Genomic DNA, 57,671 nt, shown 5'->3' with positions numbered 1-57,671 from the left:
GCGTCAGCATTAGCGCTCGCCAGCAGCAAAATCTCGGCATTAAAACGGCACCCGCCGAGCGTCATACGTTTAGCAGCAACCTGAAAGCCTATGGCTCCGTCGCCGTTAACGAACGCACGCTAAGCACGCTCTCTGCGCCCAGCGCGGGCGTTATCGAACAGCTGAAGGTGAGAGCGCTACAGCAAAGCGTTAAAGCCGGTGAAACGCTGGCCGTTATCTGGAACCCTAGCTGGAGCAGCGCTCAGCAGGAGTATCTGGCTATCCGCGCCGTGGGCGATTCGGCGCTAACGCAGGCGGCCCGTCAACGCTTAGCACTACAGTTTATGCCCGAGAGCGTTATCCAAGCCGTAGAACGTAGCGGCAAAGTACAGCCACGGATGACCATCACCGCACCGCGCAGTGGCTATGTTTCTAAACTGGAAGTGCGTGAGGGACAGCAGGTTGCCACCGCTCAGCCGCTATTTGAATTGGCAAGCCTCGATCCGGTTTGGGTGGTTATTGACTATCCGCAGTCGCAGGCCGAGAGGATCCGTTTGGGCGATCGCGTTACCACCACCAGCAGCGCATGGCCTAGCGTCAGTTTTGATGGGCGCGTGAGCGAACTATTACCCGAGCTCGATGCCACCACCCGCAACCTGAAAGCCCGCATTGAGCTCAGCAATCCCCAGCAGCAACTCAAACCGGGGATGTATTTAAACGTTGCTAGCGCCAGCAATCACCAACGCAGTGCCTTGGCAATTCCGCAATCCGCATTAATTACCACCGGTGAAAACAGCCATGTGCTGCTCAGCGATGGCAATGGGCATTTCACACCGGTGGCGGTGCGTACCGGCGAGGCCCAAGGCGATTGGATTGAGATCTTAGACGGTCTTAAAGAAGGCCAGCCGGTCGTAACATCCGGCCAATTTATGCTGGATTCTGAAGCCAGCCTGCGTAACGCGCTGCCGCAGTTTAGCGAGGCGAAAACGTCTACTGAAGCTCAAACCAAGCAAGAACCGGAGGAGACCCAATACTCCACCACGGGCGTGATTAAAGCGATGACTGGCGAGAGCTTAACGATCAGCCACGAAGCTATTCCGGCTTTGAAATGGGGGCCCATGACTATGGATTTCACCCTGCCAGGCGGCAAGCTCCCCGAAGGTATTCAAGCGGGATCGCATGTCAGTTTTAGCTTCAGCATGGATGACAGCGGGATTGTCATCCGCCACATCATGCCCGCAGACATGAACATGGACATGTCGGGAGGTCGACCATGATTGCCGCCGTTATTCGCTGGTCGCTCAAAAACCGTCTGTTGGTATTGCTGGCGGCTATCGGTTTAGCCGTCTGGGGGCTGTGGGCAGTACAAAAAGCGCCTTTGGACGCACTGCCCGATCTCTCTGATACACAGGTGATTATCCGTGTCAGCTATCCTGGTAAAGCTCCGCAGGTGGTCGAAAATTTAGTGACCTATCCACTCACTACCACCATGCTTTCGGTGCCTGGTGCAAAAACCGTGCGCGGTTTTTCGATGTTTGGTGACTCCTATGTATATGTGCTTTTTGACGACGGCACCGACCCATACTGGGCACGCTCGCGCGTTCTCGAATATCTCAGCCAAGTACAGTCAACGCTGCCGCCTGAGGCTAAAGCCTCTCTCGGCCCCGATGCCACCGGCGTTGGCTGGGTATATGAATATGCGCTCACGGATACCACCGGAAAGTACAGTTTGGCCGATCTTCGCGCATTACAAGATTGGACGCTGAAGTATGAATTAAAAACGGTGCCGAACGTATCAGAAGTTGCCAGCGTGGGCGGCATGGTGCGTCAATATCAGGTCGTTTTGCAGCCAGAAAAAATGCGTGCGCTTAACATCACGCATGAGCAAATAACGGCGGCCATTAAGGCGGCAAATCAGGAAGGCGGTGGCTCGGTTTTAGAACTTGGCGAAGCAGGGTATATGGTTCGCACCTCCGGTTATCTGCAATCCTTGGATGATTTCCGCAACGTAGTTATCGCCAGCCGTAATGGCGTTCCCGTGATGCTCTCGGATGTGGCAACGCTGCGTTTAGGGCCGGAGATGCGCCGCGGCGTTGCCGAGCTTAACGGTGAAGGCGAAGTCGCTGGCGGTATCATCGTGATGCGTTCGGGGAAAAATGCCTTAGAGACCATCAACGCGGTAAAAGACAAACTGAACCAGTTGCAAAAAAGTCTACCGCCGGGCGTGCAGATCGTCACCACTTACGATCGCTCTCAGCTCATTGAACGCGCCATCGAAACCCTTTCACATAAGCTGCTGGAAGAGTTCGTGGTAGTCGCCGTTATCTGCGCTCTTTTCCTGTTCCATTTTCGTTCGGCGCTGGTGGCAATGATCAGCCTGCCGCTGGGAATACTCGGCGCATTTGTGATCATGCATTATCAGGGGGTCAACGCCAATATTATGTCACTCGGCGGGATCGCGATCGCCATTGGGGCGATGGTGGATGCGGCGATCGTGATGATCGAAAACATGCATAAGGTGCTGGAACAGTGGCGACACGACCATGAAAACCGTACGCCAAACAATGCAGAATATTGGAAGATCGCCGAGAAAGCCGCAGTCGAAGTGGGTCCTGCGCTATTTTGTAGCTTATTAATTATTACGCTGTCCTTTATTCCCGTGTTTGCACTTGAGGCGCAGGAAGGGAAAATGTTCTCCCCGCTGGCGTTCACGAAAACCTATGCCATGGCGGTTTCTGCCGGTTTGGGGATTACGCTCGTCCCCGTGCTGATGGGCTATTTTATTCGTGGAAAAATACCGGATGAAAATGCCAACCCAATAAACCGCTGGCTGATTAAAGCCTATCACCCGTTATTAGATTGGGTGTTGGCACGCCCAAAAACTACGTTGGTGATTGCCGCTGCGCTGCTGCTGGCAACGGCGTATCCTTTAAGCCGCTTAGGCAGCGAGTTTATGCCGTCGCTGGACGAAGGCGATTTATTGTATATGCCTTCCGCATTGCCCGGTATTTCAGCACGCGAAGCCAGCCGACTGTTACAGCTCACCGACCGCCTGATCAAAACCGTGCCTGAAGTTGATACCGTATTTGGCAAAGCAGGCCGAGCGGATACAGCAACCGATCCCGCCCCGCTCACCATGTTGGAAACCACCATTCGCTTCAAACCTCGTGACCAATGGCGCGCGGGGATGACGATGGACAAACTGATTGCCGAACTGGATGCTCGCGTACAGGTTCCCGGCATCGCCAATATCTGGGTACCGCCGATCCGTAATCGTTTAGATATGCTGTCTACGGGGATCAAAAGCCCGGTGGGCATCAAGGTCAACGGCAACAACTTGCAGCAGATCGGCGAAGTGGCTGAGCAGATCGAACGTGTGGTGCAAAAAGTACCCGGCGTCACGTCGGCTTTGGCCGAGCGCATGACCGGTGGGCGCTACATCGATATTGATATTAACCGCACCGCAGCCGCTCGCTATGGCGTCACGGTAAAAGAGCTTCAGTCTCTGGTTTCAAGCGTTGTCGGCGGTGAAAATATTGGTGAAACCATTGAAGGTCGCGAACGTTTTCCTATCAATATTCGCTATCCACGAGAAGTGCGCGATTCGGTCGAAAAACTACGCGCGCTGCCGGTGGTCACGGCGAGCGGCGCTCAGATTACGCTGGGAGATTTAGCTGAAGTGAGGATCAGCGAAGGTCCACCGATGTTAAAAAGCGAGAATGCGCGCTTATCAGATTGGGTATACGTTGATCTGCGCGGGCGCGATTTGAAATCAGCGGTGGAAGATATGCAAAAAGCCGTGGCTGAACAGGTAAAATTGCCCGAAGGCGTTTCTCTAAGTTGGTCAGGACAGTTTGAGTATATGGAACGCGCTAGCGCCAAATTGCAGATGGTTTTACCGTTAACGCTGATGATCATCTTCGTGCTGCTCTATATCACCTTCGGCAAAATTCGTGATGCTTTACTGATTATGGGTACCCTGCCCTTTGCTTTAATCGGCGGCGTTTGGCTGCTCTATTTATTGGGCTATAACCTTTCGGTCGCCGGAGCCGTGGGCTTTATCGCACTGGCGGGGGTGTCGGCAGAGTTTGGCGTCATTATGCTGCTGTACCTCAACCACGCAGTAGCCAAACATCAGCAAGGCAATCAGCCGCTCACACGTCAGCAAATGCTGGCAGCGTTGCACGAAGGCGCGGTGCTGCGTGTGCGACCAAAAGTGATGACGGTAGCCACCATTATGGCGGGCTTATTACCGATTATGTGGGGAGGCGGAACGGGGTCAGAAGTTATGCAGCGCATTGCGGCGCCAATGATTGGCGGGATGGTCAGCGCCCCGCTGTTATCGATGTTAGTCATACCAGCGGTGTATTTGTTGCTTCATCCGGTTACAGAGGAGCCCAAGCAACCACATTAAAATTAACGCTTGAAGTCAAAACACAGCCTATCCCGGCTGTGTTTTTTTTGTTTATTCTTCTGAGATTTATCCGTTTCTCTCTGTTTTAAAGCGCTTTTTATAAAAGTCTCATTCCATTTCTGCTATTTGCCATCTACGCTTATTACGTAAATGAATGGATCAGTAAAAATTCATCTAAAGAGCGACATTTCGGCAAATAAGGAAACATTTATGTTCATGCGCAAGATTCTCCCTTTAATGGCGGGTTTACTGCTGGCTGGCAGTGCTTTAGCGGCAGATCCGGCATCTACAGATGCTAAAGCAGTAAAGGCCCCTTCGGCGAAGCAGCTTGCTCAACAAAAGAAAATGACCGACTGTAGCCAGCAGGCAAGCAGCCAGTCATTGAGCGGTGATGCTCGTAAAACCTTTATGAGCACCTGTTTAAAAGCGGAAACTAACCCAACCGCCACCACGCTAACGCCACAGCAGCAGAAAATGAAAACCTGTAACGCGGAAGCCAAAGGCAAAACCTTTAAAGAAGGCGAGCGTAAAACCTTCATGAGCGACTGCTTGAAGAAAAAATAATTCTGCACTCTGACTCGCGTCTTTCACGTTATGGGAAGACGCGAGCCTGTTTTCCCATAAACCTATATACATAACGTATAACATCTCGCACGAATCCCCCACTGAACACATACACATACGCGCAGAAATTAGCTATGTTTAGACTCAGCTATTGCTGTTTGCTGCACGATGGCAATATAATGATAATAGTTATCATTTAATAAATTACGCTTAGGAGTTTACCCATGGCTGTGACTAAATTAGTTTTGGTGCGACACGGTGAAAGCGAGTGGAACAAAGAAAACCGCTTCACTGGCTGGACGGATGTTGAGCTTTCTGACAAAGGACGTTCCGAGGCAAAATCGGCGGGTAAGCTTTTAAAAGAACAAGGTTTTGCTTTTGATTTCGCCTACACATCGGTACTGAAACGTGCGATCCATACATTGTGGAATGTGCTGGATGAGCTGGAACAACAATGGCTGCCGGTCGAAAAATCATGGAAGCTGAACGAACGTCATTACGGTGCGTTGCAAGGGCTGAACAAGGCTGAAACAGCACAAAAATATGGCGACGATCAGGTCAAACTATGGCGTCGTGGTTTTGCCGTTACACCTCCTGAGTTAACCAAAGAAGATGAGCGTTATCCTGGTCATGACCCTCGCTACGCCAAACTCAGCGAACAGGAACTGCCGGTGACCGAAAGCTTAGCCACCACTATTGACCGTGTTATCCCTTATTGGACCGATGTGATTAAGCCACGCATTGCAAGCGGTGAGCGCGTCATTATTGCAGCGCACGGTAATTCTCTGCGTGCATTGGTTAAATATTTAGATAATCTAAGCGAAGATGAAATTCTTGAGCTGAATATTCCAACCGGCGTACCGTTAGTTTATGAGTTTGATGAAAATCTTAAGCCTTTAAAACGTTACTATCTTGGCGATGCAGATGAAATTGCCGCCAAAGCCGCTGCGGTGGCTAACCAAGGCAAAGCGAAATAATTGCCTTCGTATTTTTTATTAATAAGCGCCTTCGGGCGCTTTTTTCTTACAACTAGCAAGCCGTGAATAATTGCGAAAATTCACACAATCAATAAACTCAAAAAATACATAATTAAATATTCTATGTTTACGAGTTCACACACTTCATTACAACACTAATTAATAAATGGTTTACAGTTATTCGGATTAAGTCCTTTTCTCACTTTATGGAATTACATTGATGAACAAATTTTCTAAATTAACTCTTGCGGCTTCAGCGCTTGTTTTTTCCGGTCTCGCATTAGCATCCAGCAATACTAACGCGAGCACTCAACCTGAGGCTCAGCAAGATCCAATGATCCAGCATCTGCATTTAAATTCATCTCAGGTGGATAAAATCAAAGCCCTGCGTGCTGAAACAGATAAAAAAATGGCCTCTATTGATACTAAAGACATTCAGAATGGCCTGCTTATCAATATAATCGATTCAGGCAAATGGGATGAAACTGCCGTTAAGAAGCAAATTGCAGCTTTCGGTAAAGCACAAGAGCAGGCTCGCTACTATCGTATGCAGTATTTCTTTAATTTGAGCAAAATCTTAACACCAGAACAAAAAGCACAGGTTAAAAGCGATTTAGCACAAGAAATGGAACAGCAGCAGTAAAAATTAGTATCGGATTTTCTCTAGTAAAAAGCCCACTCCATGAAGTGGGCTTTTTTATAAAAACGAAATTAACCGCGACGCGCTTTCACAGCTCGAGCTAATTGGCGCAGTACCGTTTCAGTATCATCCCAACCAATACAGGCATCGGTTACGCTTTTGCCGTAAACCAAAGGCTCTGCGCCTTCTAGATTTTGGTTACCTTCTTCGAGATGACTCTCGATCATCACGCCCATAATAGCTTTATCACCGGCTTCGAGCTGGTGACAAACGTCAGTGCAGACTTCCAGCTGTTTTTTGAATTGTTTACTGCTATTTGCATGGCTGAAATCAATCATCACCTGCTCGGACAAACCGGCTTTCTTCAGCCCCGCTTTCACTTCCTGCACGTGTGCAGCGCTGTAGTTCGGCTCTTTGCCACCGCGTAAAATAATATGGCAATCGCCGTTACCGCTGGTGTTCACAATCGCAGAATGGCCCCATTTGGTGACCGACAAGAAGCAATGCGCGGCGCTTGCCGCATTGATTGCATCAATAGCCACTTTGATAGTGCCGTCGGTGCCATTTTTAAATCCAACAGGGCAAGATAAGCCTGAAGCCAATTCGCGGTGCACCTGTGATTCCGTAGTACGCGCGCCGATAGCGCCCCAGCTCATCAGATCCGCCAAATACTGTGGCGTGATCATATCCAGGAACTCACCCGCCGTTGGCATACCGATATCATTAATATCCAGCAGTAATTTACGCGCAATACGCAAACCGTCGTTGATCTGATAGCTGCTGTCCATATGCGGATCGTTGATTAATCCCTTCCAGCCCACGGTGGTGCGTGGTTTTTCAAAATACACACGCATCACAATCTCAAGTTCACCGTCGAGTTCTTGGCGCAGCTTAAGCAGGCGCTGCGCGTATTCTTTGGCGGCTTCAATGTCGTGAATCGAGCATGGACCGATAATCACCAGCAGGCGATCGTCTTTGCCTTTGAGGATTTGATGAATTGCACCACGGGCCTGCGACACCGTCTCTGCTGCAAACGCCGTTGCCGGAAACTTCTCTAACAGGGCAACAGGTGGCAGGAGTTCCTTAATTTCTTTAATGCGTAAATCGTCGTTCTGGTAATTCATAACTATTCCGTTGGTGTCGAAGGGGATTAATAGGCGAATCTCCAATCTAGCCGTTTTACGCGGCAATTGTAAACGGGCATTGTTCAACAATTTCTTGATTTAACTCCACCGCAGCCTAGCAACCACGCTCATATCTTCATCATGGGCCATCGTTGACGATGATTTTAAACACATTAATCAGCGTAGGTGGATATTCAACAGCCGGACTAAAACGACTCCCAGCAACAAAATTTCTGCCTAACATAAAAACCTTTGCCGCATAAAATAGTTTCATTATGTTACAAGTAATCCGTCGTGCAAAAGATTTATAGCACACTCATTCATTATTATTATTTTTAATAAAATTCTTAATATATAATTCAGCTACGGCTTCAGGTTTGATGCTTGCTTAGTTTTCCACGCCGCATTTATAATCAGATACAAACATCATAGAGAAATACAGTGCAATGGACAGCAAGACATTAGATAAAATAACTCAATCGTTTATATGCTTTAGCATTTTTATACTTTGGTATTTTATTTCTTATATTTCACTATTTCTTAGTAACTATAAAGCTCTCTATCAAAGTGGATATCTTATTCCATTTATGAGCTTTGCACTTTGGCTGCCATTTTCTTACATTGTCGTAAAAAAATACTCTATTCACTACAAAGACATCAAAAAAGGCAGCGTCGACATTAAAAGCACCGCGCTTTTTATCTTATTTATCTTCATATTGAGATTCGTATCGGTATTTTATGACAAACCAGAGGTTTGGGTTGAATCAATTACCTCTTACTCAAACTTCTCTTTTTTTCTGCTCTCTATTTGCGTTTGTTTTTTCTCACCTATTTATGAAGAGATTATATTTCGTGGTTTTCTTCTAAATGCATTTCTTTCGTGGGGACCTAAAGCAAAAATCTGTGGGATCGTATTGACATCTATATTATTTAGCCTTGTGCATACTCAATACAACTCCCCCACAACCTTCATCGAACTATTCACTTTTTCCGTCATATTATGTTATGCCAGAATTTACAAAAATGGATTACTATTCCCTATATTACTGCATTGTATTTTCAATTCATTTGCAACCCTATTGATCATATTAAGCAGATAGATGGAAAATATTTTTGACGCTCCTTTAGGTAAAAAACATCGGAGCATGTTCCGTATCCGTCGTCCTGTGCTTAAACTATAGTTAAAATCTGAAGTGCATTAAGGACAAAAGATGCCAGCTCATCAACACTCTCACTCACCACAAAATAGCGACAGTCGGCGCTTGATACTGGCTCTGGCTGTCACCGCCATCTTCATGGTGGTTGAAGTTATCGGCGGGCTTATTTCAGGCTCATTAGCCTTACTCGCCGATGCTGGGCACATGCTAACAGACACTGCGGCCTTGTTTGTTGCAGTTATCGCCGTACGCTTTGCAGCTCGCTCACCCACCCTGAAACACTCATTTGGATTTCTGCGTTTTACCACGCTTGCGGCGTTCGTTAACGCCGCCGCGTTGGTGGTGATTGTTTTTATCATCGTATGGGAAGCGGTTAAACGCTTTATGTCACCCGAGCCCGTGATGGGCGGAACGATGCTAGCCATCGCCATCGCGGGTTTGCTGGCGAATATTCTCTCATTTTGGCTACTTCATCACGGTTCTGAAGAGAGAAACATCAACGTTCGTGCTGCCGCGCTGCACGTTATGGGCGATCTTTTAGGCTCTGTTGGCGCTATTGTGGCGGCGCTGGTCATCATGTGGACGGGATGGACGCCCATTGACCCTATTCTTTCCGTCGTGGTCTCGTGTTTGGTTCTACACAGCGCATGGAATTTGCTGAAAGAAAGCACTAACGAGCTTTTAGAAGGTACGCCAGAAGATGTCGATGTACCGCAGCTACAGCGAGCGCTATGCAATGCATTTCCCGAGGTGCGTAATGTACATCATGTGCACATTTGGCAAATTGGCGAACAGCGCTTAATGACGCTGCACGTACGAGTGATTCCGCCACACGATCATGACGGGCTCTTAGACCAGATTCAGCATTATCTTGCAGAACATTACCAGATTGGGCACGCAACCATTCAAATGGAATATAACGGCTGTGAGGAACATGACTGTGATCTTATGACTCATGTGAAAATGCCTTCAGGACATACCCATTCACATAGCCATTCACATAGCCATTCGCATACCACCGGGCACACGCACGAACACACAGACTAAGTAAGCGATCACAAACATCGTTGAAAGAAGCAAAATGAAAAAAGGGAACCTCGCCATATCGCTTCGAGGTTCCCTTTTTTATCGTTATATCATCCCTATCAGGCCACGCTCATCGTTGGCTGCTGGGTGGGACTCAATGCACGCATGGCTTTTAACGCCTCTTCAGCGCGAGTCAGCACTTGCTTACATTGTTCTGCCGTAATGGTCAGCGGCGGTTCTATACGAATAGACTTGGAGTTATTCAACGTCCCTGCAACCAACACATTGCGCTGGAACATCTCACGAGAAAACGCATAGCCTACTTCGCTTTTGATAAACTCAATCGCCTGCATGAGTCCCTGTCCACGCACTTCCATCATAAACTCAGGATACTGCGTGGCTAAACGACGGAACCCATCCATTAGCTGCTGACCACGCTCGGTTGCTTTCGCGGGGAGATCTTCAGTTAACAACACGTTGAAGGTCGCCAGCGCTGCGGCACAGGACAATGGATTGCCACCGAAAGTGGTGGTGTGTAGGAACGGGTTATCAAACAAGACAGAGAAGACTTTTTCGTTCGCCACCGTTGCACCAATTGGCATCACGCCGCCGCCAAGGGCTTTTGCGAGACACAAAATATCAGGAGTGACATTTTCATGCTCACAGGCAAACATCTTGCCAGTGCGGCCCATGCCGGTTTGCACTTCGTCGAAAATCAGCAATGCGCCATATTCGTCACAAAGCGCTCTTACCGCCGGTAAATAACCTTTCGGTGGCAAGATAACCCCGCCTTCACCTTGAATAGGCTCTAGCAGAACAGCCGCTACATCATCACCGGTCTTCTTGCACTCACGCAGTTGGGTACATAGCGCTTCAATATCCCCAAAAGGAACATGATGGAAACCGGGTAACAAAGGCATAAACGGACGGCGGAAAATAGACTTCGCGGTTGCGGACAGCGCGCCTAACGACTTACCGTGGAACGCACCGGTCGCAGCGACAAAAGTATATTTACCATGTGGCGATTGATACGCTTTAGCAAGCTTCAGCGCGGCCTCAACGGATTCTGTTCCGCTATTGCAGAAGAACGTATATTTGAGATCGCCCGGCGTAATCGCCGCCAAGGTTTTCGCCAACATAGAACGTAGTGGATCAAGGAGTTCTTGGCTGTGCAGCGGCTGCTTCGCCAGCTGACTTTCTACGGCGGATATGACTTTTGGATTACGGTGCCCTACATTAAAAATACCGAATCCACCCAAGCAATCGATATACTCGTTCCCCTGAGTGTCGACAAGCGTGTTTAGACCGCTCGCTTGCCATTCTACGGCTCCGTAATCCCCGCCTGCCGTGACTGATTTCCGATATTCCAAGAAACCAGGATTAACGTACTCCCTGAAATTGCTCAGGACTTCTTTATTTAAAGCCACCATTTCATCATGCGTTAGCGACTTTTTTTCAATCCAGTTCAATGCCTGCTGAGTACACTCTAGCGGGTTAAGTACCACGTTTGTTCGAGACAAAATGTGCTCCTGAATTCGTCGACATCACATGACGTCAGTTTAAATATTGCACAAATTGCACCAAACGCAGCCCGCTAACGCATTTCGAAAGAAAATAGTTATTTAATAGAACCAACAGGATTAACGCTGTTTAAGAAAATGAATACTGGCAGAAAAAATCGACACGCTAAATAGTCTAACGGCATGAAATTGCCAATCGGAGTGTGTGCTCACCATCACAGTGCAAGCATGAACTATAGCAGTGCATTTTGGGTTTCGCTCTTTTTTGGAAAGCATGTAAATAAAAATTCATAAAAAAGCCTGAGACACAGTGCTCAGGCCATAGTTAATACTCACATTTTGCAGCTGTGGTTTAGGTACAACGTCGCCTAGGCATTACCTTTCACTTTGAGCTTAAGATCGCTGGCAAACTGTAACATGCGATCCAAAGGCATCAGAGCGCGCTCACGCAACGCGGCATCAACATTGATTTCATGCATGCTCCCGCCCTGTTCTAACCCCGTAGCAATCGCCTGAAGGCCATTCATCGCCATCCATGGGCAGTGGGCACACGTCCGACAGGTTGCGCCTTCACCTGCAGTTGGTGCTTCTAACAAAATTTTATCTGGGCACGCCTGCTGCATTTTGTAAAAAATTCCGCGGTCCGTCGCCACTATCATCTGTGGGTTAGGCAGCCGCTGAGCAGCTTGAATCAGTTGACTGGTCGAACCGACTGCATCAGCCATGTCGACGATACTCTGAGGTGATTCAGGGTGAACCAGAATGGCAGCATCAGGATAAAGCAGCTTCATTTGCTCTAATGCTTGGGTTTTAAACTCATCATGAACAATGCAAGCCCCCTGCCAACACAGAACATCCGCGCCGGTTTGGCGTTGAACATAGCGTCCTAAATGGCGATCGGGAGCCCAGATAATTTTTTCGCCCAAGCTATCCAGATATTCGATCAGCTCTACCGCAATACTGGACGTGACAACCCAATCGGCCCTCGCTTTCACTGCCGCTGACGTATTGGCATAAACCACCACGGTTCGATCAGGGTGCGCATCGCAGAATGCACTAAACTCATCAACTGGGCAGCCAAGATCGAGCGAGCATTCCGCCTGAAGCGTAGGCATTAATACCTGCTTTTCAGGGCTGAGGATCTTTGCAGTCTCCCCCATAAAGCGAACACCGGCGACAAGCAAAGTTGTAGCAGGATGATCACGACCAAAGCGCGCCATCTCTAACGAATCGGATACGCAGCCACCGGTCTCTTCTGCCAGCGCCTGTATTTCAGGGTCAGTGTAATAATGTGCGACTAGAACCGCATTACGTTGCTTAAGCAGCGTTTTGATTTTCTCGCGGTAGAAGCGTTTTTCATCTGGAACCAGCGGTGTTGGCTTGGGTGGAAAAGGGTATACCGCAGCATTTGGGTCAAACATCGCGCTATAGCTCATCTTGGAGGATTGATTGTTTGGCGAGTATACAACAAATGATTAACACAGGTGAGTGCTAATTAAGCTTTTTGTTTTGTATACTAAACATAGTTAGTCGAGATAGGCCAAATTGAAGCTAAAAATAATAAGTTAGTGTGAGATTGTTTAGTATTGGTGAGAAATGGCACTAAAGTGATATTCGGTCGGGATTACTCGGCTACGCCTCGCCCTTCGGGTCGTCGCAAGCGTTGTTCAAAATTGTTCCCGACAATTTTGTCACCCACACGACAAGTGCATTCTATGTGTATTTAGATTGTTTGAAACGATGGAGATACTAAAAGAAATGGTGGGTCGTGCGGGATTCGAACCTGCGACCAATTGATTAAAAGTCAACTGCTCTACCAACTGAGCTAACGACCCGCTGTAGCGGAGTGTAACTCTCTTCGAATGGTGGGTCGTGCGGGATTCGAACCTGCGACCAATTGATTAAAAGTCAACTGCTCTACCAACTGAGCTAACGACCCATTCGAGAGTGCTACTTCAGTAGAAAACCGTTTGATGCTCAAACATAATAAATAAATGGTGGGTCGTGCGGGATTCGAACCTGCGACCAATTGATTAAAAGTCAACTGCTCTACCAACTGAGCTAACGACCCATTTATTTATCTGGCTTGCTACTTTAAAACAAAATCATTTTTGAATGGTGGGTCGTGCGGGATTCGAACCTGCGACCAATTGATTAAAAGTCAACTGCTCTACCAACTGAGCTAACGACCCATTTCAAAAATTGTTGCCTGAATCACTCTGTTTCAGTTTGTCTGGGCAACGGCGGCATATATTACCCATTTATCAGGACAGCGCAACCAAAAATTTTAATAATCAGTTCAATTGATTGCACTTCGTACGTTCAGGCCCATAAATTAAACAAATCGTCTACTTCTGAGCCTGAAAATACGCTTATGATGCAGCAATACGTTTTTGAGCCTGCTTCGCAGCATCGCTCGTTGGGTACTGCTTAATGACCTGCTGATAGACGGCTTTGGCTTTATCGGCCTGCCCTTTCTCCTGCATGATCACCCCAACCTTGTACATCGCGTCAGGCGCTTTCGGGGATTTAGGGTAATTTTTAACAACTACGGCAAAATAATACGCCGAGTCATCTTTTTTACCTTTGTTGTAAAACAGCTGCCCCAGCCAATAATTTGCATTTGGCTGATAGGTCGAATCTGGATATTGCTTAACAAAGCTTTGGAAGGCCGTAATTGCCTGATCGTTCTGCTTTTTCACCAATACCAAATCTACCGCACGGTTGTAATCCGTGTTGGCATCACCACTGCTGGCTGGCGCTGCGTCCGCCGCAGGGGCTGCAGTTGCCGCTGTGCTAGAAGCGTCAGAGCCCGTAGAGGCTGAAGCGGCCGAATCTGCGGCTGCGGCACCTGTATTGGCACTACTATTAGCACTACCTTGGCTATCTAACTGCAAGAGGATCTGTTTTTGACGTTCAACAACCTGATTCAGCTGATACTGACTTTCTTGAATTTGACCACGAAGAGAGTCGATGTCGCGCTGGTTATCGGAGAGTTGCTGCTGAAGCTGAGAAAATAGTTGACCCTGAGCATTGGTAATACGCTCAAGTGAAGTGACTCGGTCTTCAACCGAGCCGGAGCCGACGCTACTGATTGGGGCTTGGGCAATAGCGGCCCAAGGGGCCGCTATTCCAACCAGTAACGACAGACTCAACAAGTGAAGTCTGAAGTTACTGCTCATGCGATACTCGTCTTACTAACTATTAGTAAACCAGTACGGCACGACGGTTTTTAGCATAGGCTGCTTCGTCGTGGCCCAGTACTGCTGGTTTTTCTTTACCGTAAGAAACGATAGAGATCTGATCAGCGCCTACGCCTTTACCTTGCAGGTACATCTTAACTGCGTTAGCACGACGTTCGCCCAGGGCGATGTTGTACTCAGGAGTACCGCGCTCATCCGCATGACCTTCTACGGTCACTTTGTAAGATGGGTTGTTACGCAGGAAAGCAGCATGCGCATCCAGCATCTGAGCGTAGTCAGAGCTCACATCGTACTTGTCCAGACCGAAGTAAACGATGTTGTTTTTCTGGAGTTCTTGCATCTGCAGACGAGCCTGTTCTTCAGAAGACAGGTTGCTGCTGCCGTTTTCCATACCGTTACCAGCGCCAGCACCCATTGCTGATTGATCGTCGTTCGCATTTTTATGTGAACTACAAGCAGCTACAGCCATGATAGGCAGTGCCAACATCAGCCCCTTCAGAACTTTGTTCAGTTGCATCTCTTTGATCCTTTTATAATTTGCTATACATATCTTTTTATACATGCATCACAGATACGGCGACCAGGCAGGGAATTTCACCTGTCCATCGGTTGCCGGAAGACGCGCTTTGAAACGCCCGTCGGTCGAGACTAGCTGCAACACGGAACCCAGTCCTTGAGTAGAACTATAGATAACCATGGTACCATTTGGCGCGATACTCGGCGTTTCGTCTAGGAACGTGCTGGTCAAAACTTGATTCGCATTCGATCCGAGATCCAGTTTAGTGATGTGCTGTGAACCGCCGTTTGTGCCAACCATGACAAGGAACTTGCCGTCAGAACTTACGTCGCCATCCTGATTCTGAGAGCCTTCCCAGGTCAGACGTTCAGGCGCACCACCATTAATGTTCACTTTATAGATTTGTGGACGTCCACCTTGGTCAGATGTAAATGCCAAAGTTTGACTATCCGGGAACCATGAAGGCTCCGTATTGTTGCTACGGCCATCAGTGACCTGACGAATTGAGCCAGAGCCCAAATCCATAACATACAGGTTCAAGCTACCTGTTTTAGACAGCGCGAACGCCAACTTGCTACCATCTGGAGAGAACGATGGCGCACCGTTGTGACGTGGGAATGACGCTACCTGACGGATTGCACCGTTAGACAGAGTCTGAATCACCAGCGCTGATTTGCCGCTTTCGAAAGTCACGTAAGCCAGCTTGCTACCGTCTGGAGACCAAGCCGGAGACATCAATGGCTGTGGTGAACGGTGAACAACAAACTGATTATAGCCATCGTAGTCAGCAACGCGCAGTTCATAAGGGAACTGGCCGCCGTTAGTCTGCACAACGTAAGCAATACGGGTGCGGAATGCGCCTTTAATACCGGTCAGCTTTTCAAACACTTCATCGCTGCTGGTATGTGCCGCATAGCGTAACCACTGCTTGGTCACTTTGTACTGATTCTGAGACAGAACGCTGCCAGGGTTACCAGAGGTATCAACCATCTGATAAGAAACCATATAGCCGCCATCTGCGCTTGGCTGAACTTGACCCACTACGACCGCATCAATACCCAATGCCGTCCACGCTGCCGGAGTCACTTCAGCAACCGTAGTTGGCTGCTGTGGCATACGGTTGGTATCAATCGGGTTGAATTTACCGCTGTTGCGTAAGTCAGCCGCGACAATTCCACCGATATCTTCAGGAGCAGAACCCGGCCCCATCCATTTGAAAGGCACTACACCGATCGGACGAGCGGTATCAACACCTTGAGTAATCACTATTCGGACTTCCGCGTGGAGCACACTGGCCCACAGGATTAATAGCCCCATCGCTACACGAAACGCCTGCTTCATCATATCTCCCTTATCTGACCCCGATGGCCACGATAATTTAGCAGAATTTTAACAAACCAACGCACACAAAACTACATATTGCCCAGTGTAACCATCATATAATTCCGAAACTTTACGTTCACTATATGTTGCTTTACTTTGGCTTTATCTAATGCACTGTTATTCAAACAAAATTAGTCAAATCAATTCGGTTTAAAATCAACGGGCGCATTTTTAAATATCTGGTAAATGGCGTCACTTGGCGGCTTAGGATATTTCGCCATTCTCGCTGCTGCAACCGCCGCCTGACAAAGCGCAGGATCGCCACCTTCAGAAGTCACGCTTAACAACATGCCATCCGACGCGAGCTTAATACGCAGGTTACATACTTTGCCGCTAAAGCTCGGATCCGTATGGAACTTACTTTCAATTGCCGCTTGAATCTGTCCAGCGTAGTTACTGATATCCGCGCCAGAAGCTCCACTCGTTTTGCTATTACCTTTTCCTGCCGCACCAGCTTTACCGGAAGTCCCCGCAGCACCCGCGGCTCCCCCCCCTTTCGGCGCGTTTTTGCCATCAGCAAGGCCATCAAACAGATCGTCAACGCCTTCTGCTGATTTCGCAGCAGCGGCGGCATCGGCCTTTTTCTTGGCATCTGCGGCTTTTTTCGCAGCGGCTGCAGCTTTAGCTTCAGTATCTGCTTTCGCCTTAGCATCCGCGGCGGCTTGTTTTTTCGCTTCAGCTGCGGCTTCTTTCTTAGCGTCTTCAGCCGCCTTCTTCGCCTCATCAGCAGCCTGTTTTTTGGCTTCTTCAGCGGCTTTCTTAGCATCAGCTGCAGCTTGTTTTTTCGCTTCAGCTTCGGCCTGTTTCTTCGCCTCTGCTGCCGCTTTCTTCACTTCTTCTTCCGCTTGTTTCTTCGCAGCGGCAGCAGCAACAGCCGCCTCTTTGGCAACTTCCTGCTTCGCTTTAGCTGCTGCTAGAGCAGCCTCTTTCTTAGCGTCTTCAGCTGCCTTTTTCACTTCTTCCGCAGCCTGCTTTTTAGCTTCTTCAGCCGCCTGTTTGGCGTCTTCTGCAGCTTGTTTAGCATCTTCCTGCGCCTGAATTCTCTCTTTTTCCAGCGCTTTTAGACGCTGCTGTTCCTCAGCCTGTTTTTGTTGTAGTTCTTCAGCCTGCTTTTCGGCTTGTTTTTTACGCTGCTGTTCCGCGCGACGCGCATCACTTTGCTGCTGTTGCTGGCGATCATTATACTGTTGAACCATTGCACCGGAATCAACCATGACTGCGTCAATGGCAGAACCGCCGCCACCGCCGCCGCCAGCACTTATCGTTGAATCCTGCATCATTGAGCCCCAGACTAATAACGCTATCAGGACAATATGCAAAATGATTGAAACGATGACAGAGCGATTTAGCTTATCGTTTTTCTCAGATGCCTTTACCACGATTCAGTTTCCAAGAGCCAGTATCCCGGAGCCGGTTTCCAAAAGCTCAGTTAAACAAATTAAGTGCCAAATATCCTCTGCGCAAAATGCAACACGCAGCCTATAAACAGGCTGCATGCTAGCGCTTTAGTACAGGAATTCCAACACGGATTTCACGCTTTTTTACCGCAATCAGATCGGCTGCGTCATTAAGCCTACAGAGGCTACACCTGCCTGATGCAAAAGATTCAGCGCCTTAATGATTTCGTCATAAGGTACATCTTTAGCACCACCGATCAAAAATACGGTTTTTGGATTAGCTTTAAGCTGAGATTGCGCTTCCGCAACAACCTGCTCCGCTGGCAGCTGTTCCATACGATTATGATCAACCACAACCGCATATTGGCCGATGCCAGACACTTCAACGATAACCGGTGGATTGTCGTTGGTGCTTACCGTTTTTGAATCCGTTGCGTCGGGTAAATCAACCTCAACGCTCTGGGTGATAATCGGCGCTGTCGCCATAAAAATCAGTACCAGAACTAATAACACGTCCAGTAATGGAACGATGTTAATTTCAGATTTGAGCTCGCGACGGCCACTTGATCTCGCCATGCTAACCTCCTACTTATTTAGATTCGGTAGCAAAAGCCTGACGGTGCAGAATGGCAATGAACTCTTCCATAAAATTGGTGTAATTCTGTTCAAGCTTATTCACACGCTGATTCAGACGGTTGTAGGCCATAACCGCTGGGATTGCAGCAAACAGACCGATCGCCGTTGCGATCAATGCTTCTGCAATACCTGGAGCAACCATTTGCAGGGTTGCCTGTTTAACAGCACCCAAACCGATAAAGGCATGCATAATCCCCCAAACGGTACCGAACAGGCCGATATACGGGCTGATTGAACCGACGGTACCCAAGAATGGGATATGCGTTTCCAAACCTTCAACTTCGCGATTTAATGAAATGCGCATCGCACGCGTTGCGCCTTCAATCACGCCGTCCGCAGCGTGGCTGTTTACACGGTGTAAACGAGCAAATTCTTTAAAACCAGAATGGAAGATTTGCTCTGAGCCAGTCAGGCTATCACGGCGAGTTTGGCTTTCCTGATACAGACGAGATAACTCAATTCCCGACCAGAATTTATCTTCGAAGGCTTCAGCATCACGCGTGGCCGCATTCAGGATGCGGGTACGCTGAATGATGATGGCCCAAGAGGCGATAGAGAAGCACACCAAAACCAGCATGATAAGCTTTACCAGCAGGCTCGCCTTCAAAAATAAATCGAACATGTTCATGTCAGTCACTGCTTAAACTCCGCGACAATAGACTTGGGAAGCGCAATAGGCTTCATTTGGTTTTGATCGATGCATGCAACCAACACATCAGCTTGGCTTAAAATTTTGCCTTGCGAATTGATGATACGTTGGGCAAACGTGAGAGAAGCCCCTCGTATGGCGGTAATCTCAGTCTCTACCTCCAGCATGTCATCCAGACGTGCAGGCGACAGATACTCTACCGTCATGCGACGGACAGCAAAAGCGACATGCTCACTCAGCAATTGTTGCTGACTGAAATTATGTTGGCGCAGCATCTCTGTGCGCGCTCTTTCATAAAAAGCGACGTATCGTGCGTGATAAACCACGCCCCCGGCGTCCGTGTCTTCGTAATATACACGTACCGGCCATCGGAACATCATAATACTCACTCTACATCTCAGAAATGCAAATTAACGCGGTTACTATACTCACTTGAAAACGGGTTGGGAATGGGGGAGGTAGATGAGAACGAAAATAATTATGGATCAATCATGGACCCATAATTATTTTGAAGAATTACTAACCGTTCTTGACGTTAACTGAAGAAGTGTAACAAACCGGCCAGTAGAATAATCACCGCAGGCAATGGAGAAAATACGGCTTTCCACAGGCTGCGGTAAGGACGAAAACCTACGCCATGTATCACACCAGCGCAAACCGCCCACATAATTAATAGCCCTTGCCAAATCTCAAGCTCACTGGTTTTTGCGGCAAAGCGCGACGGGTCCCAAAAAACACAAAACGCCACCACTAATGCCAGAACCAGTGAAAGGGCCCGTAATGGGCCCTTGTCCATGATCTGATAGAGCTTATCAGATAAGTTAGCCATTACTCGGCGTCTTTCGCCGTTGCCTTGGCTTCGCTGTTTTCAATCGCCATCGCAGTGATGATAGCGAAGAAACAAGCCAGAAGCGTTCCTAAAATCCAGGCAAAATACCACATGGTTATCGCTCCTTAATAAAGTGAGTGCGTGTTTTCTTCGATATATTTTTTGTCCAAGCGGCCAAACATTTTGTAGTAACACCAGATGGTGTACAGCAGCACAATTGGAACAAAAATAATCGCAACCACGGTCATCACTTGCAGAGTCAGCAAGCTAGACGTCGCATCCCACATGGTCAGACTCATGCTTGGGTTGGTGATAGAAGGCATCACGAACGGGAACATGGTCACACCGGCGGTCAGGATCACACAGGCGATGGTCAGAGAGGAGAACAGGAACGCCCAGCCACCTTTCTCAACGCGTGAGCACAATGTTGTCAGCAACGGCAGTACCACACCCAGCGCAGGCAGAGCCCACAGGATTGGATACTTGTTGAAGTTCAACAGCCATGCACCGGCCTGATGAGCCACTTCTTTACGCAGCGGGTTAGACTGTGCCGCAGTATCGATAGCAGAAGTAATTACATAGCCATCAATGCCTTTCACCAGCCAAACGCCTGCCAGCAAGAACGCTACAGCCATGACCAGAGAACAAATCTGCGCCGCAGTACGAGAGCGCAAGTGCACTTCGCCCGTGGTTTTCATTTGCAGATAGGTCGCGCCCTGAGCCAGCAACATCGTCAAGCTAACCACCCCCGCCAACAGACCAAACGGATTCAGCAGTTGGAAGAAGTTACCCGTGTAGTAAAGACGCAGGTATTCATCGATATGGAACGGAACACCCAACAGTAGGTTACCGAATGCCACGCCGAAAACTAATGCAGGCACGAAGCTACCAATAAAGATGCCCCAGTCCCACATGTTACGCCAGCGTGTACTTTCGATTTTAGAGCGGTAATCAAAGCCAACCGGACGGAAGAACAATGAAGCCAGCACTAAAATCATCGCAACATAGAAGCCGGAGAATGCAGCCGCGTAAACCATTGGCCATGCAGCAAACAGCGCACCACCCGCGGTAACCAGCCAAACTTGGTTACCTTCCCAGTGAGGGGCAACCGCGTTAATCATAATACGGCGTTCGGTATCGGTCTTACCGATGATACGGGAGAGCACACCTACCCCCATATCAAAACCATCGGTGACTGCGAATCCAATCAGCAGCACACCAACGAGCAGCCACCAGACAAACCGCAATACTTCATAATCAAACATAGCGTGGACTCCTGTTAGCGCGCTTCTACTGCATTCGGCTGTTCAAAATGATAACGACCGCTCTTCAGGCTGCTTGGCCCCAGGCGAGCAAATTTGAACATCAAATACATTTCTGCGACTAAGAACAGCGTGTACAGACCGCAGATCAGAATAATGGAGAACAGCAGATCGCCCGTTGTCAGAGAAGAGTTCGCCACCGCGGTCGGCAATACTTCACCGATAGCCCATGGTTGACGACCATACTCAGCAACAAACCAGCCCGCTTCACAGGCAATCCAAGGTAAAGGAATACCCAGCAATGCCGCACGGTGCAGCCAGCGTTTTTTACCCACGTTACCGCGAACAACGCTCCAGAAGGACAGCGCAATGATCAGCAACAGCGCAAAGCCACATGCCACCATGATGCGGAAGGCAAAGTACAGCGGAGCAACTTTAGGGATTGAGTCCTTGGTTGCGGCCTGAATCTGCTCTTCGCTCGCCTGAGATGGGTTCTCGGTATAACGCTTCAGCAGCATACCGTAGCCCAAGTCCTGCTTGGTTTTGTTGAAGGCATCACGCACGGTAGGATCGGTGTTACCGGTACGCAGTTCCTGCAGCAACTCATAAGCTTTCATACCATTACGGATACGAACCTGATGCTGAGCCATCAGCTCTTTCAGGCCGGTCACCTGCTGATCAAGCGAACGTGTCGCGATCAGGCCCAGTGCGTAAGGGATATGAATCGCATATTCGTTGGTCATGGTTTCCTGATTAGGGATACCAAACAGAGTAAACGATGCTGGAGCCGGTTGGGTTTCCCACTCTGCTTCAATCGCTGCCAGTTTGGTTTTCTGTACGTCACCCATCTCGTAACCGGATTCATCACCCAGAACGATAACAGACAGAGACGCAGCCAGACCAAACGCCGCGGCGATAGCAAATGAACGCTTAGCAAAGGCGAAATCACGGCCTTTCAGCAAGTAGTAGGAACTGATGCCCAGAACGAACATGGCGCCGGTCACGTAGCCCGCAGAAACGGTGTGAACGAATTTCACCTGAGCAACTGGGTTTAATACCAGCTCAGAGAAGCTCACCATTTCCATACGCATGGTTTCAAAGTTGAAATCCGACGCGATTGGGTTCTGCATCCAGCCGTTAGCCACCAGAATCCACAGCGCAGACAGGTTGGAACCTAACGCAACTAACCAAGTGGCTGCTAAGTGCTGCACTTTGCCCAGACGATCCCAGCCAAAGAAGAACAGACCAACAAAGGTAGATTCAAGGAAGAACGCCATCAACCCTTCAATGGCCAGCGGCGCACCAAAGATGTCTCCAACGTAATGGGAATAGTATGACCAGTTAGTCCCGAACTGGAATTCCATGGTTAAACCCGTGGCAACCCCAAGCGCAAAGTTGATACCAAACAACTTGCCCCAGAACTTAGTCATATCTTTATAAACTTGTTTACCCGTAAGAACGTATACCGTTTCCATGATGGCCAACAAGAACGCCATACCCAGCGTTAGTGGCACAAACAGGAAGTGGTACATCGCCGTTAAGGCAAACTGTAACCGTGACAGTTCGACAATATCCAACATCTTGACTCCTTGCTCCTCGCAGGAAGACTCCGACTTGCGGCAACACGGCTCCCGTTCGAGTACGGAAGTCACATAACTACCAGCAGTGAATGCCCTTCAACAACAAATTGGAACCTCCCCCAATTCTCGGCAGCCTACGCTTTCCAAATCTTAGCAACGGATGTTGAGGTAAAAACCTCTCCATCAGCATAGTTCAGAAAACGTTTGAAACGAAAAACCGAAGGAAGATAACAAATATAACAATAAAAACGACTCAGTATTACAGACGAGTAAATAGTACCCCGCCATTCCCACACAATAAATAGGTATTTTCATGTTAGGAATTAGATTTGTGTATTTAGGTCACGTTTTAGGCAAATGATTATAATTACCTAAAATTGATCTGCGACAAGATTAGCAAAACACACTGTTTAAGGCACTATTTCTGGCATTTTTTTATAGGAATTTCATTGATCTATGTTAAGCAAAAGTATCATAAACGTATTCATGGTTACTTATTGTTAATTGATTGTTATTTATTCGATGCGCTGTTTCTTTTGCGTGATTTTTTATTTTCATTGCACGCCATTTTCAATAACAGAGTAATAAAGCAACGTGACAAATCGTCAGTAAGCAAAGCAGAAACGTTACGCAAACAGGTGAGAAGTTAATGGCGAGAGAAGAGATAACGTAGAGTTTAGGTAGCATAAAATATCGCCACTTTGCTCTCTGTGATAAAGGCATTACCGCAGCCATTTAGCCACGATACAGAATGCCGTAGATCTGAGTATAAAAAAGGGCCACCGAAGTGGCCCAACATGTCGAAACTTTTCTGTTTCTTTCAATAAAACAGCGTTCAAACGCAACGTTTGAACAAGACTTAACGCAATACTGTTTTCACGGCGTTGCCAATTTCGGCCAAGCTGCGAACGGTTTTCACCCCTGCCGCTTCCAACGCTGCAAATTTTTCGTCCGCAGTGCCTTTGCCACCGGCAATAATGGCGCCCGCGTGACCCATACGCTTGCCTTTAGGCGCAGTAACGCCCGCGATGTAGCCCACAACAGGCTTAGTCACATGCTCTTTAATGTATGCAGCAGCATCTTCTTCAGCGTTACCGCCGATTTCACCAATCATCACAATAACTTCAGTCTGCGGATCTTCCTGGAACAGTTTCAGGATATCAATGAAGTTAGAGCCAGGGATTGGATCGCCACCGATACCGACACAGCTAGACTGGCCAAAACCGATATCCGTCGTCTGCTTAACCGCTTCATAGGTCAAGGTACCAGAGCGAGATACGATGCCCACTTTACCCGGCAGATGGATGTGACCCGGCATAATACCGATCTTACATTCACCCGGAGTGATAACGCCTGGGCAGTTTGGACCGATCATGCGTGCTTCGCTCTGCTCCAGTTTCGCTTTCACCACCAGCATATCCAGAGTCGGAATGCCTTCAGTGATACAGATGATCAGCTTAATGCCTGCATCAATCGCTTCCAGAATGGAGTCTTTGCAGAAAGGCGCTGGTACATAAATGACTGACGCCGTTGCACCTGTCGTTTCAACCGCCTCGCGCACGGTATTAAATACCGGCAGACCCAGATGTTCGGTGCCACCTTTACCCGGCGTAACACCGCCAACTAATTTGGTACCGTAGGCTAAAGCCTGTTCAGAATGGAAGGTGCCCTGACTGCCGGTAAAACCTTGGCAGATCACTTTGGTATCTTTATTAATTAAAATGGACATTATTTCCCCTCCACGGCAGCAACAACCTGCTGCGCAGCATCCGTTAAGCTTTTCGCTGCAATAATATTCAGACCACTGTCAGCCAGTTTTTTCGCACCCAGCTCAGCGTTGTTACCTTCTAAACGCACCACAACCGGTACGTTAACGCCAACTTCAGCCACAGCACCGATAATCCCATCGGCGATCAGGTCACAGCGCACAATGCCGCCGAAGATATTGACCAGCACCGCTTTCACTTTCTCGTCGGAGAGAATAATTTTGAACGCTTCAGTCACGCGCTCTTTAGTAGCACCGCCGCCAACGTCTAAGAAGTTAGCAGGTTCGCCGCCGTGCAATTTAACGATGTCCATGGTGCCCATCGCCAAACCTGCACCGTTCACCATGCAACCGATGTTGCCGTCTAATGCAACGTAGTTCAGTTCCCACTGGGCAGCCTGAGATTCACGCGCATCTTCCTGAGAAGGATCGCGCATTTCACGCAGTTCAGCCTGGCGGAACAGCGCGTTGCCGTCTGCGCTCAGTTTGCCGTCTAAACAGATCAGATCGCCCTGCTTGGTGATAACCAGCGGGTTAATCTCAACCAAAGCCAGATCGCGCTCAAGGAACAGCGTCGCCAAGCCCATAAAGATTTTGGTGAATTGACCGACTTGTTTGCCCGTCAAACCCAGTTTAAATGCCAGCTCGCGGCCTTGATAAGGCTGTGGGCCAGTCAGTGGGTCCAGTGCGGTTTTATGGATCAAGTGTGGCGTTTCATCAGCCACTTTCTCAATTTCCACGCCACCTTCGGTGGATGCCATGAACACCACGCGACGTGTGCCACGATCGACAACTGCGCCCAGATACAGCTCTTTATCAATGTCCGTTGCCCCTTCCACCAAAATCTGGTGAACCGGCTGACCCAGCGCATCTGTTTGGTAAGTCACTAAACGCTTACCTAACCAGTTCTCAGCAAAAGCACGGATCTCTTCTTTAGATTTAACCAGCTTAACGCCGCCCGCTTTACCGCGACCACCAGCGTGAACCTGACATTTCACCACCCACGGGCCGGAACCGATTTTGGATGCTGCTTCTTCTGCTTCGCGAGGTGTGGTGCAGGCATAACCGACCGGTGCCGGTAGACCATACCGAGCAAACAGTTGTTTGGCCTGATATTCGTGTAAGTTCATGATGTTCTATCCATTTTGTCGCCGAGTCTGCTAGGCTATTGCGCTCATCACGCCTATCAGACTGGCTCTTATTTTAGGTAAGTGGCCTACCTAAGCAGGCCATTGCATAGCAACGCAGAATATTTTATCGCTTATACGTCCAGCAGCAGACGAGCCGGATCTTCCAGCATCTCTTTCACCGTAACCAAGAAGCCTACGGATTCGCGTCCATCGATCAGGCGATGATCGTAAGACAGAGCCAGATACATCATTGGCAGGATCACAACCTGACCATTCACCGCCATCGGACGATCTTTGATAGCGTGCATGCCCAGAATCGCGCTCTGCGGTGGGTTGATGATCGGGGTAGACATCAATGAACCGAATACGCCGCCGTTGGTAATGGTGAAGTTACCGCCGGTCAGTTCTTCAACTTTCAGTTTGCCATCACGACCTTTCACCGCGAGTTCTTTAATATTTTTCTCAATGTCAGCCATACCCAACGTATCAACGTTGCGCAACACTGGCGTTACCAAGCCGCGCGGCGTGGATACAGCAATGCTGACGTCGAAATAGTTGTGATACACCACATCTTCGCCATCAATAGAGGCGTTTACTTCTGGGTAGCGCTTCAGCGCTTCCAGCACCGCTTTGATATAGAAAGACATAAAGCCCAGACGCACACCGTGGCGTTTCTCAAACGCTTCGCCGTACTGCTTACGCATGTCCATGATTGGCTTCATGTTGACTTCGTTAAAGGTCGTCAACATCGCGGTGCTGTTTTTTGCTTCCAGCAAACGCTCAGCCACACGCTTACGCAGGCGAGTCATCGGAACACGTTTTTCAGTACGAGCGCCTAACGGAGCTGCGGCCGGTGCTTCTGGCTCAGCCGCTTTGGCTGCTTTTGGTGCTGAAGCTAAATGTTTATCAACGTCTTCACGGGTCAAACGGCCACCCACGCCGGTGCCTTTGATGTCAGCGGCATTCAAAGAATGCTCGGCTAACAGGCGACGAATGGCTGGGCCTTGTGCATCGCTGCTACCCTCTTCCAGATCCGCCGTATGACGTGAGGCCGGTGTTGATGCAGACGATTGCGCTTTGTCAGTGGTTGGTTTGCCGGATACATCAGCCGGACGCAAACGACCCAACAGCTGGCGAGAAAGTACGGTTGCACCCTCTTCTTCCAAAATGGCATCCATAATGCCGGCTTCCGGCGCTGGCACTTCCAGAACAACTTTGTCGGTTTCGATTTCAACGATCACTTCATCGCGGGCAACGGTATCGCCCGGTTTTTTGTGCCACGTTGCAACCGTAGCGTCGGCAACGGATTCAGGTAGGTCAGGGACCAGAATTTCTACGCTACTCATGCTATATCCTTTTTTATAACCAATTTTTTTGCAGAACTGGGCGCTTATGCGCCCAGACTCTTATTCCACGTTCAGCGCGTCGTTAACCAGATCTTGCTGCTGTTTCTGGTGAACCGACATATAACCCACAGCCGGCGAAGCCGATGCCGCACGCCCCGCATAACGCAACGATGCTCCAAAAGGAATCACTTCACGGAAGTTATGCTGGCTACAGTACCAAGCACCTTGGTTCAGTGGTTCTTCCTGACACCAGACAAAATCGTGTACGTGGGCATAAGGGGCAAATGCATCCTGAATCGCCTGGTGAGGGAATGGATACAGCTGTTCGATACGCACAATCGCCACGTCTTTCTGTTCGTTTTTGCGACGTTGTTCCAACAGGTCGTAGTAAACCTTACCGGAACACATCACCACACGCTTAACGTCTTTTGGATCGATGTCATCAATCTCGCCAATCACCGGCTGGAAGCTGCCGTTTGCCAGCTCTTCCAAAGAAGATACCGCTAACGGATGGCGCAGCAAGGACTTAGGCGACATAACAATCAGAGGGCGACGCATTCCACGCAGCGCCTGACGACGTAGCATGTGATAAACCTGAGCCGGCGTAGACGGAATACAAACCTGCATATTCTGGTCAGCGCACAGTTGCAGATAACGTTCTAAACGTGCAGAAGAGTGCTCAGGGCCTTGGCCTTCATAGCCATGCGGCAACAGCATCACTAAACCACACAGACGACCCCATTTTTGCTCGCCGGAACTGATGAACTGGTCAATAACCACCTGTGCACCGTTGGCGAAGTCACCAAACTGCGCTTCCCAGATGGTCAGCGTGCGAGGCTCTGCGGTGGCATAACCATATTCGAAGGCTAAAACAGCGGCCTCAGACAGCACCGAGTCCCAAACTTTGAAATCGCCTTGGCCGTTATGTACGTTTTCTAGCGGAATATAAACGGAGCCATCTTTCTGGTTATGAATCACTGAATGGCGGTGGAAGAACGTACCACGCCCACAGTCTTCACCAGAAATACGCACTGGAACACCTTCATCCACTAAGGTGGCGTAGGCCAAGTTTTCAGCCGCGCCCCAATCGAACAGTTTGTTGCCTTCAGCCATCTCGGCACGGTCGCCATAAATTTTGGCCACACGCGACTGCATTTCAACCGATTCTGGTGCACGGCTGATACGGCGAGCCAAATCCTGGAGGCGTTTTAGCTCAACGGTACTTGGATAAACTTCATCCCACTCATGGTTCAGGTATGGAGACCATGTGAAGGTATGCATGTTCATTGGACGCCATTCGTCCACCACGCATTCGCCGCGATCCAACGCGTCACGATACAGGTTAACCATTTCCGTGGCATCTTCGAGAGAGGCAACGCTCTGCTCGGTCAGCTTATCAGCGTAAATTTTACGCGGGGTCGGATGTTTTTTGATTTTCTGATACATAACCGGCTGGGTTGCACTTGGCTCATCAGCTTCGTTATGACCATGGCGGCGGTAGCACACCAGATCGATCATCACATCACGTTTAAAGGTGTTACGGAAATCGAGGGCCAAACGCGTTACAAAAGCAACGGCTTCAGGATCATCCGCGTTCACGTGGAAGATGGGTGCCTGAACCATTTTTGCGATGTCAGTACAGTACTGAGTTGAACGCGCATCTTTCGGATTAGAGGTGGTAAACCCGATTTGGTTGTTGATAACGATGCGAACGGTACCGCCCACTTCGTAACCACGCGCCTGAGACATGTTCAGCGTCTCCTGCACAATGCCTTGGCCTGCGATTGCCGCATCACCGTGAATGGTGATTGGCAGAACCATATTGCTACGCGCTTCATCCAGACGATCGCGACGAGCACGCACCGACCCCATTACCACCGGGCTCACAATTTCCAGATGCGATGGGTTAAACGCCAACGCAAGATGCACCAGACCGCCTTCGGTTTCAACGTCAGACGAGAAGCCCATATGGTACTTAACGTCACCGGCACCGAGGTGTTCTTTATGTTTACCGGCAAATTCGTCGAACAGATCCTGCGGTTTTTTACCCAGCACGTTAATCAGCACGTTCAGGCGGCCACGGTGCGCCATCCCGAGAACGGCTTCACGCGTGCCGTTCTTACCGGCATGACGGATCAGCTCTTTGAGCATAGGCACCAACGCGTCGCCGCCTTCCAGTGAGAAGCGTTTCGCGCCGGGGAATTTTGCGCCCAGATAACGCTCCAGACCTTCCGCTGCGGTTAACTCACGCAGGAAACGCTGTTTTTCTTCTTGAGTAAAGGAAGGCTGACCGACAACAGATTCCAAACGTTGCTGAATCCAACGTTTTTCTTCCGTGTTGGTGATGTGCATATATTCTGCACCGATGGAGCCACAATAAGTCTGCTTAAGCGCCTGATACAGATCGGACAGCTTCATCGTCTCTTTGCCGATGGCAAAAGAACCGACGTTGAACGTCTGATCAAAATCTTCTTCGGTCAGGTTGTGGTAGGACGGTTCCAGATCGGGCACCGCATCCTGCTTCCACAAACCTAATGGATCCAGATTGGCTTGCTGATGACCACGGAAACGGAAGGCGTTGATCATCTGCAACACCTTGACCTGCTTAGCATCCGTATCAGGGTCGTTTAGAGAGAGATTAAACCGGGACGGGTCTTTCGCCAGACGGCGGAAGTAGTCTCGTGTTTGAGAGTGGAATTGTTCCGATTTCAGGCCGATCGTCGGCAACTGTTGGAAAATTTCCTTCCAGCTCAGATCCACCGAGTCAGGATCGGTGAGATAGTCTTCATAGAGCTGCTCTATGTAGGACTGGTTTGCGCCCGCCAGATAGGAGGAATCCAGCCAGGCCTTCATTGCGCCGTTCTGCATCATGATCCCTTAAGCTGTTTTCAGCTTTAGTTTTCGCCGTGATAAACATCATGCTTTTAACAAATGCTCGCATCCAACCGAGTGTTATTAAAAACATTTATCGTAATTACATACATCGCAATTACTTTACCGTAACTATCTTATAGTAATTGCACCTATCGTCAGATGACTCTATGTGCTTTTTGTGACGAAGATACATCACCTGTTGCAAAAATGTGTCTTACGTCTTAGTACTACCTATTGCAACCCCTCTCGCCATCCTCTTTCGAGGTGGGAGAGGTTCGCATAAATCCAACGCTAAGCGCTGGAATTTCAAATAAATATCCCCTAAATAATTCGAGTTGCATGTAGGCGGCAAGTTTGTGAAGCCCTAGGAACATAGATAACTATGTGACTAGGGTGAGCAAACGTAGCCAACACCGATGCAGCTTGAAGTATGACGGGGTAAGCCTTAAGCACTGCGGTGAAGCAACATAGACTTAATATGACCAATTGCACGGGTCGGGTTCAAGCCTTTTGGACACACATTGACGCAGTTCATAATGCTATGGCAGCGGAATACGCTGAAAGCGTCGTCTAAATCGTCTAAACGGCTATCCGTTTCGGTGTCACGGCTATCAATTAAGAAACGATACGATGCCAGCAGACCCGCTGGGCCGATAAACTTATCCGGGTTCCACCAGAACGATGGGCATGAGGTTGAACAGCATGCACAAAGAATACATTCGTACAAACCATCTAACTTCTCACGCTGTTCCGGCATCTGCAAATGCTCGCGTGCCGGAGGATTTTTACCGTCGTTAAGCAGATAAGGCTTAATTTTTTCGTATTGGGTGTAAAACTGGCCCATGTCGACGACCAAGTCGCGCACGACAGGCAAGCCTGGCAGCGGACGGATAACAATTTTTTTGCCTGAACGCTGTAGGGTTGAAACCGGCGTGATACAGGCCAGTCCGTTCTTACCGTTCATGTTCACACCGTCAGAACCGCAAACCCCTTCACGGCAAGAGCGGCGGAAAGCCAGCGTTGGATCTTGCTCTTTAAGCAAAATCAGCGCATCGAGCAGCATCATGTCGCGGCCTTCTTCGGCCTCTAGGGTGTAATCTTGCATCCGTGGCGCGTTATCGACGTCCGGGTTATAGCGATATACAGAAAACTCTACTTTCATGACCGTTTCTCCGCAAAAAATGGGTAACTAACCGAGTGATTGATGGAACAATCAATAAGTACGGATCTTCGGCGGGAACGCCGGACGTAGCTTAGGTTCCATGTTCACGCTGCGGCGTGTCATGCTCTCGGTTTGCGGCAGATACAGGCTATGGCACAGCCAGTTAGCGTCATCACGATCTGGGAAGTCGAAGCGGCTATGTGCGCCACGGCTTTCGGTACGGAAGTTCGCTGAAACTGCGGTCGCAAAAGCAGTTTCCATCAGGTTATCCAATTCCAAGCACTCAACGCGTTGGGTGTTGAAATCGCTAGAAGTATCGTCCAGACGTGCGCTTTTCAGACGCTCACGGATCACTTTCAGTTCTTCCAAGCCTTTCGCCATCGCATCACCTTCGCGGAATACCGAGAAGTTATGCTGCATGCAAGACTGGAGATCTTTACGGATTTGAACCGGATCTTCACCGCTGCGGGTGTTGTTCCAACGATTCATACGATCCAAAGACGCTTCAATATCAGATTCGCTAGCGTCACGGCTTGGACCTTGTTCGGTCAGGCACTCTTGCAAATGCAGGCCAGCAGAACGGCCAAATACCACGAGGTCAAGCAATGAGTTACCGCCTAGGCGGTTAGCCCCATGAACCGATACGCAGGCAATTTCGCCAACCGCGAACAGCCCAGGGATCACCACGTCTTCACCCTTCTCATTCACGGTTAACGCTTGGCCCGTAACTTTGGTTGGGATCCCGCCCATCATATAGTGGCAGGTTGGGATAACCGGAATCGGCTCTTTCACCGGATCCACGTGCGCAAAGGTACGCGACAGTTCCAAGATCCCCGGCAGGCGTGCTTCAAGCACGTCTTTGCCCAGATGATCCAGTTTCAGTTTGGCATGCGGCCCCCAAGGACCATCACAGCCACGGCCTTCACGAATTTCAATCATGATGGAGCGTGCAACCACGTCACGGCCTGCAAGGTCTTTCGCGTTTGGCGCATAACGCTCCATGAAACGCTCACCGTGTTTATTCAGCAAATAACCGCCTTCACCACGGCAACCTTCGGTAACCAGAACCCCCGCACCGGCGATACCGGTTGGGTGGAACTGCCACATCTCCATATCCTGTACCGGAACCCCAGCACGCAGCGCCATACCCACGCCGTCGCCGGTATTGATATGCGCGTTAGTCGTTGACTGGTAAATACGTCCTGCACCGCCGGTCGCCAAAATGGTGGCTTTCGCTTTGAAGTAAACCACTTCACCGGTTTCGATACAGATAGCCGTTGTTCCAACCACGGCACCGTCTTGGTTTTTCACCAGATCCAGCGCGTACCACTCGGAGAAAATCGTGGTGTGGTTTTTCAGGTTCTGCTGATAAAGCGTATGCAACAGCGCATGACCGGTACGGTCAGCCGCCGCTGCGGTACGTGCCGCTTGCTCGCCGCCAAAGTTTTTGGACTGGCCACCAAACGGACGCTGATAAATTTTGCCATCGTCTAAACGCGAGAATGGCAGTCCCATGTGTTCTAATTCTAGAATCGCCTCTGGGCCGGTTTTACACATATATTCAATGGCGTCTTGGTCACCGATATAGTCGGAACCTTTCACCGTGTCATACATATGCCATTCCCAGTTATCTTCATGGGTGTTACCCAGTGCAACCGTAATACCGCCCTGAGCGGATACGGTATGTGAACGCGTTGGGAATACTTTAGATAACAGGGCGCAAGACAGTCCCATCTGGGAGATTTGCAGCGCGGCACGCATACCTGCGCCACCCGCACCGATAACAACAGCATCAAATTCTCTTACTTCAAGACCACTAACTGACTGACTCATGTTAGGCACCCCACACAACTAATGTTCCGTAAACCAAGTAAACCACCAGCGCGACAACGATAACGAGCTGTAGAATCAGCCGTAATGCCAGCGGTTTAATGTAATCCGTTAACACTTGCCACATACCAATCCAGGCGTGAGCCAAAATGGATACCAACGTGAGCACGGTAAAGACTTTAGTGATGTTAGAGGCGAAGAATCCGCGCCAGATTTCATAGGTCAGAGAATCTGCGGTGAAGATAAAACCGAGAATGTAGAGGACATATAAAGTAATAACGATGGCCGCCGCACGCAGCAGTAACCAATCATGTATCCCATTACGGCCTAAGGCTGATGCACTGGTTTTTGAGTTTGGGGTTACCATACGAGGACTCCAGCTAAAATAGAAAGTACGACGGTGATCGCAAAAGAAACATAAGCTGTGCGACTACCTGCGGCGAAACTCTCTTCGATGTAGCCAAAATCCATCAACATGTGACGAATACCACCACAGATGTGGTACGCCAATGCGGTGAGGATGCCCCACACAATGAATTTAACGATAAAGCTATCCATAACCGCTGCGGCCTGAACAAACCCTTCTGGAGAAGAAAGAGAAAGTCCCAGCAACCAAAGCAGAATACCGAGTGATACAAAGGTAATCACACCTGAAGCGCGGTGTAATATGGAGGCTATCGCAGTGACGGGAAATCGGATCGTTTGCAGATCCAGATTGACGGGTCTTTGTTTTTTTGAAAGCTTTTCGACATTTTTTATCATAGCGCCCACACAGCTCTTTTATTATTTTTCCTTCCTCCGGGCCTGGGCGGGGTCAAGCAGCGCTTTACCTGTCTGATTAAAGTTGCTTCGGCGTTCACCTATCGCAACCCAATAAGTTGGGTAATCCATCACGTCACGCGCCTACAGCTTCCACTGTGCTAAAACGGCGCGCTTCATATTCACGCTGGGTGCTCCTACTTCAGGGCAGTTTCTTAGAGGGTACAACCCTAAAAAACAATAAGTCCCGGAGACCTGGCGGCAGTATAGAAGTATCACAATTTGATTACAATTCGAATACAACCTGATTAAAGACATTTGACCGGAACAGTGACATAAGTCACGAAAGTAACAAATACGCCAAAATTAATTACATAATTTGACAAGGAATCAACATTTCCGTTACAACAGAGTGGCGAATAGACCTACGTTGTACTATTGATGAGCAAACCCTTTCCCCCAGTGCAAAGTTATGCAACAGTGGAATATGTGAATACCCATAGGTTTAACGTAGGCAATAATTAATTATGTTATAAAGAATACCAACGAATCATTAACATTCTAAACATCGACGAGCGAGTAGTCGCCGAACGGCAAACTGGCCGTTAGCAGGATAAATTGCACTCTGTACCCTATAATTTAAGACCCCCACGACATTCGACGGTGGTCAACAGAGCGCGAAGAATCGCTAACAGGGAGGCTGGTACCCACTAACGGTGTGTCGGTCGTTAATGGTTCTTAAATCTAGAGGCGCTAAGGAGACTGTAATGGCTAACAAGAAAGCGACGCTGACGCTCGATTCCGAAACAATTGAACTTGATGTACTTTCGGGCACGTTGGGCGCAGAAGAGATTGATATTCGTAGCCTCGGTTCAAAGGGCTACTTCACGTTTGACCCAGGATTCACCTCCACGGCCTCTTGCGAATCAAAAATCACCTATATCGACGGTGACGAAGGCATCCTGCTGCATCGCGGTTTCCCAATCGATGAGCTGGCGAAAAACTCCAACTATTTGGAAGTTAGCTACATCCTGCTTTACGGCGAAGCCCCAACGGCAAAAGAGTACGAAACCTTTAAAACCACGGTCACTCGCCACACCATGATCCACGAACAGATTACCCGTCTGTTCCACGGTTTCCGTCGCGACTCTCACCCAATGGCGGTGATGTGCGGTGTTACCGCCTCTCTGGCGGCGTTCTATCATGACTCGTTAGACGTTAACAACGAACGCCATCGTGAGATTGCGGCATATCGTCTGTTGTCTAAAATGCCAACGCTGGCGGCGATGTGCTACAAATATTCACTCGGCCAACCGTTTGTTTATCCGAAGAATGATCTGTCTTACGCTGGCAACTTCTTGAACATGATGTTCTCTACGCCGTGTGAAGAATATGTGGTCAACCCAATCCTTGAGCGCGCCATGGATCGTATTTTAATCCTACACGCTGACCACGAACAAAACGCATCGACCTCAACCGTTCGTACCGCAGGCTCTTCCGGTGCTAATCCCTTTGCCTGTATCGCAGCGGGTATTGCCTCGCTGTGGGGACCTGCGCACGGCGGTGCAAACGAAGCCGCACTGAAAATGCTGGAAGAAATCAGCTCTGTTGATCACATTCCAGAGTTTGTTCGTCGTGCCAAAGACAAAAACGACTCTTTCCGCCTGATGGGCTTCGGTCACCGTGTTTATAAAAACTATGACCCACGCGCTACCGTGATGCGTGAAACCTGTCACGAAGTGTTGAGAGAATTGAACCTGCAAGATGACCTGCTGGAAGTGGCGATGGAGCTGGAACACATCGCGCTGAACGACCCGTACTTCATCGAGAAAAAACTGTATCCAAACGTCGACTTCTACTCTGGCATCATTTTGAAAGCTATGGGTATTCCGTCTTCAATGTTTACCGTTATCTTCGCTATGGCACGTACCGTTGGCTGGATTGCCCATTGGAACGAAATGCACGACGACGGCATTAAAATTGCGCGTCCTCGTCAGCTGTACACCGGCTACGACAAACGTCCGTTTGAGTCTCAGTTGAAGAAATAATTTATCTAAAACGCCCTCCCAGACTCCCCCTTGTCAGGGGGAGAAGCATGCCGAGAACCTATTCCAATCTGCTCCGTCCCCTACCTAGGGGAGAGCTGGAAGGGCGTATTATTCCTAACCATCACCGCTGGCAATTCGGGCACCAATAAAACGGTCTAGACGAAATCATCGTTTTCTCAATCATCTCGCCGCAGCGCAAACAAGGCTCACCGGCACGATGAAAGACTTTAAATTGAAACAGAGCGCCATGATGCACATCGTCATCCATCGTTCCACGGGTGTTATACGAAAGCCGAGGAATATCCAACAGCGCATGGGATAGGTGCTCAAGCTGATCTTCACGCAGCGACTGGGCGTTATGCGTTGGCGCCAGCTCAGCATCCCACAAAATCTCAACCCGCAGATAGTTACCTAACCCCGCTAAAAAGCGCTGATCCAGCAATAATCCGCCAAACTGACGGCGACGAAACGCAGGCTGCATCAAACGCCCTTTGACCTGCGTCGCATTCAGCCGCAAATCTAAAACATCCGGCCCAACCCGTTGTAAAAACGGATGCTGTGCGATCTCCTCACGCGGTGCGATGGTGATATCCGACGCGCTATATAACAAAATGGCTTTATCTTCGGTTTCAAGACGAACGCGCAGATCGCGTTTGGTATCCGGCGTTTCGCCCGCATCAACGATTTTCCACACCCCGTAGAGCTGATTATGGCTATACATGGTTAAGCCATTGGAAAAGTGCGTCAGTAACGCTTTACCACGCGTTTCAATGTCTTCAATTTTTTCGCCTACCAGCTGTGACTGATAATGCTTTAACTGAGGAAACGCAAACCACACTTCGGTCAGCGTTTTGCCCACTACGGCATCGGTGAGCTTATCCGCAGCGCGACGAATCTCTGGGCCTTCTGGCATCTGAACTCTCTTAATCTGGCTAAAACCTAAGGCCAGAATAGCGCGATCGGCATAGCGTGCCAAACCTCACTCAGCGCTGACCTTAATCCCTTGCTGCGAAAAATGGGCGCGTAACAAACGTGCGAAATCCAACGCATGCGCATTGTCGCCGTGCAAACACACGGTGTCAGCCTGAACAGGCACAATATCGCCCTGAGGGGTCACCACCTGATGATGTTGTACCATCATCAGGGTGTGTCGCAGTGCCTGTTGGTCATCAGTGATTAACGCATTAGGTTCACTACGCGCAACTAAAGAACCATCAGACTGATAGTTGCGGTCGGCAAAAACTTCCTGCCATGTGGTTAAACCTAATGCCTGCCCCTCACTTATCAGTGCGCTTCCCGCCAGACCAACCAAACGCAGGGCGGGGTTAAAATCCAGCACGGCACGCGCAATGGCATGCGCCAGCGCAGGCTCCACCGCAGCTTGGTTGTAGAGCATGCCATGGGGTTTCACGTGCCGCAGGGTTGCACCCAGCGCCAAACAATGCCGATTGAGCGCATGAAGCTGTTCAGTAACCAACTGATAAACCTCATCCGGTGGCAGGTTTTGACGGCTGCGGCCAAAGTTTTCTCGGTCAGCAAAGCTAGGATGTGCGCCGATAGCGACGCCCAACTCCTTGGCCCAAATAACCGACTGTCGCATGGTTGCATCATCACCGGCGTGGTATCCACAGGCGATATTGGCTGAGCTAACCAGCTTTAGCAGCGCATAGTCGTTCGCCCCGCCTTCGCCTAAATCCGCATTGAGATCAATCACCCTGAATCCCTCGCTCCAGCTGGCGCAGATAAATTCTCTGTTCTTTATACGCCTGCTGGGCTTGTGCCAGCGTGCAACGAATAAAGTGAATCGGCTCACCGAGGCGGATCTGTGCCAAATGATAGAGATCGGCTTCGATCACACAGGCAATACGCGGATATCCGCCGGTGGTTTGCGCATCAGCCATCAGCACAATCGGCTGACCGCCGTGAGGCACCTGAATAACGCCGGGCAATAGACCATGTGCAAACATCTCGCGTGAACTCTCGCGTTTCAACGAATGTCCGGTTAAGCGATAGCCCATACGATTACTTTGCGGGCTGAGATGCCACGGTGTACGCCAGAAAAAGTCCTGTTCCTGCGGGCTAAATTCCTGAAACTCTGGCCCCGGCAACACACGGATATAGTTGTTGAAAAGTAGTTGCTTAATACCTTGGGATTTTTTCGGCACAAAGCGCACATCGCCCAAAGGTAAGCTATCGCCATCGTTTAATTTTCGCCCGTCCAATCCGCCAAAGCCGCCGGTGAGATCGGTGCTTCGCGATCCCAATACTTCGGGCACATCAATCCCTCCGCTGACGGCAAGATAGCTACGCATGCCGCGCTTAGGGCGGTGTAACATCAAACGTTGTCCCGCACGAACCGGATAATTCCAGCCGGTCCAGATACGCTGCTTATCCAGATAGGCATCGCACCCCGCGCCGGTTAATGCCATCCAGCCATCGCGGGCAAACTCCACCGTACATTCACCGAGGGTGATCTCAAGCCCTGCGTCAGTGCCTTTATTTCCTACCAAGATATTCGCGGCGTACAGCGCGGGCGCGTCCAAAGCACCACCTAAACTCACGCCCTGGCCACGAAAGCCATGACGCCCCTGATCCTGTACCGTCGTTTGCAAACCCGCACGAATAATTTTCAACATACTCCCTCCTTCTGCGGTACAAAGCGCACGCTATCACCGGGACGTAGCAAGGTTGATGACGAAGCCTGAGGATCAAATAACGCCAGCGGCGTATTGCCAATAATTTGCCAACCACCGGGAGATGCTAGCGGATAAACACCGGTATGGCTGCCGCCGATACCCACCGAGCCCTGCGGCACTTTCACTCTGGGAACCGCGCGTCGTGGCGTATGCAACGCCTCAGGCAAACCGCCCAAATAACCGAAGCCCGGCTGAAAACCGAGGAAATAGACCACATATTCGGCGCTGCTGTGCAGCTCGACGGTCTGACGTGCGGTCAGATTATGCAATCGAGCCACCTCTTCTAGATCGGGCCCTTCTGCTCCGCCATAGATCACGGGGATATCAATGTGCCGCACTTCTGGCTGGGCAGACTCGCTCTCTTCCCACCACTGCTGTAGTTTTTCCAGCGCTTCAACCGGATCGGCCTGCGGTACCGATAGCAGCAGAGTAATGTTGTTCATACCGGGAATCACTTCCGCTACGTTCGGATACTCGCGCAGGCGCGTGGTTAACGACCAAATACGCTTTTGACTCTCTAAAGACAAAGGGGGCTCAAGTTCTAACACCGCCGCGCGTTCACCTAACAGATAACATCGTGCTTTTTGCAAGACCGCCTCCCTATGGATTTCACCCACAAATAATCAATCACTACGTTAACTTATGCGCAAAGACAACACCGCCGTCAATGAATCCACCAGTGAGATTCCGATCACAGAATGGCAATTTGAATTGGCACCCATCCGCGAGTACCTCTTCCTCGTCGCTTTCACAATGCGCTGAATCTGAAATATAAATTGCCCAAACACGCTATCAATTCGATTTTCATATCAATCAAAGCATTTTTAATATTGGATTGCCAATCGAAGCCATACACACAATGCGGACATACCTTCCCTTTTCTGGAGTCGACTATGTCTTTCTCACATTGTGATAACTTCCCTTTTCATGCCGCAGAGATCATCCGTGCGGCTAAGCCCGGATTCAAACCACGCATTGCGCTCATTCTCGGCTCCGGTTTAGGTGTATTTGCCGACCAGCTTGATAACAAAGTCGCTATTTCCTATCAGGATCTGCCCGGTTTTCCCGTCAGTACCGTCGTCGGCCATGCCGGAGAGTTAGTGTTAGGTTCGATCAACGGCGTAGACGTTGTCTGTATGAAAGGACGCGGACATTTCTATGAAGGCAAAGGCATGGGGATCATGACCCCAGCGGTACGCACCTTCAAACTTTTGGGCTGTGAATTCCTGTTTTGTACCAACGCGGCTGGCTCTCTGAATACCGGTATTCCCGCTGGGAGCTTGGTGGCACTTAACGATCACATTAACACCATGCCTTCAACGCCGCTGGTTGGCCCTAATGATGAACGTTTTGGCCCGCGTTTCTTCAGCCTCGCCAACGCCTATGACGCCGACCTGCGTAGCCGCCTGCATCAAACCGCCGAATCTTTGTCGCTAAAACTGCACGAAGGGATATTCGTTTCCTATCCGGGGCCTAACTTCGAAACCGCCGCTGAAATCCGCATGATGCAAATGATCGGCGGCGACGTGGTGGGGATGTCTGTGGTGCCTGAAGTGATTGCGGCTCGCCACTGCGGCCTGAAAGTGCTGGCGGTTTCAGCCATCACCAACATGGCTGAAGGCCTGAGCGACGTCGAGCTTTCTCACGAACAAACGCTGAAATGCGCTGCCATGGTAACCGACGACTTTGTCCGCCTGATCGGTACATTTGTTGCGGGCTATGCGCAGTAATTTAGGCCAATAGCGGGCAGCATAAGCCCGCCTTATTCATTCTCCGGCTTGGAGTTTCGCTATGACAGAGTCATCTTTCTCTCGCGTGAATATGAACGCGATTTCCTACCTCAGTTACTATTTTGTGGGCGCACTGGTTTCTACCTTGGGTATCGTTCTCGGCCCGCTGTGCGACGCATTTCACAAAGACTACAGCTTCATTGGTCAGGTGTTTACGCTGATGAATCTGGGGATGTTCCTACCGATCATGCTCGGCGGACTCTTGATGAAAAAATGGGGTCTGCAAAAGCCATTGGTGATCGCCTCCGCCGTCACCGTGATCGTCAGCATCGTACTGTTTCTTAGCCCCACGCTCACCGTCTTCAGCGTCGCCGTGACCTTGATTGGCGCCTGCGGGGGCATATTTATGACCATCGGCAGTTATTTGGTGGTTCGCATCAATCCTGAAGAGAAAAAACGCTCTTCCAGCCTAATTTTTACCGACTTTTTCTTCAGTTTAGCGGGGGCAACGCTCTCGGTCGTGCTCGCTTGGATGTTTAAACTCGGTGCAAACTGGTTAGCCATGTACGCGATTATGGGCGCAATCGGTGCTTTAATGTTGTCCATCACCTTGCGTAGCCGCTTTCCAACCACCGAAGCACCGGCTGAAACCTCAACGCACGCCGTCCAAACCACGGCAGAACCATGGGGAGCCGCTATTTATCTGCTCTGCTTTGCGCTGTTCGCTTTCTTATTGGCTGAACCTATTTTCACCATGTGGACACCAACCTATCTGCAAGATCGCTTCCACATCACGCCGGAAAACGCTGCGCTGTTCACGGCATGCTACTGGTGGGCGAAAGCCACGGGTCTGTTCGTTAACCAATTCACTGTCAAATTAATGAAGCTACGCACCTTCCTGTTAGCTTGCGCGCTGATCGGAATGGCCTCCATTCTAGTGATCACCACCAGCACAAATACCCAGCTCATCATGGTCGCCTGCGGCGTATTTGGCTTCTTCAACTCCGGATTATTCTCTGGATTGATGAGCTATGGTTCACTTCAGGTGCGCCACAGCCCGCCAACCCTTATCTCTGCCCTACTCACCTGTGGCACCGTGGGTACATTGCTGTTTGCAACCGTGTCATCGCTGATGAACTCCTACTACGGGCTGCATTGGGCATTGGGAACCGCGGCAATTTCGTATGGCTTATTGCTGATTGCGTTATTGGCCGCCATCGCACTCAGCCGTGCTGAAAAAATATCTCATGCCAAAGCAACCCAAGCCTCGGCCTAGCGATATTTTTCTGATTATTTGACTCCCTCCAAGGCGGTCTGCATCATGCAGTACTGCCTTTTTTCATTCAGGTGCCTCATGCCAACCACGCCTATCGCTCAACTCACCACTCACGTACACAGCAACGGCCGTATCAGTCTACGCATGCTGCGTTATTTTCAGGTGTTGGCTGATGAACTGCATTTTGGCCGCGCTGCGGCACTGCTGAATATTTCCCAGCCGCCGCTCAGCACGCAGATCAAAGAGCTAGAAGATATACTTGAGGTTAAGCTGCTCGAACGTAACAGCCGAAAAGTGGCGTTAACCCACGCCGGAGGCGTGCTCAAAACCGAGGTCGATCGCATTTTGAATGCGACCGAAACCTCATTGAATTATGTGCGTCAGATCGGACGCAATGAAAACCAACACTTGAATATCGGCATCATCGGTACCGCGCTGTGGGGGGCGCTGTTACCCGCGCTAAAATCATTTCGCGCTGATTACCCCCACGCTACGTGGACGTTGCATGAGCTGCCGCAGCAGCGCCAAATCGAACAGATCATGCAGCACACCATCGATATTGGCATCAACCGAAATGTGGCCGTAGAGTCCACGCCCAATATCTGCTACCAGCATATTGCACGCGAATCTGTCATGGTTGCGTTGCTCGATCACGATCCTTTATGCCAGTTCTCAAGCCTCGACCTTATGCAGCTTGCCGAACGCCCATTTATCTCGCTCTCGTTCAGCCACAGCGATTTTGCCCAGCAGCTCTATGATTACTGCGTGCAGGCTGGTTTTTACCCACTCATTGCCCAACAGGCCATGGAGCCGCAAACGGTGTTGGCGCTGGTCAGCGCAGGCTTGGGCATCGCGTTATTACCAGAAACCTGCTCGCTTATTCACTGGCCAGGCGTGACGTTTGTTCCCCTAAAACAGCCGATCCCCGCCGATCTCTATGCGCTCTACCATCGCGAACTCCAATCACCGATTGCGCACGCATTTCTGCAGGCGCTGGGGCACATTGCAGCCTAACGGCGAGAAAATAGACTCCATGCTCTATTTAGGTTATAAGAAACACTCTAATTGCGATCTTTTTAACATAAATCATTTTCGACATTGGTCAAAAGTTGTATGATCGCGCGCTTTGCAGATCCGCCCTGCGGAATCTCTGCTAGATGCCCTACCAACTTGAGACGACGCCAAGACCGTGGGTATCAATCATCACAATAGCAGCGCTGCATTTTTTTATTTTCTGTTAAAGGCGACCTTAGCATGCAATTACCAAACTGCCCGAAGTGCAACTCTGAATACACCTATCAGGACAACGATATGTACATCTGTCCTGAATGCGCCTACGAATGGAATGACAGCGCACCGGCAGAAGAAAGCGATGAACTGGTGGTGAAAGACGCCAACGGCAATCTGCTGGTTGACGGCGATTCCGTCACCGTGATCAAAGATCTGAAAGTGAAAGGCAGCTCGTCTATGCTGAAGATCGGCACCAAAGTGAAGGGAATTCGTCTGGTTGAAGGCGATCACAACATCGATTGTAAAATCGACGGTTTCGGCCAAATGAAGCTGAAATCTGAGTTTGTGAAAAAGAGCTAATATTTTACCTCCGTTGTTATCGGAGTTATCGGACAAATACCGATAGCAACGGAGTGTTTCTCATTACTGCATTACGCTTTTACGCTGGATTAGGAATATCAATAAACTTCACGTCTAATCCATGTTCCGCCGCTAACCACTCGCCTAACGCACGAATGCCACCACGTTCTGTCGCATGATGACCCGCCGCAAAGAAATGCAGCCCCATCTCACGGGCGATATGAATGGTTTTCTCTGAAACCTCACCGCTAATAAACGCGTCAACGCCAAACTCAGCGGCCTGTTCAATATAGCTCTGACCACCGCCGGTACACCACGCAACGCGACGGATCTCCTGTGGCGCATTGTCTCCGCTGTGTAACACGGCATGCTGTAGCTTACGCTCTAAGCGACCAATCACCTCCCCCGAGCTCATCGGTTGCTCAAACTCACCGTAAGGCAGTAAAGGGTCGATCATCCCTAATGGCTTGATTTTCATCACGCGTGCCAGCTGCGCATTGTTGCCCAGCACCGGATGGGCATCCAGCGGCAGATGATAGCCATACAGGTTAATGTCATTAATCAGCAGCGTTTTCAAACGACGTCGACGCATACCGCGCACGGTAGGCGCATCGTTTTTCCAGAAATAACCGTGGTGCACCAAAATAGCATCGGCCTGCTCTGCCACGGCGGCGTCGAGCAGGGCCTGACAGGCAGTCACACCGGTAATAACTTTCTTAATTTCCTGTCGCCCTTCAACCTGCAAACCATTGGGTGCATAGTCACGGAAATCGTTAACGCTAAGTTGCTGATCGAGCAGTTTTTCCAGTTCAATATTATTCATAGTGTCTAGTCACAAAAATTTGGATTAATCATTAGAAAACGGCTTTGTCGCCCTGTTGCATAAACATAAACTTCACGCCCAATGAATTCCCTGCGCTCAGCTGTTGCTGAATCAGCGCTTGCGGATCCTTCCCCGCCACCAGCGTGGGTTTAATATGGCTAATCACAATCGGTAAATCTTTCAACGAACCTGCGCCGCCGCTGTATTTCTCAAGCTGAGCCAGCTCTGAAAGCAGTAATTTCGGCGTCAGATGTCCAAGCAGTTTGTTGTCAGGCTGCGCGTCATCATAGGAGGTTTCAATAATCATCCCTTTGAGCGCTTTTTGCTGAATAAGCGGTCCTAAAACACGCCAAATTGCATCCAGATTTTTAGAGCGTTCTACGGCATCAGCGCCGGTATCGCCAAAATAGGCAAAAGACTCTCCGCGCGCGCTAATCAACAGCATCGACGACGCCGTTCCATTGTGGCTCAGCGGATAAATCACCCCGCGCATCGGCGTGACGCCTAATGTAAAAGTCTGTCCGACGCGCGGCGAATTAATTCGATAAGTGCCTAATCGTTCACCGTTGCCTGCATCGCTGAAATTTGGCCAACTTTTCCAGTTGAAATAGTGGTTATGCAGCGTATTCGCACTGTCGGCGAGGGTATAGATAGTCTTCTTTTTGTCATCTGGCGAACCCAGAATCAGACCGGCAACGAGATCCAGATGAGGGTGACTAATGAAATAGGCATTAATCTGCTCACGAAAAATGTATCCCTGCGGCGTGAGCGGTGCGGCTTTTTCTGGCGTGACGTCTGGGAAACTTCCTTTTTCAATGCCTTTCGCAATGCCGGGTAAAGTGCTCCCCGCATCAAGCGCAATATAGCGGGCATCCCCCTCGGTGCGAATAAGGTAGGAAGTCAGGTTATCTCCCGATAATCCTCCCTGAGTGCCTAACGCCACAACGTCAAAACTGGCCCAGGTAAATGCGGAATAGCCCGCCAGCACCATAGCTATGAGTGTCTTTCGCATTTGTTACGTGCTCCTTGCAGTAAAAGCGGCTGGAAATATCAGCCCGCGCCTCGCTTAGCCTCTTCAAAAGCTTGAAGGGTTTGCTTACGTGCAACGGCATGATCCACCAGAGGTTCAGGGTAGTCTAACACGCGACCTTGTTTAATCGCCCATTGATGCGGGTGATGAATATCACTGTCTGGTACATCCGCAAGCTCCGGCAGCCAACGACGAATAAAATCGCCCTTTTTGTCAAAACGCTCGCCCTGTGTGGTCGGGTTAAAAATACGAAAATAGGGCGCCGCATCGGTTCCCGAAGATGCCGCCCACTGCCAACCACCGTTATTTGCCGCCAAATCTCCGTCCAGCAGTTGAGACATAAAATAGCACTCTCCCGCTCGCCAGTTTATCAACAGATCTTTAACTAAAAAGCTGGCGACAATCATGCGCAGTCGATTATGCATCCACCCGGTTTGGTTTAATTGCCGCATCGCGGCATCCACAATCGGAAAACCGGTTTTCCCTGCTTTCCACGCGGCTAAATGATCGGTGTCACCGCTCCAGCGCACATTGTCAGTCCACGCAATAAACGGCTTATGCCGACACAGCTTGGGATAAGCCACCAGCAGGTGGCGATAAAACTCGCGCCAAACCAGTTCATTCAACCAAACAAAGGCGCCGCTTTGATCGTCTTCCAACGCCTGCGAACACTCCGCTAAAAGCCGGTTAAAACACTGACGCGGCGACAGCACGCCGATGGCCAGATAAGGCGACAGGCAACTCGTGCCATTAATGGCGGGGATATCACGCTGCTGTTGATAATCCTGCACGCGTTCGCGGCAGAAACTTCGCAAACGCTGTAACGCAGCGTCCTCTCCCGCTGGGAATAGTGACGGGTCGGGTTGCTCGAAGGGATAATCAAAAGACACTATCGGCAACCGTTCAGCGTTGCCCGCTCTCGGTTTTGGTGCTGGCAAACAGCGTGTATCTGAATGAGTTAACCGCTGTAGGAAAGACTTACGGAACGGGGTAAACACCTTATACATTTCGCCGCTACCGGTCACCACGCTGCCGGGTGGCAGAAGCAAACTGTCATCAAAGGCGTGCAGCGTGCACTTTCCCTGCAGTAACTCACCGGCTCGATCGTCGCGGTGTCGCTCGTTCAGTTCATATTGGCGGTTATAAAATAGGTCGGTGACGCCGTTTTTCTGGCAAAAATCACTGAGCCACTCAATGCTCTGGGCAAAGTCTGCGCATTGATGAGAGAAAAGCGTGATGTTTTTTTCTGCTAGTGAAGCATCTAAACAATGTAAATTTTGCTGGATAAATGCCGCCTGACGCGGTGCCATATCATGCCGCCGCCACTGCTCAGGCGTCGCGATATAAATCGCGATCACCTTAGCGTGAATATCCTGACAGGCGGCATGCAGCGCGCGGTTATCCGTTATCCGTAGATCATTACGAAACCAAACTAAATGTGTGGCAGTCATTACGCTTCCTTGTCAATGCTTAGTGACCATACCGCAAACGCAGTACTTCAGGATAAGGGTCGAAATAGCGCTGCCCGGCTAAATAGCTGTCTGGGTATTCCTTGAGGTAATGACGTAACAGCGTGATGGGCGCCAATAATGGTTGGGTTCCCTGCCGATAACGCAGGATCAGATCGGCCAACTCTTGTCTCTGGCTGCTAGTGAGCTGGCGACGGAAATAGCCCTGAACGTGCTGTAACACGTTGGTATGATTACGCCGCGAGGCCTTATGCTTGAGCAAAGCCATAAAGCGATTTCGATATTCGTACGCGTATTCATCTAAGGATTCCCACTGCTCCATCGCCGCAACAAAACGCCCAAGTTCGCGATATTCCGGCTGTGAATGAGCCAGCAGAGAGAGCTTATAGCGGCTGTGAAAAGCCACCAGAGCGCCACGGGTTAAACCGTTTTTCCAAAGCTGGTTAAACTCGTGTAGTGCGTAAATGCGCTCAACAAAATTCTCTCGTAGTTCGGGGTCATATAATCTGCCGTCCTCTTCTACCGGCAGCCAAGGCATATGCGCCATCAGCTGCTGGGTGAAAATCCCGACCCCGCTTTTACGCGCGTCATGCTCGGTATACACCTTCACTCTTTCCATGCCGCAGCTGGGAGATTTGGCGCAGACAAGATAGCCACATAGATGTTCAAGACTCGCCACTTTCTGTTTGGAAAACTCACGCATTTTTTGCGTCACATCGCCTTCCCCGTCGCGGCTGTTAACCAAAGCAACATCATCGCCCTGTTTGATCAAACGAAGGGTTGGACGCGGAGACGGTAAACCAATCGCCATTTCAGGGCACACGGCTTCGAAGCGAACAAAAGCAGACAACTCATCCACCGCAAACGGTAACCGTTTGTGGCCGCCATCAAAACGAACATTTTCGCCCAGTAAACAGGCGCTCACACCAACGGGTATTTTATCTGACATCGCGCACCTCTATTTATTGATATTTATGGGTTGTGCACTTTCAGTGTAGGTGCAGAAGAGAAGGAATTACACCAACGAAAGATAGGGATATGGACAATCGAAGATAAACCAGATGAAGAAAATTCCGTTTAATGGTTCCAGATAGCAAAAAACCACCTGCATTGAGGTGGTTTCTTCACGTTTACTGTTTCGCTAGCGGCGATTAATAAAAATCAGCAGCAACCTGCTCCGACTGCGCCAACCAAACCGGCTTATCGCTAGTTTTAGCCCACACACGGTGCAAATAGCTATAGAAACGTGCGCGATCGCTGCGGAATAACATCACTGGCAGTGCCAAAACACCGGCAATAACAACGCCACAACGACGCAGGAGAATGCGAGATAATGAATACTGTTGGTACATTGAGTCCTCCTTAAAACGTAGCTGTTTCCCTAAAGGGATCACTAAAGCAGCGGACGTTATAAATTAAAATGTTTCATATTTAAGTTTGCCTGTAATCTGAACAAAATATTACCCCATCTGCTGAAAGTTTACCACTCATCCGACCACTATATTTGCCGTTTTTTTCGCCTTCATTGTGACTTTATGTAATTTTGTTACCTTATGGTTAAATAAAAACTTAACATTAGTTATTTTATTGATACTTTTATTTAACATTTTTATTTCACTATGCGTGACAAAAGTTTCACACTAAAAATTCCACTATGAAAAATAGCCATTCAAGAAGGCTTCATTAAACAATGATGCATCAAGCAAGCGCAGCAAACACACTTCGCGACCATTAAATAAATACAGCACAAGACATGGATAGCCCCTGAGGATCCGCAACTCTACGGGGCCTAGCTCTGCCGCGAGATTTTTCAATCGCCGATTTAATTCAGGTTCATCCGTTTGCTGATTTAAAACCAGCCGTCCTGAACTTGGAAATTGCTTCAAAGGCAGACACAGCATTTTCCATACAAAAAAAGCCTGCTCCTTTGCGCTAGCCTGTAACCTTTTCAATTGTCGATTGAAAGGTAGTGCCGACAGTAATAGCGTCGCTGTCGGACGTTCAGCGGCCCCGTCATGCCGAGACGCTTCCGCAGCGTCACACACAAAACGCTGGATATCCTGTTGTTGCAGAGCAACCTGCGCCTGCTGCAACACCGTATATAAAAATGTATTTATCTGATAAACCGCCAGCATCCCTTCTTTCCCCATCACTCCACGAATTGGCATCACCCTAATTACAGAAGAAAAGCGACGCCAGCTGCTGCGATTAGATTTGCGAAACGTATTCCACACTTTTTCATTTAACGACATCTCGCTTGCAAAACACTCAGATATCGACTGTTTTTCCGCCATTTTTATACTTTTTTTACACCCACGCCCTGCCTTTTTACGCTATTTATTCCCTAAGTTACCTAGGCTAGGCAGTATCAAAAATGCCTTTGGAGAGGTTGTATGAATATCGGGGTGATTGCCTGTGCAGTCTTGGTTGTCTTGCTGCTGGCTTATCTAATTTATGCATTATTTAACGCGGAGGAATTCTGATGGCTGCTTCTGCGTTTCTGATGATCGCGGTATTTCTGCTGGTGCTTTTTGCCTTGGCATTGCCTTTGGGAAGAGTATTGGCACGCCTGATTGATGGTGAACCCTTCGTTGCCCTGCGCGGCGTGGAAAATGGTTTTTGGCGTTGCTGTGGGATCCAACCGCAGGAAATGAGTTGGTTACAATATTTGCTCGCCATTATCGCCTTTAACCTGCTGGGCATTTTACTGCTCTTCGGTCTACTCATGGCACAAGGCATATTGCTGCTGAACCCACAGCAAATGCCAGGGATGTCTTGGCACCTCGCGCTTAATACCGCGGTCAGCTTCGTGACCAACACTAACTGGCAGGCATACAGCGGCGAAAACACCTTAAGCTATTTCAGCCAAATGGTTGGGTTGAGCGTACAAAACTTCCTTTCTGCTGCGACGGGAATTGCCGTGGTCTTTGCGTTGATCCGTGGATTTGCTCGCCACTCAGCAAACACGCTAGGAAATGCGTGGGTCGATCTGTTCCGCGTAACGCTTTACGTTCTGCTGCCGCTGTCGCTCATTCTGGCATTGTTCTTCGTCAGCCAAGGCGTTCTACAAAACCTGCATGGTTATATCACGGTGCATACGCTGGAAGGCGGCACTCAGCTGCTGCCAATGGGGCCGGTGGCTTCGCAGGAAGCGATTAAATTACTCGGTACCAACGGCGGCGGTTTCTTTGGCGCTAACTCGGCACATCCATTCGAAAACCCTACGGCACTGAGCAATATGGTGCAAATGTTGGCGATCTTCTTGATCCCAGCAGCGCTCTGCTTTGCCTTTGGGCAAGCCGTGGGAGAAAGCCGCCAAGGCCATACGCTACTGTGGGCCATGAGCCTAATTTTTGTCGTGGCGGTTATCGTGGTGATGTACGCCGAGCTACAGGGAAATCCGCATTTATCCGACTTCGGTGCAGCCAGCAATTTCAACATGGAAGGGAAGGAAACTCGCTTTGGCATTCTGGCAACGGCGATGTATTCGGTTGTCACTACCGCTGCATCCTGCGGTGCGGTAAATGCGATGCATGACTCCTTCACCGCGCTTGGCGGCATGGTGCCCATGTGGCTGATGCAGATCGGTGAAGTTGTCTTTGGCGGCGTGGGCTCTGGCCTCTACGGCATGTTGCTCTTCGTGCTGCTAACAGTATTTATTGCTGGCCTGATGATTGGCCGTACTCCTGAATATCTCGGTAAAAAAATCGAAGTTTTCGATATGAAAATGACGGCGGTGGCCATTTTGGTTACCCCCGCGCTGGTGCTGATTGGCTCCGCCGTGGCGCTAATGACCGACGCAGGCCGCGCCGGCATTCTTAATCCGGGCGCTCATGGATTTAGTGAGGTGCTTTATGCCCTTTCTTCAGCGGCTAACAACAACGGCAGCGCTTTCGCCGGTCTGAGTGTGAATACGCCGTTCTATAACGTTCTGTTGGCGATTGCCATGTTCGTTGGTCGCTTTGGCGTCATCATTCCGGTGATGGCGATTGCGGGTTCTTTAGTCGCGAAAAAACGTCAGCCAGCCGGGAACGGAACGCTACCTACTCAAGGAGCGCTGTTCATTGGATTGCTGGTTGGCACCATTTTATTGGTCGGCGCATTAACGTTTATTCCAGCGCTGGCGCTGGGGCCGGTAGCTGAACACCTGCAAGTTTGGTTAACACGTTGAGAGATAAAATAATGACTCGTAAACAACGCGCGTTGTTCGAACCAAAACTGGTCCGTACCGCTATCAAAGATGCTGTTAAAAAACTCGATCCTCGCGTGCAGTGGCGCAATCCGGTGATGTTCGTGGTGTATTTGGGCAGCATTCTCACCACCATAATCTGGATCTCCATACTCAGCGGGCAAAGTGACGGCAGCGCCGCATTTACTGGAAGCGTGGCTGTTTGGCTTTGGTTCACGGTTCTGTTTGCTAACTTTGCCGAAGCTCTGGCCGAAGGGCGCAGCAAAGCGCAGGCCGAAAGCCTGAAAGGGGTGAAAAAAACTAGCTGGGCTAAAAAACTGGCCTCACCGCAACATGATTCGCAGCAAGAAAAAGTATCTGCTGATTCTCTGCGCAAAGGCGATGTTGTGCTGGTTGAAGCCGGTGACACCATTCCCTGTGACGGTGAAGTGTTAGAAGGTGGCGCCTCGGTTGACGAAAGCGCGATTACCGGCGAATCAGCACCGGTCATTCGCGAATCGGGCGGTGACTTTTCTTCCGTTACCGGTGGCACGCGTATTCTGTCAGATTGGCTGGTGATCCAATGCACCGTTAATCCTGGAGAAACCTTTCTCGACCGCATGATTGCGATGGTTGAGGGCGCGAAGCGGCGTAAAACCCCTAACGAAATCGCGCTAACCATTTTGCTTATTGCCTTAACGCTGGTGTTTTTACTGGCTACGGCAACGCTTTACCCCTTCTCGCTGTTTAGCGCGCAGGCCGGCCACGTTGGGGTTCCGGTGACGATTACCGTGCTAGTCGCCCTGCTGGTCTGTTTAATCCCAACCACCATTGGTGGCTTACTGTCAGCCATTGGCGTGGCTGGGATGAGCCGCATGCTAGGCGCAAACGTCATTGCCACCAGCGGGCGCGCCGTGGAAGCCGCCGGTGACGTCGATGTGTTGCTATTGGACAAAACGGGCACTATCACGCTGGGCAATCGTCAGGCGACCGAATTCTTGCCTGTCCCCGGCGTGAGTGAGGAAGAGCTCGCCAGCGCGGCACAGCTCGCTTCGCTAGCCGATGAAACGCCAGAAGGCCGCAGCATTGTGGTGCTGGCAAAGCAGCGTTTTAACCTGCGCGAACGTGATTTAGCGAGCCTAGGCGCAACCTTTGTGCCCTTCTCGGCCCAAACCCGCATGAGCGGCGTTAACGTACAGGGAAGAATGATCCGCAAAGGTTCAGTGGACGCAATACGCCGCCACGTTGAATCTAACCAAGGCCACTTCCCACGTGCGGTTGATGAACGCGTGGAAAGCGTTGCGCGTACCGGCGGCACACCGCTGGTGGTGGCAGAAGATGGCCGGATTCTTGGCGTGGTGGCGCTGAAAGATATCGTCAAAGGCGGCATCAAAGAGCGATTCTCTGAGCTACGCCGCATGGGTATCAAAACGGTCATGATTACCGGTGATAACCGCTTAACCGCTGCGGCTATCGCTGCCGAAGCTGGCGTGGATGATTTTCTGGCGGAAGCTACGCCCGAAGCCAAATTGGCGCTGATCCGTCAGTATCAAGCTGAAGGTCGCTTAGTGGCCATGACCGGCGACGGTACCAACGATGCGCCAGCGCTGGCCCAAGCCGACGTTGCGGTCGCCATGAACTCAGGCACACAGGCCGCTAAAGAAGCGGGCAACATGGTTGATTTAGACTCTAACCCAACTAAGCTGATTGAAGTGGTGCACATCGGCAAACAGATGCTGATGACGCGTGGTTCACTGACTACCTTCAGTATCGCCAATGACGTGGCGAAATATTTCGCCATTATTCCAGCAGCCTTTGCAGCCACTTATCCTCAGCTGAATGCGCTCAACGTCATGCACCTAACGTCGCCGGCGTCGGCCATTATGTCAGCGGTCATTTTCAACGCGTTGATCATTGTGTTCTTGATCCCGCTGGCGCTGAAAGGCGTGAGCTATAAACCGCTAAGCGCCAGCGCACTGTTGCGCCGAAATTTATGGCTCTATGGTGCAGGCGGGCTGTTGGTGCCGTTTGTCGGCATCAAATTGATCGATATGTTACTGACCGTTTGTGGCTTGGCTTAGCCCATATAGAACCGCTCAAAAGAGCAGTAATACTTTAACATCCCCAAAATAATTGGAGTGGTATCAAGGCGGCAAGCGAGTTCATCCCGATGAGCTTACTCTAGTAAGTGATTCGGGTGAATGAGCGCAGCCAACGCAGATACCGCTTCAAGTATGAAGGGGAAAAGGATTAGATAATGTCGCTACTACGCCCCTCTATGATGATGATGCTGATTTTGACCGCCATCACCGGTATTGCCTACCCGTTGCTAACCACGGGGTTAGCGCAGGTGATGTTTCACTCTCAGGCCGAAGGATCGTTGATTGAACATGACGGCGTCATCGTGGGTTCACGTTTGATTGGCCAAAACTTTACTCAACCAAAATACTTTTGGGATCGTCCATCCGCGACCGCTGACGCGGCCTATAATCCACAGGCTTCCGGCGGCAGCAATTTGGCAGCGTCTAACCCACAGTTGGATAAAAATTTGCAAGAGCGCGCTGCGCTATTACGCCAAGCAGATCCTTCGGCGCCGATGGCTATTCCGGTCGATCTAATGACCAGCTCAGCCAGTGGTTTAGATCCTCATATCTCGCCGCAAGCGGCCTATTATCAGGCTGCACGCATCGCTAAAGTGCGCAATGTGCCACAGGCCAGCGTTGAAAAACTGATTGCCTCTAACACCCAATATAGCCTGCCACAGTTTATTGGTCAGCCGGTGGTTAACGTATTAGAACTGAACATGGCACTGGATGCATTATTGCCCCACAATGCATCTAACACGCATTTATAACGCCACCAGCGCGATCATAAAGAGAACGACATGCTAGACGATGAAGAGCTGCGCCGCCCCGATCCAGATACCTTGCTGGCTCAGGTTTGCGAAAAGCCACGCGGAAAACTAAAAGTCTTTTTCGGCGCCTGCGCTGGCGTTGGAAAAACCTACGCGATGCTGCAAGAAGCGCAGCGCCTTCGTGCCCAAGGTTTAGACGTGCTGGTCGGCGTAGTGGAAACCCATGGCCGTGCGGAGACCGCTGCACAGCTTGAGGGGCTGGATATCTTACCCCTCAAGCGAATTCATCATCGCGGTCGTCAAGTGCGAGAGTTTGCTCTCGATCAGGCGCTGGCTCGCCACCCTGCGCTAATCCTGATGGATGAGCTGGCGCACAGCAACGCCGCCGGTTCGCGTCATCCTAAACGCTGGCAAGACGTCGAGGAACTGCTGGATGCGGGCATTGACGTGCTTACTACCGTTAACGTTCAGCACCTTGAAAGTCTTAACGACGTGGTTGGTTCCGTAACCGGAATTCGCGTGCGCGAAACCGTGCCTGACCGCATCTTCGATGATGCCAGCGAAATCGTGCTGGTGGACTTACCACCGGACGATTTACGCCAGCGCCTAAACGAAGGGAAAGTCTATATTCCTGGGCAGGCAGAACGCGCCATCGAGCACTTTTTCCGTAAAGGAAATTTGATTGCCTTACGCGAATTGGCGCTGCGTCGTACCGCAGACCGCGTTGATGAGCAAATGCGCGAGTTTCGTAATAGCCAAGATAAAGAACGCGTTTGGCATACCCGTGATGCCATTTTGCTGTGTATTGGCCACAACGTCGATAACGACAAACTTATCCGCACAGCGTCTAGGCTGGCGGCTCGTCTTGGCTGCATCTGGCACGCAGTTTATGTGGAAACACCGCGCCTGCATCGATTACCGGAAAATCAGCGGCGGGCGATTTTACGCAGCGTTAAGCTGGCACAAGAATTAGGCGCAGAAACCACCACGCTATCCGATCCCAATGAAGAAAAAGCCATTCTGCGCTACGCCCGTGAGCATAATCTCGGCAAAATTATTATTGGCAGGCGCAATAAGAAAGAGCGGCGTTGGTGGTGGCATGAAAGTTTTGCTGACAGGCTGGCTAAACTCGGGCCGGATCTCGATTTAATTATCGTCGCCGTTGAAGACAAACCTCGCACCGCCAGCAAAGAGTCCGATAGTCGCTCTTTCAGCGAAAAGTGGCGGATGCAAATTCGCGGGTGTCTGGTTGCCATTGCCCTATGTGCGCTGATTACGCTACTGGCAAGAATGATTTTCCCCAACTTCGATCAGGCTAATATCGTGATGGTCTATCTGCTGGGGGTCGTGATCGTGGCGCTGTTTTATGGCCGCTGGCCTTCCGTACTTTCCGCCGTGGTTAGCGTTGCCAGTTTCGATCTTTTTTTCATCCAACCTCAGTGGTCGTTCGCCGTTACCGACGTTCAATATCTCGTGACCTTTGGTGTGATGCTAACCGTCGGGATCGTGATTGGTAATCTGACCGCAGGTGTGCGCTATCAGGCGCGAGTGGCGCGTTATCGCGAGCAGCGCGCGCGCCATATGTATGAACTGTCCAAAGCCCTGAGTAATGCAATTACCAATGAAGATATCGCTCGCAGCGGCAGCTATTTTCTTAACAGCAGTTTCAACGCACGGACATCAGTATTAATTCCCAGCGATGATACGCCGTTGGTTCAGGTGACACCGCCACAGGAAGGTGTGTCGGGCGTTGATTTTGCTATTGCACATTGGTGCTTCGATAAGCAGCAACCCGCAGGGGCAGGTACCGATACGCTACCCGGTGTTCCTTATCAACTACTGCCCCTGAGCACCTCACAGCAGACCTTTGGCGTTTTAGCTATCGAACCCATGAACATGCGCCAATTGATGGTGCCTGAACAGCAGCGTCTGTTACAAACTTATGCGGTGATGATTGCTAGCGCGCTTGAGCGTTTACATCTGGCCCAAACGGCGGCGAGCGCACGTATGGACACCGAGCGCGAACAGCTCAGAAACTCGTTGTTAGCCGCACTTTCGCACGATCTGCGTACCCCGCTCACCGTGTTGTTTGGTCAGGCTGAAATTTTAACGCTCGATCTGGCCGCTGAAAAATCGCCGCATGCCCAACAGGCCAATCAAATCCGCCAGCAGATCCTCAACACCACGCGGCTGGTCAATAATTTACTGGATATGGCACGTATTCAGTCCGGCGGATTTAACCTGCGTAAAGAGTGGCAATCGCTGGAGGAAATCGTCGGCAGTGCAATTAATACGTTAGAACCGATGCTGAATTCGCATCCGCTGACGATTGATTTACCGGCAGATCTCCCCTTAGTGAACTGCGACGGCAGCTTGATTGAGCGCGTGATACAAAATCTGTTAGAAAACGCGGGCAAATATGCCGGACTGGAATCACCGTTGGCGATTCGGGCAAAAGCCTCAGAAGATTGGTTAGAAGTAGAAATTGAAGATCGCGGCAACGGTATTCCCGCCGAACAGCTACTGCTGATATTCAATAAGTTTACCCGCGGCGATAAAGAGTCAGCGATTCCTGGGGTCGGTTTGGGCTTAGCCATTTGTCGTGCCATTATAGAAGTACACGGTGGTAAAATATGGGCAGAAAATATTGCTCAAGGCGGGGCCTGTTTCCACTTTACCCTACCGCTAGAAGCACCGCCTGATATTGAGGATGAACTTGATCATCCAAGTTCTTGAAAAACAGAGAGCGGCGAAACAGAGAGATAACGTGAATCAAACCCCGATAAATGTGCTCATCGTTGAAGATGAAAAAGAGATCCGCCGCTTTGTCCGTTCTGCGCTTGAGAATGAGGGCTGGCGGGTTTTCGACGCCGATACATTGCAGCGTGGTCTGATCGAGGCGGGAACGCGAAAACCAGATCTGATTATTCTCGACTTAGGCTTACCGGATGGCGATGGCCTAGATTTTATCCGCGATTTGCGCCAGTGGAGTTCAATTCCGGTGATTGTGCTTTCTGCGCGCAGCGAGGAGTCAGACAAGGTGCTGGCGCTAGATGCCGGAGCCGATGATTATCTAAGTAAACCCTTTGGCGTAGCGGAATTATTGGCCCGCGTGCGCGTCTCTTTGCGCCGCCATGCTCAGCAAAATCAGGAAAGCCCGCTAATTCAATTCTCAGACGTTGAGGTGGATTTGATTAACCGCCGAGTCACTCGAGCCGGTGAGGATTTGCATCTCACACCGTTGGAGTTTCGTTTGCTAACCGAACTTATCGCCAATGCAGGAAAAGTGCTCACACAGCGCCAGCTGCTTAGTACGGTTTGGGGGCCAAACTACGTTGAGCACAGCCATTATCTGCGGATCTATATGGGGCATTTACGGCAAAAACTCGAGGCTGAACCAGCACGCCCCAAGCACTTACTGACTGAAACCGGCGTTGGTTACCGGTTTATGCTGTAATTTTTAACCTTCTTTTTGTTCTTCTTTTGCTTCTTCGGCACTCTCACCGCGCTTGATACCTTTTAAAGTCATCATAAAAGCGCGGAATGAATCACGCAGATCGTCAAACAGCGGATGTTTACGGTTCTCCAGCAGTGATTCTGAAAACAGTTTTAAACCAACGGCAAAGGCCTTCGATTTATCACCGGTGAATGGCAAATCGTCCCTTGCCCCCAGCCTTTCGACGATAGATAAAATCTCATCATGATTTTCAACTTCAAAGCTGATTGGCGCTTTATCAATCGGATCGCCTTTACGATCGGCAATCGGCTCTACGGTGATGCGGTAGCGATATCCAGACATGGTATTCCCTCTTCGAATATTTTTTGATAATGATAACTTTTATCATATTCGAGCAGGTTGAGCTTCACTTTTTGCGGCATAAAAAAAGCGCCGTTAAAGGCGCTTTTAGAATTTCTGAAGAACTCGCTTATTTGGCGCTGGCGAGCACGGCGCTCACAATATCCACCGCTTCTTTCTCGATTCGCAGGCGATGTTCAGCGCCTAAGAAACTTTCGCAGTAAATTTTGTAGGCTTCTTCTGTGCCAGATGGACGAGCGGCAAACCAGCCGTTGTCGGTCATCACTTTCAGCCCGCCGATAGAGGCGTTGTTGCCCGGAGCCTTGGTCAAACGAGCGGTAATTGGATCGCCCGCCAGTTTGTCAGCTTTAACCATCTCAGGAGAGAGCTTAGACAGCGCATCTTTCTGCGCATGCGTAGCCGGTGCCTGAATACGGTTATAACTTGGCGCACCAAAACGTTCCGCCA

General features: G+C 49.9%; 52 protein-coding genes and 4 tRNA genes (2 of these 56 running past the window's edge). 18 read left to right on the top strand and 38 right to left on the bottom strand.

Annotated features, from left to right (window positions below; all coding sequences use genetic code 11):
- The 5 genes from AB3Y96_RS06540 to AB3Y96_RS06520 form a co-directional block, all read left to right on the top strand.
- Nucleotides 1-1,256, top strand: the 3' portion of a protein-coding gene (locus AB3Y96_RS06540; RefSeq protein WP_367298770.1) for an efflux RND transporter periplasmic adaptor subunit. The gene continues 262 nt to the left of window position 1, outside the view; the window shows 1,256 of its 1,518 coding nt (coding positions 263-1,518); its start codon lies beyond the left edge, outside the window; the stop codon is at nt 1,254-1,256.
- A complete protein-coding gene (locus tag AB3Y96_RS06535) occupies nt 1,253-4,393 on the top strand; it encodes an efflux RND transporter permease subunit (RefSeq protein WP_367298769.1) in 3,141 nt (1,046 codons plus the stop codon). The genes AB3Y96_RS06540 and AB3Y96_RS06535 overlap by 4 nt, the downstream gene beginning before the upstream one ends.
- Nucleotides 4,394-4,603: 210 nt before the next feature.
- Nucleotides 4,604-4,957, top strand: coding sequence for a PsiF family protein (locus tag AB3Y96_RS06530; protein ID WP_367298768.1), 354 nt, complete (start codon nt 4,604-4,606; stop codon nt 4,955-4,957).
- A 224-nt stretch (nt 4,958-5,181) separates the two neighbouring features.
- A complete protein-coding gene (gpmA, locus tag AB3Y96_RS06525; protein ID WP_367298767.1) occupies nt 5,182-5,934 on the top strand; it encodes a 2,3-diphosphoglycerate-dependent phosphoglycerate mutase in 753 nt (250 codons plus the stop codon).
- Between the two features lie 220 nt (nt 5,935-6,154).
- On the top strand, nt 6,155-6,577 hold the full coding sequence (locus AB3Y96_RS06520) for a Spy/CpxP family protein refolding chaperone (protein WP_367298766.1): 423 nt from the start codon (nt 6,155-6,157) through the stop codon (nt 6,575-6,577).
- A 68-nt stretch (nt 6,578-6,645) separates the two neighbouring features.
- Here AB3Y96_RS06520 and aroG read toward each other — a convergent pair whose 3' ends face one another.
- Nucleotides 6,646-7,698 carry a 3-deoxy-7-phosphoheptulonate synthase AroG gene (aroG, locus tag AB3Y96_RS06515; protein WP_072308046.1) on the bottom strand — a complete coding sequence of 351 codons (1,053 nt, stop codon included), beginning with the start codon at nt 7,696-7,698 and terminating at the stop codon, nt 6,646-6,648.
- A gap of 446 nt (nt 7,699-8,144) precedes the next feature.
- Here aroG and AB3Y96_RS06510 point away from each other — a divergent pair, with 446 nt between their 5' ends.
- A complete protein-coding gene (locus AB3Y96_RS06510) occupies nt 8,145-8,798 on the top strand; it encodes a lysostaphin resistance A-like protein (protein WP_367298765.1) in 654 nt (217 codons plus the stop codon).
- Nucleotides 8,799-8,909: 111 nt separating this feature from the next.
- On the top strand, nt 8,910-9,902 hold the full coding sequence (gene zitB / locus AB3Y96_RS06505) for a CDF family zinc transporter ZitB (protein WP_367298764.1): 993 nt from the start codon (nt 8,910-8,912) through the stop codon (nt 9,900-9,902).
- A 98-nt stretch (nt 9,903-10,000) separates the two neighbouring features.
- Here zitB and ygjG read toward each other — a convergent pair whose 3' ends face one another.
- From ygjG to sdhC, 25 genes are all read right to left on the bottom strand, one after another.
- Nucleotides 10,001-11,401, bottom strand: coding sequence for a putrescine aminotransferase (gene ygjG, locus AB3Y96_RS06500; RefSeq protein ID WP_367298763.1), 1,401 nt, complete (start codon nt 11,399-11,401; stop codon nt 10,001-10,003).
- 368 nt (nt 11,402-11,769) lie between these two features.
- Nucleotides 11,770-12,837, bottom strand: coding sequence for a quinolinate synthase NadA (gene nadA, locus AB3Y96_RS06495; protein ID WP_367298762.1), 1,068 nt, complete (start codon nt 12,835-12,837; stop codon nt 11,770-11,772).
- A gap of 323 nt (nt 12,838-13,160) precedes the next feature.
- Nucleotides 13,161-13,236: transfer RNA gene (locus AB3Y96_RS06490), tRNA-Lys, on the bottom strand.
- A 28-nt stretch (nt 13,237-13,264) separates the two neighbouring features.
- A tRNA-Lys gene (locus AB3Y96_RS06485) sits at nt 13,265-13,340 on the bottom strand.
- A 56-nt stretch (nt 13,341-13,396) separates the two neighbouring features.
- Nucleotides 13,397-13,472, bottom strand: a tRNA-Lys gene (locus AB3Y96_RS06480).
- Nucleotides 13,473-13,517: 45 nt separating this feature from the next.
- Nucleotides 13,518-13,593, bottom strand: a tRNA-Lys gene (locus AB3Y96_RS06475).
- A gap of 180 nt (nt 13,594-13,773) precedes the next feature.
- Nucleotides 13,774-14,583 carry a cell division protein CpoB gene (cpoB, locus tag AB3Y96_RS06470; protein WP_072308435.1) on the bottom strand — a complete coding sequence of 270 codons (810 nt, stop codon included), beginning with the start codon at nt 14,581-14,583 and terminating at the stop codon, nt 13,774-13,776.
- 22 nt (nt 14,584-14,605) lie between these two features.
- The gene (pal, locus tag AB3Y96_RS06465; protein WP_025800719.1) at nt 14,606-15,121 is read right to left on the bottom strand and encodes a peptidoglycan-associated lipoprotein Pal; all 516 of its coding nucleotides are present in this window, start codon (nt 15,119-15,121) and stop codon (nt 14,606-14,608) included.
- Nucleotides 15,122-15,169: 48 nt separating this feature from the next.
- Nucleotides 15,170-16,462, bottom strand: coding sequence for a Tol-Pal system beta propeller repeat protein TolB (tolB, locus tag AB3Y96_RS06460; RefSeq protein WP_367300282.1), 1,293 nt, complete (start codon nt 16,460-16,462; stop codon nt 15,170-15,172).
- 182 nt (nt 16,463-16,644) lie between these two features.
- The gene (tolA, locus tag AB3Y96_RS06455) at nt 16,645-17,883 is read right to left on the bottom strand and encodes a cell envelope integrity protein TolA (protein WP_168780209.1); all 1,239 of its coding nucleotides are present in this window, start codon (nt 17,881-17,883) and stop codon (nt 16,645-16,647) included.
- A 171-nt stretch (nt 17,884-18,054) separates the two neighbouring features.
- Nucleotides 18,055-18,477: a colicin uptake protein TolR gene (gene tolR / locus AB3Y96_RS06450; protein WP_004096609.1), complete on the bottom strand. Its 423-nt coding sequence runs from the start codon at nt 18,475-18,477 to the stop codon at nt 18,055-18,057.
- 13 nt (nt 18,478-18,490) lie between these two features.
- Entirely contained in the window at nt 18,491-19,174 is a 684-nt protein-coding gene (tolQ, locus tag AB3Y96_RS06445) for a Tol-Pal system protein TolQ (RefSeq protein WP_004096608.1), read from the bottom strand.
- Nucleotides 19,171-19,575, bottom strand: a complete 405-nt coding sequence (gene ybgC, locus AB3Y96_RS06440; protein ID WP_122974894.1) for a tol-pal system-associated acyl-CoA thioesterase — start codon at nt 19,573-19,575, stop codon at nt 19,171-19,173. The genes tolQ and ybgC overlap by 4 nt, the downstream gene beginning before the upstream one ends.
- Nucleotides 19,576-19,721: 146 nt before the next feature.
- Nucleotides 19,722-20,015 carry a cyd operon protein YbgE gene (gene ybgE, locus AB3Y96_RS06435; protein WP_025800715.1) on the bottom strand — a complete coding sequence of 98 codons (294 nt, stop codon included), beginning with the start codon at nt 20,013-20,015 and terminating at the stop codon, nt 19,722-19,724.
- Nucleotides 20,015-20,128: a cytochrome bd-I oxidase subunit CydX gene (gene cydX / locus AB3Y96_RS06430; protein WP_020303871.1), complete on the bottom strand. Its 114-nt coding sequence runs from the start codon at nt 20,126-20,128 to the stop codon at nt 20,015-20,017. The genes ybgE and cydX overlap by 1 nt, the downstream gene beginning before the upstream one ends.
- Nucleotides 20,129-20,140: 12 nt before the next feature.
- Nucleotides 20,141-21,280 carry a cytochrome d ubiquinol oxidase subunit II gene (gene cydB, locus AB3Y96_RS06425; RefSeq protein ID WP_040045729.1) on the bottom strand — a complete coding sequence of 380 codons (1,140 nt, stop codon included), beginning with the start codon at nt 21,278-21,280 and terminating at the stop codon, nt 20,141-20,143.
- Between the two features lie 14 nt (nt 21,281-21,294).
- The gene (gene cydA / locus AB3Y96_RS06420) at nt 21,295-22,857 is read right to left on the bottom strand and encodes a cytochrome ubiquinol oxidase subunit I (protein WP_072308432.1); all 1,563 of its coding nucleotides are present in this window, start codon (nt 22,855-22,857) and stop codon (nt 21,295-21,297) included.
- Nucleotides 22,858-23,716: 859 nt separating this feature from the next.
- Nucleotides 23,717-24,586 carry a succinate--CoA ligase subunit alpha gene (gene sucD / locus AB3Y96_RS06415; protein ID WP_040045727.1) on the bottom strand — a complete coding sequence of 290 codons (870 nt, stop codon included), beginning with the start codon at nt 24,584-24,586 and terminating at the stop codon, nt 23,717-23,719.
- Complete coding sequence (sucC, locus tag AB3Y96_RS06410; protein ID WP_025800711.1) at nt 24,586-25,752, bottom strand: ADP-forming succinate--CoA ligase subunit beta; 1,167 nt, start codon at nt 25,750-25,752, stop codon at nt 24,586-24,588. The genes sucD and sucC overlap by 1 nt, the downstream gene beginning before the upstream one ends.
- A gap of 131 nt (nt 25,753-25,883) precedes the next feature.
- Nucleotides 25,884-27,098 (bottom strand): 2-oxoglutarate dehydrogenase complex dihydrolipoyllysine-residue succinyltransferase, encoded by a 1,215-nt coding sequence (gene odhB, locus AB3Y96_RS06405; RefSeq protein ID WP_072308429.1) that lies wholly within the window; start codon nt 27,096-27,098, stop codon nt 25,884-25,886.
- A gap of 60 nt (nt 27,099-27,158) precedes the next feature.
- On the bottom strand, nt 27,159-29,966 hold the full coding sequence (gene sucA, locus AB3Y96_RS06400; RefSeq protein WP_072308428.1) for a 2-oxoglutarate dehydrogenase E1 component: 2,808 nt from the start codon (nt 29,964-29,966) through the stop codon (nt 27,159-27,161).
- A gap of 451 nt (nt 29,967-30,417) precedes the next feature.
- Complete coding sequence (locus AB3Y96_RS06395) at nt 30,418-31,134, bottom strand: succinate dehydrogenase iron-sulfur subunit (RefSeq protein WP_025800708.1); 717 nt, start codon at nt 31,132-31,134, stop codon at nt 30,418-30,420.
- A 51-nt stretch (nt 31,135-31,185) separates the two neighbouring features.
- A complete protein-coding gene (sdhA, locus tag AB3Y96_RS06390; protein WP_025800707.1) occupies nt 31,186-32,967 on the bottom strand; it encodes a succinate dehydrogenase flavoprotein subunit in 1,782 nt (593 codons plus the stop codon).
- 1 nt (nt 32,968) lies between these two features.
- Nucleotides 32,969-33,331 (bottom strand): succinate dehydrogenase membrane anchor subunit, encoded by a 363-nt coding sequence (gene sdhD / locus AB3Y96_RS06385; RefSeq protein ID WP_025800706.1) that lies wholly within the window; start codon nt 33,329-33,331, stop codon nt 32,969-32,971.
- On the bottom strand, nt 33,325-33,726 hold the full coding sequence (gene sdhC / locus AB3Y96_RS06380; RefSeq protein WP_072308427.1) for a succinate dehydrogenase cytochrome b556 subunit: 402 nt from the start codon (nt 33,724-33,726) through the stop codon (nt 33,325-33,327). The genes sdhD and sdhC overlap by 7 nt, the downstream gene beginning before the upstream one ends.
- A 764-nt stretch (nt 33,727-34,490) precedes the next feature.
- Between sdhC and AB3Y96_RS06375 the strand changes: the two genes are divergently transcribed.
- Nucleotides 34,491-35,771: a citrate synthase gene (locus tag AB3Y96_RS06375; RefSeq protein WP_072308426.1), complete on the top strand. Its 1,281-nt coding sequence runs from the start codon at nt 34,491-34,493 to the stop codon at nt 35,769-35,771.
- Nucleotides 35,772-35,892: 121 nt separating this feature from the next.
- Here the strand turns inward: AB3Y96_RS06375 and nei are convergent, their stop codons facing one another.
- The 4 genes from nei to pxpB form a co-directional block, all read right to left on the bottom strand.
- Nucleotides 35,893-36,684: an endonuclease VIII gene (gene nei, locus AB3Y96_RS06370; RefSeq protein ID WP_367300281.1), complete on the bottom strand. Its 792-nt coding sequence runs from the start codon at nt 36,682-36,684 to the stop codon at nt 35,893-35,895.
- A 66-nt stretch (nt 36,685-36,750) separates the two neighbouring features.
- On the bottom strand, nt 36,751-37,485 hold the full coding sequence (pxpA, locus tag AB3Y96_RS06365; RefSeq protein ID WP_367298761.1) for a 5-oxoprolinase subunit PxpA: 735 nt from the start codon (nt 37,483-37,485) through the stop codon (nt 36,751-36,753).
- Complete coding sequence (gene pxpC / locus AB3Y96_RS06360; protein ID WP_367298760.1) at nt 37,478-38,407, bottom strand: 5-oxoprolinase subunit PxpC; 930 nt, start codon at nt 38,405-38,407, stop codon at nt 37,478-37,480. Before pxpC ends, pxpA begins: the two co-directional genes overlap by 8 nt.
- Nucleotides 38,401-39,057, bottom strand: coding sequence for a 5-oxoprolinase subunit PxpB (gene pxpB / locus AB3Y96_RS06355; RefSeq protein ID WP_046360562.1), 657 nt, complete (start codon nt 39,055-39,057; stop codon nt 38,401-38,403). Before pxpB ends, pxpC begins: the two co-directional genes overlap by 7 nt.
- Before the next feature lie 303 nt (nt 39,058-39,360).
- Between pxpB and xapA the strand changes: the two genes are divergently transcribed.
- The 4 genes from xapA to AB3Y96_RS06335 all read left to right on the top strand — a co-directional run bounded on the left by xapA (nt 39,361) and on the right by AB3Y96_RS06335 (nt 43,063).
- Complete coding sequence (gene xapA, locus AB3Y96_RS06350; protein WP_367298759.1) at nt 39,361-40,197, top strand: xanthosine phosphorylase; 837 nt, start codon at nt 39,361-39,363, stop codon at nt 40,195-40,197.
- A gap of 61 nt (nt 40,198-40,258) precedes the next feature.
- Nucleotides 40,259-41,473 carry an MFS transporter TsgA gene (tsgA, locus tag AB3Y96_RS06345; protein ID WP_367298758.1) on the top strand — a complete coding sequence of 405 codons (1,215 nt, stop codon included), beginning with the start codon at nt 40,259-40,261 and terminating at the stop codon, nt 41,471-41,473.
- Nucleotides 41,474-41,551: 78 nt separating this feature from the next.
- Complete coding sequence (locus AB3Y96_RS06340) at nt 41,552-42,487, top strand: LysR family transcriptional regulator (protein ID WP_367298757.1); 936 nt, start codon at nt 41,552-41,554, stop codon at nt 42,485-42,487.
- A 240-nt stretch (nt 42,488-42,727) separates the two neighbouring features.
- The gene (locus tag AB3Y96_RS06335) at nt 42,728-43,063 is read left to right on the top strand and encodes a zinc ribbon domain-containing protein YjdM (RefSeq protein ID WP_025800696.1); all 336 of its coding nucleotides are present in this window, start codon (nt 42,728-42,730) and stop codon (nt 43,061-43,063) included.
- Between the two features lie 79 nt (nt 43,064-43,142).
- Here the strand turns inward: AB3Y96_RS06335 and AB3Y96_RS06330 are convergent, their stop codons facing one another.
- The 6 genes from AB3Y96_RS06330 to AB3Y96_RS06305 all read right to left on the bottom strand — a co-directional run bounded on the left by AB3Y96_RS06330 (nt 43,143) and on the right by AB3Y96_RS06305 (nt 48,679).
- Complete coding sequence (locus AB3Y96_RS06330) at nt 43,143-43,886, bottom strand: type 2 GTP cyclohydrolase I (protein ID WP_367298756.1); 744 nt, start codon at nt 43,884-43,886, stop codon at nt 43,143-43,145.
- Between the two features lie 31 nt (nt 43,887-43,917).
- Entirely contained in the window at nt 43,918-44,898 is a 981-nt protein-coding gene (locus AB3Y96_RS06325) for a 3',5'-cyclic-nucleotide phosphodiesterase (protein ID WP_367298755.1), read from the bottom strand.
- Between the two features lie 38 nt (nt 44,899-44,936).
- Nucleotides 44,937-46,367: a deoxyribodipyrimidine photo-lyase gene (gene phrB / locus AB3Y96_RS06320; protein ID WP_367298754.1), complete on the bottom strand. Its 1,431-nt coding sequence runs from the start codon at nt 46,365-46,367 to the stop codon at nt 44,937-44,939.
- A 19-nt stretch (nt 46,368-46,386) separates the two neighbouring features.
- A complete protein-coding gene (locus tag AB3Y96_RS06315; protein ID WP_072308415.1) occupies nt 46,387-47,334 on the bottom strand; it encodes a 2-thiouracil desulfurase family protein in 948 nt (315 codons plus the stop codon).
- A gap of 202 nt (nt 47,335-47,536) precedes the next feature.
- A complete protein-coding gene (locus AB3Y96_RS06310; protein ID WP_072308414.1) occupies nt 47,537-47,737 on the bottom strand; it encodes a YbfA family protein in 201 nt (66 codons plus the stop codon).
- Between the two features lie 300 nt (nt 47,738-48,037).
- Nucleotides 48,038-48,679, bottom strand: coding sequence for a hypothetical protein (locus AB3Y96_RS06305; RefSeq protein ID WP_367298753.1), 642 nt, complete (start codon nt 48,677-48,679; stop codon nt 48,038-48,040).
- Nucleotides 48,680-48,778: 99 nt separating this feature from the next.
- Here AB3Y96_RS06305 and kdpF point away from each other — a divergent pair, with 99 nt between their 5' ends.
- The 6 genes from kdpF to kdpE all read left to right on the top strand — a co-directional run bounded on the left by kdpF (nt 48,779) and on the right by kdpE (nt 56,864).
- Nucleotides 48,779-48,868: a K(+)-transporting ATPase subunit F gene (gene kdpF, locus AB3Y96_RS06300; RefSeq protein WP_038502049.1), complete on the top strand. Its 90-nt coding sequence runs from the start codon at nt 48,779-48,781 to the stop codon at nt 48,866-48,868.
- On the top strand, nt 48,868-50,556 hold the full coding sequence (gene kdpA, locus AB3Y96_RS06295; protein WP_367298752.1) for a potassium-transporting ATPase subunit KdpA: 1,689 nt from the start codon (nt 48,868-48,870) through the stop codon (nt 50,554-50,556). Before kdpF ends, kdpA begins: the two co-directional genes overlap by 1 nt.
- Before the next feature lie 11 nt (nt 50,557-50,567).
- Nucleotides 50,568-52,634 (top strand): potassium-transporting ATPase subunit KdpB, encoded by a 2,067-nt coding sequence (kdpB, locus tag AB3Y96_RS06290; RefSeq protein ID WP_367298751.1) that lies wholly within the window; start codon nt 50,568-50,570, stop codon nt 52,632-52,634.
- A 176-nt stretch (nt 52,635-52,810) separates the two neighbouring features.
- Complete coding sequence (gene kdpC, locus AB3Y96_RS06285; RefSeq protein ID WP_367298750.1) at nt 52,811-53,407, top strand: potassium-transporting ATPase subunit KdpC; 597 nt, start codon at nt 52,811-52,813, stop codon at nt 53,405-53,407.
- A gap of 30 nt (nt 53,408-53,437) precedes the next feature.
- Nucleotides 53,438-56,143, top strand: a complete 2,706-nt coding sequence (gene kdpD / locus AB3Y96_RS06280) for a two-component system sensor histidine kinase KdpD (protein WP_072308410.1) — start codon at nt 53,438-53,440, stop codon at nt 56,141-56,143.
- Between the two features lie 31 nt (nt 56,144-56,174).
- On the top strand, nt 56,175-56,864 hold the full coding sequence (kdpE, locus tag AB3Y96_RS06275; RefSeq protein WP_072308436.1) for a two-component system response regulator KdpE: 690 nt from the start codon (nt 56,175-56,177) through the stop codon (nt 56,862-56,864).
- 3 nt (nt 56,865-56,867) lie between these two features.
- Here the strand turns inward: kdpE and AB3Y96_RS06270 are convergent, their stop codons facing one another.
- Entirely contained in the window at nt 56,868-57,206 is a 339-nt protein-coding gene (locus tag AB3Y96_RS06270) for a DUF3861 domain-containing protein (RefSeq protein WP_367298749.1), read from the bottom strand.
- A gap of 127 nt (nt 57,207-57,333) precedes the next feature.
- A protein-coding gene (gene pgm / locus AB3Y96_RS06265) for a phosphoglucomutase (alpha-D-glucose-1,6-bisphosphate-dependent) (RefSeq protein WP_367298748.1) crosses the window boundary here: on the bottom strand, nt 57,334-57,671 show its final stretch. Its footprint extends 1,309 nt past the window's final position; only the last 338 of its 1,647 coding nucleotides appear in the window; the start codon falls outside the window, past its right edge — the gene reads right to left on this strand; it ends in the stop codon at nt 57,334-57,336.

The organism is Hafnia alvei (genome assembly GCF_964063325.1).
Classification (GTDB): Bacteria; Pseudomonadota; Gammaproteobacteria; order Enterobacterales; family Enterobacteriaceae; genus Hafnia; species Hafnia alvei_B.
Note: the sequence above shows the minus strand (reverse complement) of the source record. Positions and strands in the feature narration are given on the sequence as shown.

What these genes read in the sequence shown, in the direction of transcription:
- AB3Y96_RS06535 (WP_367298769.1), top strand. Translation starts at nt 1,253, where the DNA reads ATGATTGCCGCCGTTATTCGCTGGTCGCTCAAAAACCGTCTGTTGGTA.
- AB3Y96_RS06530 (WP_367298768.1), top strand. Translation starts at nt 4,604, where the DNA reads ATGTTCATGCGCAAGATTCTCCCTTTAATGGCGGGTTTACTGCTGGCT.
- gpmA (WP_367298767.1), top strand. Translation starts at nt 5,182, where the DNA reads ATGGCTGTGACTAAATTAGTTTTGGTGCGACACGGTGAAAGCGAGTGG.
- AB3Y96_RS06520 (WP_367298766.1), top strand. Translation starts at nt 6,155, where the DNA reads ATGAACAAATTTTCTAAATTAACTCTTGCGGCTTCAGCGCTTGTTTTT.
- aroG (WP_072308046.1), bottom strand. Translation starts at nt 7,698, where the DNA reads ATGAATTACCAGAACGACGATTTACGCATTAAAGAAATTAAGGAACTC.
- AB3Y96_RS06510 (WP_367298765.1), top strand. Translation starts at nt 8,145, where the DNA reads ATGGACAGCAAGACATTAGATAAAATAACTCAATCGTTTATATGCTTT.
- zitB (WP_367298764.1), top strand. Translation starts at nt 8,910, where the DNA reads ATGCCAGCTCATCAACACTCTCACTCACCACAAAATAGCGACAGTCGG.
- nadA (WP_367298762.1), bottom strand. Translation starts at nt 12,837, where the DNA reads ATGAGCTATAGCGCGATGTTTGACCCAAATGCTGCGGTATACCCTTTT.
- cpoB (WP_072308435.1), bottom strand. Translation starts at nt 14,583, where the DNA reads ATGAGCAGTAACTTCAGACTTCACTTGTTGAGTCTGTCGTTACTGGTT.
- pal (WP_025800719.1), bottom strand. Translation starts at nt 15,121, where the DNA reads ATGCAACTGAACAAAGTTCTGAAGGGGCTGATGTTGGCACTGCCTATC.
- tolB (WP_367300282.1), bottom strand. Translation starts at nt 16,462, where the DNA reads ATGAAGCAGGCGTTTCGTGTAGCGATGGGGCTATTAATCCTGTGGGCC.
- tolR (WP_004096609.1), bottom strand. Translation starts at nt 18,477, where the DNA reads ATGGCGAGATCAAGTGGCCGTCGCGAGCTCAAATCTGAAATTAACATC.
- ybgE (WP_025800715.1), bottom strand. Translation starts at nt 20,015, where the DNA reads ATGGCTAACTTATCTGATAAGCTCTATCAGATCATGGACAAGGGCCCA.
- cydX (WP_020303871.1), bottom strand. Translation starts at nt 20,128, where the DNA reads ATGTGGTATTTTGCCTGGATTTTAGGAACGCTTCTGGCTTGTTTCTTC.
- cydB (WP_040045729.1), bottom strand. Translation starts at nt 21,280, where the DNA reads ATGTTTGATTATGAAGTATTGCGGTTTGTCTGGTGGCTGCTCGTTGGT.
- cydA (WP_072308432.1), bottom strand. Translation starts at nt 22,857, where the DNA reads ATGTTGGATATTGTCGAACTGTCACGGTTACAGTTTGCCTTAACGGCG.
- sucD (WP_040045727.1), bottom strand. Translation starts at nt 24,586, where the DNA reads ATGTCCATTTTAATTAATAAAGATACCAAAGTGATCTGCCAAGGTTTT.
- sucC (WP_025800711.1), bottom strand. Translation starts at nt 25,752, where the DNA reads ATGAACTTACACGAATATCAGGCCAAACAACTGTTTGCTCGGTATGGT.
- odhB (WP_072308429.1), bottom strand. Translation starts at nt 27,098, where the DNA reads ATGAGTAGCGTAGAAATTCTGGTCCCTGACCTACCTGAATCCGTTGCC.
- sucA (WP_072308428.1), bottom strand. Translation starts at nt 29,966, where the DNA reads ATGCAGAACGGCGCAATGAAGGCCTGGCTGGATTCCTCCTATCTGGCG.
- AB3Y96_RS06395 (WP_025800708.1), bottom strand. Translation starts at nt 31,134, where the DNA reads ATGAAAGTAGAGTTTTCTGTATATCGCTATAACCCGGACGTCGATAAC.
- sdhA (WP_025800707.1), bottom strand. Translation starts at nt 32,967, where the DNA reads ATGAGTCAGTCAGTTAGTGGTCTTGAAGTAAGAGAATTTGATGCTGTT.
- sdhD (WP_025800706.1), bottom strand. Translation starts at nt 33,331, where the DNA reads ATGGTAACCCCAAACTCAAAAACCAGTGCATCAGCCTTAGGCCGTAAT.
- sdhC (WP_072308427.1), bottom strand. Translation starts at nt 33,726, where the DNA reads ATGATAAAAAATGTCGAAAAGCTTTCAAAAAAACAAAGACCCGTCAAT.
- AB3Y96_RS06375 (WP_072308426.1), top strand. Translation starts at nt 34,491, where the DNA reads ATGGCTAACAAGAAAGCGACGCTGACGCTCGATTCCGAAACAATTGAA.
- nei (WP_367300281.1), bottom strand. Translation starts at nt 36,684, where the DNA reads ATGCCAGAAGGCCCAGAGATTCGTCGCGCTGCGGATAAGCTCACCGAT.
- pxpC (WP_367298760.1), bottom strand. Translation starts at nt 38,407, where the DNA reads ATGTTGAAAATTATTCGTGCGGGTTTGCAAACGACGGTACAGGATCAG.
- xapA (WP_367298759.1), top strand. Translation starts at nt 39,361, where the DNA reads ATGTCTTTCTCACATTGTGATAACTTCCCTTTTCATGCCGCAGAGATC.
- tsgA (WP_367298758.1), top strand. Translation starts at nt 40,259, where the DNA reads ATGACAGAGTCATCTTTCTCTCGCGTGAATATGAACGCGATTTCCTAC.
- AB3Y96_RS06340 (WP_367298757.1), top strand. Translation starts at nt 41,552, where the DNA reads ATGCCAACCACGCCTATCGCTCAACTCACCACTCACGTACACAGCAAC.
- AB3Y96_RS06335 (WP_025800696.1), top strand. Translation starts at nt 42,728, where the DNA reads ATGCAATTACCAAACTGCCCGAAGTGCAACTCTGAATACACCTATCAG.
- AB3Y96_RS06330 (WP_367298756.1), bottom strand. Translation starts at nt 43,886, where the DNA reads ATGAATAATATTGAACTGGAAAAACTGCTCGATCAGCAACTTAGCGTT.
- AB3Y96_RS06325 (WP_367298755.1), bottom strand. Translation starts at nt 44,898, where the DNA reads ATGCGAAAGACACTCATAGCTATGGTGCTGGCGGGCTATTCCGCATTT.
- phrB (WP_367298754.1), bottom strand. Translation starts at nt 46,367, where the DNA reads ATGACTGCCACACATTTAGTTTGGTTTCGTAATGATCTACGGATAACG.
- AB3Y96_RS06315 (WP_072308415.1), bottom strand. Translation starts at nt 47,334, where the DNA reads ATGTCAGATAAAATACCCGTTGGTGTGAGCGCCTGTTTACTGGGCGAA.
- AB3Y96_RS06310 (WP_072308414.1), bottom strand. Translation starts at nt 47,737, where the DNA reads ATGTACCAACAGTATTCATTATCTCGCATTCTCCTGCGTCGTTGTGGC.
- AB3Y96_RS06305 (WP_367298753.1), bottom strand. Translation starts at nt 48,679, where the DNA reads ATGGCGGAAAAACAGTCGATATCTGAGTGTTTTGCAAGCGAGATGTCG.
- kdpF (WP_038502049.1), top strand. Translation starts at nt 48,779, where the DNA reads ATGAATATCGGGGTGATTGCCTGTGCAGTCTTGGTTGTCTTGCTGCTG.
- kdpA (WP_367298752.1), top strand. Translation starts at nt 48,868, where the DNA reads ATGGCTGCTTCTGCGTTTCTGATGATCGCGGTATTTCTGCTGGTGCTT.
- kdpB (WP_367298751.1), top strand. Translation starts at nt 50,568, where the DNA reads ATGACTCGTAAACAACGCGCGTTGTTCGAACCAAAACTGGTCCGTACC.
- kdpC (WP_367298750.1), top strand. Translation starts at nt 52,811, where the DNA reads ATGTCGCTACTACGCCCCTCTATGATGATGATGCTGATTTTGACCGCC.
- kdpD (WP_072308410.1), top strand. Translation starts at nt 53,438, where the DNA reads ATGCTAGACGATGAAGAGCTGCGCCGCCCCGATCCAGATACCTTGCTG.
- AB3Y96_RS06270 (WP_367298749.1), bottom strand. Translation starts at nt 57,206, where the DNA reads ATGTCTGGATATCGCTACCGCATCACCGTAGAGCCGATTGCCGATCGT.